Source organism: Mucilaginibacter terrigena, from assembly GCF_004168255.1.
Classification (GTDB): domain Bacteria; phylum Bacteroidota; class Bacteroidia; order Sphingobacteriales; family Sphingobacteriaceae; genus Mucilaginibacter; species Mucilaginibacter terrigena.
The window spans coordinates 517909-569762 of the sequence record NZ_SEWG01000004.1 but is presented as its reverse complement, the minus strand read 5'-3'; the positions used below and the strand labels follow the sequence as shown (position 1 = coordinate 569762).

The 51854-nt window shown below is 44.4% G+C and carries 53 protein-coding genes and 1 pseudogene (1 of these 54 running past the window's edge); 30 read left to right on the top strand and 24 right to left on the bottom strand.

The window, feature by feature from the left end:
• Positions 1 to 462 precede the first annotated feature (462 nt).
• Positions 463 to 1023: an elongation factor P gene (gene efp / locus EWM62_RS12745; RefSeq protein ID WP_129877036.1), complete on the bottom strand. Its 561-nt coding sequence runs from the start codon at positions 1021 to 1023 to the stop codon at positions 463 to 465.
• 144 nt (positions 1024 to 1167) lie between these two features.
• On the opposite strand from efp, the gene EWM62_RS12740 reads away from it, so the two are divergent.
• From EWM62_RS12740 to EWM62_RS12730, 3 genes and pseudogenes are all read left to right on the top strand, one after another.
• The gene (locus tag EWM62_RS12740) at positions 1168 to 2355 is read left to right on the top strand and encodes a Gfo/Idh/MocA family protein (RefSeq protein ID WP_129877035.1); all 1188 of its coding nucleotides are present in this window, start codon (positions 1168 to 1170) and stop codon (positions 2353 to 2355) included.
• 114 nt (positions 2356 to 2469) lie between these two features.
• Positions 2470 to 2772 (top strand): annotated as a pseudogene (locus EWM62_RS19800) (GIY-YIG nuclease family protein).
• Between the two features lie 110 nt (positions 2773 to 2882).
• Complete coding sequence (locus EWM62_RS12730; RefSeq protein WP_129877034.1) at positions 2883 to 3758, top strand: sugar phosphate isomerase/epimerase family protein; 876 nt, start codon at positions 2883 to 2885, stop codon at positions 3756 to 3758.
• A 192-nt stretch (positions 3759 to 3950) separates the two neighbouring features.
• Here the strand turns inward: EWM62_RS12730 and EWM62_RS12725 are convergent, their stop codons facing one another.
• The 5 genes from EWM62_RS12725 to EWM62_RS12705 form a co-directional block, all read right to left on the bottom strand.
• The gene (locus EWM62_RS12725; protein ID WP_129877033.1) at positions 3951 to 4724 is read right to left on the bottom strand and encodes a GLPGLI family protein; all 774 of its coding nucleotides are present in this window, start codon (positions 4722 to 4724) and stop codon (positions 3951 to 3953) included.
• A gap of 30 nt (positions 4725 to 4754) precedes the next feature.
• The gene (locus EWM62_RS12720; RefSeq protein ID WP_129877032.1) at positions 4755 to 7565 is read right to left on the bottom strand and encodes an outer membrane beta-barrel protein; all 2811 of its coding nucleotides are present in this window, start codon (positions 7563 to 7565) and stop codon (positions 4755 to 4757) included.
• Positions 7566 to 7726: 161 nt separating this feature from the next.
• Positions 7727 to 8284, bottom strand: coding sequence for a dTDP-4-dehydrorhamnose 3,5-epimerase (gene rfbC / locus EWM62_RS12715; RefSeq protein ID WP_129877031.1), 558 nt, complete (start codon positions 8282 to 8284; stop codon positions 7727 to 7729).
• Entirely contained in the window at positions 8285 to 8587 is a 303-nt protein-coding gene (locus EWM62_RS12710; protein WP_129877030.1) for a DUF4286 family protein, read from the bottom strand.
• 77 nt (positions 8588 to 8664) lie between these two features.
• Positions 8665 to 10476 (bottom strand): tetratricopeptide repeat protein, encoded by a 1812-nt coding sequence (locus EWM62_RS12705; protein WP_129877029.1) that lies wholly within the window; start codon positions 10474 to 10476, stop codon positions 8665 to 8667.
• A gap of 131 nt (positions 10477 to 10607) precedes the next feature.
• Between EWM62_RS12705 and EWM62_RS12700 the strand changes: the two genes are divergently transcribed.
• The 3 genes from EWM62_RS12700 (at position 10608) to EWM62_RS12690 (ending at position 14932) form a co-directional block, all read left to right on the top strand.
• Positions 10608 to 12497, top strand: coding sequence for an alpha/beta hydrolase family protein (locus tag EWM62_RS12700; protein WP_129877028.1), 1890 nt, complete (start codon positions 10608 to 10610; stop codon positions 12495 to 12497).
• Positions 12498 to 12503: 6 nt separating this feature from the next.
• The gene (locus tag EWM62_RS12695) at positions 12504 to 14147 is read left to right on the top strand and encodes a sensor histidine kinase (RefSeq protein ID WP_129877027.1); all 1644 of its coding nucleotides are present in this window, start codon (positions 12504 to 12506) and stop codon (positions 14145 to 14147) included.
• 98 nt (positions 14148 to 14245) lie between these two features.
• Positions 14246 to 14932 (top strand): response regulator transcription factor, encoded by a 687-nt coding sequence (locus tag EWM62_RS12690; protein WP_129877026.1) that lies wholly within the window; start codon positions 14246 to 14248, stop codon positions 14930 to 14932.
• On the opposite strand, the gene EWM62_RS19685 is transcribed toward EWM62_RS12690, so the two are convergent.
• The 8 genes from EWM62_RS19685 to EWM62_RS12650 all read right to left on the bottom strand — a co-directional run bounded on the left by EWM62_RS19685 (position 14929) and on the right by EWM62_RS12650 (position 22234).
• Positions 14929 to 15336 carry a putative toxin-antitoxin system toxin component, PIN family gene (locus EWM62_RS19685; RefSeq protein WP_129877025.1) on the bottom strand — a complete coding sequence of 136 codons (408 nt, stop codon included), beginning with the start codon at positions 15334 to 15336 and terminating at the stop codon, positions 14929 to 14931. The genes EWM62_RS12690 and EWM62_RS19685 overlap by 4 nt on opposite strands.
• A 1-nt stretch (position 15337) precedes the next feature.
• Positions 15338 to 15532: a hypothetical protein gene (locus EWM62_RS12680; RefSeq protein WP_129877024.1), complete on the bottom strand. Its 195-nt coding sequence runs from the start codon at positions 15530 to 15532 to the stop codon at positions 15338 to 15340.
• Positions 15533 to 15568: 36 nt separating this feature from the next.
• Positions 15569 to 16195 (bottom strand): class I SAM-dependent methyltransferase, encoded by a 627-nt coding sequence (locus tag EWM62_RS12675; RefSeq protein ID WP_129877023.1) that lies wholly within the window; start codon positions 16193 to 16195, stop codon positions 15569 to 15571.
• Positions 16185 to 17081 carry a UbiA family prenyltransferase gene (locus EWM62_RS12670; RefSeq protein WP_238989336.1) on the bottom strand — a complete coding sequence of 299 codons (897 nt, stop codon included), beginning with the start codon at positions 17079 to 17081 and terminating at the stop codon, positions 16185 to 16187. The genes EWM62_RS12675 and EWM62_RS12670 overlap by 11 nt, the downstream gene beginning before the upstream one ends.
• Positions 17082 to 17261: 180 nt before the next feature.
• On the bottom strand, positions 17262 to 18530 hold the full coding sequence (locus tag EWM62_RS12665) for a metallophosphoesterase (protein ID WP_129877022.1): 1269 nt from the start codon (positions 18528 to 18530) through the stop codon (positions 17262 to 17264).
• A gap of 21 nt (positions 18531 to 18551) precedes the next feature.
• Positions 18552 to 20051 carry a sigma 54-interacting transcriptional regulator gene (locus EWM62_RS12660; RefSeq protein WP_129877021.1) on the bottom strand — a complete coding sequence of 500 codons (1500 nt, stop codon included), beginning with the start codon at positions 20049 to 20051 and terminating at the stop codon, positions 18552 to 18554.
• Positions 20052 to 20141: 90 nt separating this feature from the next.
• The gene (locus EWM62_RS12655) at positions 20142 to 21242 is read right to left on the bottom strand and encodes a vWA domain-containing protein (protein WP_129877020.1); all 1101 of its coding nucleotides are present in this window, start codon (positions 21240 to 21242) and stop codon (positions 20142 to 20144) included.
• A gap of 113 nt (positions 21243 to 21355) precedes the next feature.
• Positions 21356 to 22234: a carbohydrate kinase family protein gene (locus tag EWM62_RS12650; RefSeq protein ID WP_129877019.1), complete on the bottom strand. Its 879-nt coding sequence runs from the start codon at positions 22232 to 22234 to the stop codon at positions 21356 to 21358.
• A 193-nt stretch (positions 22235 to 22427) separates the two neighbouring features.
• Between EWM62_RS12650 and EWM62_RS12645 the strand changes: the two genes are divergently transcribed.
• The 3 genes from EWM62_RS12645 (at position 22428) to EWM62_RS12635 (ending at position 23852) form a co-directional block, all read left to right on the top strand.
• Positions 22428 to 22847, top strand: coding sequence for a YybH family protein (locus EWM62_RS12645; protein WP_129877018.1), 420 nt, complete (start codon positions 22428 to 22430; stop codon positions 22845 to 22847).
• Positions 22848 to 22889: 42 nt separating this feature from the next.
• Positions 22890 to 23453, top strand: coding sequence for a Crp/Fnr family transcriptional regulator (locus EWM62_RS12640; protein ID WP_129877017.1), 564 nt, complete (start codon positions 22890 to 22892; stop codon positions 23451 to 23453).
• A gap of 72 nt (positions 23454 to 23525) precedes the next feature.
• Positions 23526 to 23852 (top strand): DMT family transporter, encoded by a 327-nt coding sequence (locus tag EWM62_RS12635; protein WP_129877016.1) that lies wholly within the window; start codon positions 23526 to 23528, stop codon positions 23850 to 23852.
• Between the two features lie 120 nt (positions 23853 to 23972).
• On the opposite strand, the gene infC is transcribed toward EWM62_RS12635, so the two are convergent.
• Positions 23973 to 24236 (bottom strand): translation initiation factor IF-3, encoded by a 264-nt coding sequence (gene infC, locus EWM62_RS12630; RefSeq protein ID WP_129877015.1) that lies wholly within the window; start codon positions 24234 to 24236, stop codon positions 23973 to 23975.
• Positions 24237 to 24375: 139 nt separating this feature from the next.
• Between infC and EWM62_RS12625 the strand changes: the two genes are divergently transcribed.
• The 7 genes from EWM62_RS12625 (at position 24376) to EWM62_RS12595 (ending at position 29135) form a co-directional block, all read left to right on the top strand.
• The gene (locus EWM62_RS12625) at positions 24376 to 24696 is read left to right on the top strand and encodes an ArsR/SmtB family transcription factor (protein WP_129877014.1); all 321 of its coding nucleotides are present in this window, start codon (positions 24376 to 24378) and stop codon (positions 24694 to 24696) included.
• A gap of 2 nt (positions 24697 to 24698) precedes the next feature.
• Positions 24699 to 25166, top strand: a complete 468-nt coding sequence (locus tag EWM62_RS12620; protein ID WP_129877013.1) for an SRPBCC family protein — start codon at positions 24699 to 24701, stop codon at positions 25164 to 25166.
• A 1-nt stretch (position 25167) separates the two neighbouring features.
• The gene (locus EWM62_RS12615; RefSeq protein WP_129877012.1) at positions 25168 to 25554 is read left to right on the top strand and encodes a DoxX family protein; all 387 of its coding nucleotides are present in this window, start codon (positions 25168 to 25170) and stop codon (positions 25552 to 25554) included.
• Position 25555: 1 nt separating this feature from the next.
• The gene (locus tag EWM62_RS12610) at positions 25556 to 26122 is read left to right on the top strand and encodes a DUF4256 domain-containing protein (protein WP_129877011.1); all 567 of its coding nucleotides are present in this window, start codon (positions 25556 to 25558) and stop codon (positions 26120 to 26122) included.
• A 31-nt stretch (positions 26123 to 26153) separates the two neighbouring features.
• A complete protein-coding gene (locus tag EWM62_RS12605) occupies positions 26154 to 26735 on the top strand; it encodes a YdeI/OmpD-associated family protein (protein ID WP_129877010.1) in 582 nt (193 codons plus the stop codon).
• A 27-nt stretch (positions 26736 to 26762) separates the two neighbouring features.
• A complete protein-coding gene (locus tag EWM62_RS12600) occupies positions 26763 to 27542 on the top strand; it encodes a DNA-deoxyinosine glycosylase (RefSeq protein ID WP_129877009.1) in 780 nt (259 codons plus the stop codon).
• Between the two features lie 111 nt (positions 27543 to 27653).
• The gene (locus EWM62_RS12595) at positions 27654 to 29135 is read left to right on the top strand and encodes a PAS domain-containing protein (protein ID WP_129877008.1); all 1482 of its coding nucleotides are present in this window, start codon (positions 27654 to 27656) and stop codon (positions 29133 to 29135) included.
• 8 nt (positions 29136 to 29143) lie between these two features.
• Here the strand turns inward: EWM62_RS12595 and EWM62_RS12590 are convergent, their stop codons facing one another.
• From EWM62_RS12590 to hemW, 3 genes are all read right to left on the bottom strand, one after another.
• Positions 29144 to 30025 carry a cupin-like domain-containing protein gene (locus EWM62_RS12590; protein ID WP_129877007.1) on the bottom strand — a complete coding sequence of 294 codons (882 nt, stop codon included), beginning with the start codon at positions 30023 to 30025 and terminating at the stop codon, positions 29144 to 29146.
• Positions 30026 to 30241: 216 nt separating this feature from the next.
• A complete protein-coding gene (locus EWM62_RS12585; protein WP_129877006.1) occupies positions 30242 to 30790 on the bottom strand; it encodes a fasciclin domain-containing protein in 549 nt (182 codons plus the stop codon).
• 109 nt (positions 30791 to 30899) lie between these two features.
• Positions 30900 to 32021, bottom strand: coding sequence for a radical SAM family heme chaperone HemW (hemW, locus tag EWM62_RS12580; protein WP_129877058.1), 1122 nt, complete (start codon positions 32019 to 32021; stop codon positions 30900 to 30902).
• Between the two features lie 114 nt (positions 32022 to 32135).
• Here hemW and EWM62_RS12575 point away from each other — a divergent pair, with 114 nt between their 5' ends.
• The 8 genes from EWM62_RS12575 to EWM62_RS12540 all read left to right on the top strand — a co-directional run bounded on the left by EWM62_RS12575 (position 32136) and on the right by EWM62_RS12540 (position 41010).
• Positions 32136 to 32582 carry a DUF1569 domain-containing protein gene (locus EWM62_RS12575; protein ID WP_129877005.1) on the top strand — a complete coding sequence of 149 codons (447 nt, stop codon included), beginning with the start codon at positions 32136 to 32138 and terminating at the stop codon, positions 32580 to 32582.
• A gap of 63 nt (positions 32583 to 32645) precedes the next feature.
• Positions 32646 to 33635, top strand: coding sequence for a DUF4271 domain-containing protein (locus tag EWM62_RS12570; RefSeq protein ID WP_129877004.1), 990 nt, complete (start codon positions 32646 to 32648; stop codon positions 33633 to 33635).
• A gap of 10 nt (positions 33636 to 33645) precedes the next feature.
• Complete coding sequence (locus EWM62_RS12565; RefSeq protein ID WP_129877057.1) at positions 33646 to 34410, top strand: uroporphyrinogen-III synthase; 765 nt, start codon at positions 33646 to 33648, stop codon at positions 34408 to 34410.
• 255 nt (positions 34411 to 34665) lie between these two features.
• On the top strand, positions 34666 to 35988 hold the full coding sequence (porK, locus tag EWM62_RS12560; protein WP_129877003.1) for a T9SS ring complex lipoprotein PorK/GldK: 1323 nt from the start codon (positions 34666 to 34668) through the stop codon (positions 35986 to 35988).
• Between the two features lie 40 nt (positions 35989 to 36028).
• Positions 36029 to 36832, top strand: coding sequence for a type IX secretion system motor protein PorL/GldL (gene porL / locus EWM62_RS12555; protein ID WP_129877002.1), 804 nt, complete (start codon positions 36029 to 36031; stop codon positions 36830 to 36832).
• A gap of 38 nt (positions 36833 to 36870) precedes the next feature.
• Complete coding sequence (porM, locus tag EWM62_RS12550) at positions 36871 to 38403, top strand: type IX secretion system motor protein PorM/GldM (protein ID WP_129877001.1); 1533 nt, start codon at positions 36871 to 36873, stop codon at positions 38401 to 38403.
• Positions 38404 to 38410: 7 nt separating this feature from the next.
• A complete protein-coding gene (gene porN / locus EWM62_RS12545) occupies positions 38411 to 39394 on the top strand; it encodes a type IX secretion system ring subunit PorN/GldN (RefSeq protein WP_129877000.1) in 984 nt (327 codons plus the stop codon).
• Positions 39395 to 39531: 137 nt separating this feature from the next.
• A complete protein-coding gene (locus tag EWM62_RS12540) occupies positions 39532 to 41010 on the top strand; it encodes a serine hydrolase domain-containing protein (protein WP_129876999.1) in 1479 nt (492 codons plus the stop codon).
• A gap of 1 nt (position 41011) precedes the next feature.
• On the opposite strand, the gene uvrC is transcribed toward EWM62_RS12540, so the two are convergent.
• The 6 genes from uvrC to EWM62_RS12510 are packed head-to-tail and all read right to left on the bottom strand — an operon-like array spanning position 41012 to position 48929.
• Positions 41012 to 42838, bottom strand: a complete 1827-nt coding sequence (gene uvrC / locus EWM62_RS12535; protein ID WP_129876998.1) for an excinuclease ABC subunit UvrC — start codon at positions 42836 to 42838, stop codon at positions 41012 to 41014.
• Positions 42839 to 42870: 32 nt separating this feature from the next.
• On the bottom strand, positions 42871 to 43254 hold the full coding sequence (locus EWM62_RS12530) for a four helix bundle protein (RefSeq protein ID WP_129876997.1): 384 nt from the start codon (positions 43252 to 43254) through the stop codon (positions 42871 to 42873).
• A gap of 51 nt (positions 43255 to 43305) precedes the next feature.
• Positions 43306 to 45546: a penicillin-binding protein 1A gene (locus tag EWM62_RS12525; RefSeq protein WP_129876996.1), complete on the bottom strand. Its 2241-nt coding sequence runs from the start codon at positions 45544 to 45546 to the stop codon at positions 43306 to 43308.
• A 6-nt stretch (positions 45547 to 45552) separates the two neighbouring features.
• On the bottom strand, positions 45553 to 48396 hold the full coding sequence (gene porW, locus EWM62_RS12520; RefSeq protein ID WP_129876995.1) for a type IX secretion system periplasmic lipoprotein PorW/SprE: 2844 nt from the start codon (positions 48394 to 48396) through the stop codon (positions 45553 to 45555).
• A gap of 10 nt (positions 48397 to 48406) precedes the next feature.
• Entirely contained in the window at positions 48407 to 48733 is a 327-nt protein-coding gene (locus EWM62_RS12515; protein WP_129876994.1) for a type II toxin-antitoxin system RelE/ParE family toxin, read from the bottom strand.
• The gene (locus EWM62_RS12510; RefSeq protein ID WP_129876993.1) at positions 48723 to 48929 is read right to left on the bottom strand and encodes a hypothetical protein; all 207 of its coding nucleotides are present in this window, start codon (positions 48927 to 48929) and stop codon (positions 48723 to 48725) included. The genes EWM62_RS12515 and EWM62_RS12510 overlap by 11 nt, the downstream gene beginning before the upstream one ends.
• A 67-nt stretch (positions 48930 to 48996) precedes the next feature.
• On the opposite strand from EWM62_RS12510, the gene EWM62_RS12505 reads away from it, so the two are divergent.
• The 6 genes from EWM62_RS12505 to atpH all read left to right on the top strand — a co-directional run.
• Positions 48997 to 49245, top strand: a complete 249-nt coding sequence (locus tag EWM62_RS12505) for an AtpZ/AtpI family protein (RefSeq protein ID WP_129876992.1) — start codon at positions 48997 to 48999, stop codon at positions 49243 to 49245.
• A gap of 43 nt (positions 49246 to 49288) precedes the next feature.
• Positions 49289 to 49675, top strand: a complete 387-nt coding sequence (locus tag EWM62_RS12500; protein ID WP_129876991.1) for a hypothetical protein — start codon at positions 49289 to 49291, stop codon at positions 49673 to 49675.
• A gap of 32 nt (positions 49676 to 49707) precedes the next feature.
• Complete coding sequence (gene atpB, locus EWM62_RS12495; RefSeq protein WP_317127811.1) at positions 49708 to 50784, top strand: F0F1 ATP synthase subunit A; 1077 nt, start codon at positions 49708 to 49710, stop codon at positions 50782 to 50784.
• A gap of 47 nt (positions 50785 to 50831) precedes the next feature.
• Positions 50832 to 51041 (top strand): ATP synthase F0 subunit C, encoded by a 210-nt coding sequence (gene atpE, locus EWM62_RS12490; protein ID WP_067062340.1) that lies wholly within the window; start codon positions 50832 to 50834, stop codon positions 51039 to 51041.
• 107 nt (positions 51042 to 51148) lie between these two features.
• Entirely contained in the window at positions 51149 to 51643 is a 495-nt protein-coding gene (gene atpF, locus EWM62_RS12485) for a F0F1 ATP synthase subunit B (RefSeq protein ID WP_129876989.1), read from the top strand.
• A gap of 84 nt (positions 51644 to 51727) precedes the next feature.
• Positions 51728 to 51854, top strand: the beginning of a protein-coding gene (gene atpH, locus EWM62_RS12480; protein WP_129876988.1) for an ATP synthase F1 subunit delta. Its footprint extends 422 nt past the window's final position; the window shows 127 of its 549 coding nt (coding positions 1-127); the start codon lies at positions 51728 to 51730; its stop codon lies beyond the right edge, outside the window.

The window sequence follows — 51854 nt, the reverse complement described above, 5'->3', positions numbered from 1 at the left end:
TGGCCAACGGATGGGAGAGCAGGTCGGTGCCCAATCTTAATCCGTTAGTTAACGGAGTAAACAAGAACCCGTTATCCAAAAGATAACGGGTTTCTTTGTTTATAATACTTTCTGTCCGTCATGCCGCTCCCCGCTCCCCGCCACTATCTCCCCTCCAACATAACAGACCCTTCGCTCACTCCGGACAACAAACGATGCCAAATGTTCACGTTCACGTTTGCACAACCAGCATGCTTTTTGTAAATGGCTCAAAATCAATACTTCCAATATAAAAATGGTGACAAAACGCTGTCACCATGAACATGATATATTTTCATAGGAGTAAACAGCTCCCTTAATTCCAAAGGTTGACAAAAAACTCTTTATAAATTTCACACGCACGCATAAAAAAAACTGCTACCAAATAAATGGTAACAGTCCCCGTAATAATAAAATAATTATCGTTTATTGAGTAATTAAAGGCTATTTAACGCGCTCTACATATTCGCCTGTACGGGTATCAACCTTTATTTTGTCGCCCTGGTTTACAAATAGCGGCACCCTGATTTCTACCCCATTTTCTGTAGTGGCCAATTTTAACGCACCGGATGATGTATCCCCTTTTACCGCGGGTTCGCTGTAGGTAATTTCAAGTTCTACATGGTTTGGCGCTTGTGCCATTATCGGTTCTTCGCTTTCAAAAGATACGATAACGTTCATGCCTTCTTTCAGGAACTTAACCGACGGGCCAAACAGCGCCTTTGGTATATTGTGCTGATCGTAAGTAGTGTTATCCATTATAACCATCGAATCGCCTTCTTCGTACAGGTATTGAAAATCGTTGGTTTCTACCCTGCAGATCTCAACCTGCTCATCAGTAGCTAATCGTGCTTCTACAATTTTCCCTGTTTTTATATTGCGGAACTTATCTAAATAAAATGCCCCGCCCTTGCCCGGTGTACGGTGAAGAACCTCGGTAACAGATACCAGTTCGCCGTTAAAACGTAATATGTTTCCTACTTTAATTTCAGATGCCTTAGCCATAATTATAAATTTGAACACGAAGATAAATTAAGTTATGGAAACAAGTGCCTTTAAAGGTGTTTTTTGATTAAGCTATCGCTTACTTGCATATCTGCATATCTAAGCTTATCTTAACCACACAAACCATTATAAATATACTACTATATGAAAATCGCTATGCTTGGCTCGGGCTTTATCGCGCGTTTCTACGCCGATTCGCTTATCGGACACCGCAGGCTTGATACCCTGCATGCCGTTTACAGCCGTGATATTGCCAAGGCCAAAATTTTTGCCAACGATTATAAACTTCCTGTATACAGCGATGATATGCACGAGGTTGTGAACCATCCCGAAGTGGATGTGGTGGTGATCTCGCTGCCGAACGACCTGCATCTTGCCGCTGTAGCCGCCTGCGCCAAAGCGGGTAAGCACGTGCTATGCACCAAACCCCTTGGCCGTACCGCTGCCGAAGCCAAACAAATGCTGGATATGGTAGAACAGGCGGGCGTTATGGGCGGCTACCTGGAAGACCTGTGTTACACCCCCAAGTTTAACAAAAGCCTGGCCAGCGTAAAGGCCGGCGCGCTGGGCAGGATCTTGTGGGCCAAAAGCCGCGAAGCGCACCCCGGCCCGCACAGCAATTGGTTTTGGGATAAAGAGCAAAGCGGCGGGGGCTGCATAGTTGATCTTGGCTGTCATTGTATTGAAATTGCCCGGAGTTATATTGGCAAGGACATTAAGCCGGTTGAGGTGATGTGCTGGGCGGCCACGCAGGTGCACCCTATTGATGCCGAAGACAACGCCATAGGCATGGTAAAGTATGCCAACGGCGCCATAGGGCAGTTTGAGGTGAGCTGGTGCTTTCGCGGCGGTATGGACCTGCGCGACGAGGTGATGGGCACCGAGGGCACCATCTGGATAAACAATTTTTTGCGTACCGGGTTCGATATGTTCAGCACCGGCAAGGGCGGCGGCTACGTTGCCGAAAAGGCCGAGAGCAGCCAGGGCTGGCTTTTCCCCGTGGGCGATGAGGTGAACGAACTGGGCTATAACCACATGTTTACCGACATGTTTGAGGCCATTGAGCAAAACCGCCCGCCTGCCGAAACCTTTTACGACGGTTACGTGGTAAACGCCATTATCGACGCGGCCTACGCCAGCGCCAAAAGCGGCATTTGGGAACCCGTTAAAATAGAAGATTGGCGCGGCAGCACCCAAACCAAAATAGCCACCGACTTCGCCAGTTTCGACGAGCAGTACTACCTCATCAAAGAAGAGATACTGCCGCATGGAGAGCGGAAGCTGATATTAAAGGATAAGACGACGGGGGAGGTAGTAGTGAGGGATATATAAAGGTAAGTGGTATTATAATAAACTATGTCATTTCGAACGAGGTACGAGGAGAAATCTTCTACGAGTAGTAAGTGAACGCGTGTATCCGAATGACTGCCCTTTACTTTAAACAAAATGTGGAATTATAATTATTACGTATACATTACTACTAATTACGATAAAACGGTGTTATACATTGGTGTTACAAATGATCTGAGCAGAAGGCTTTATGAACATAAGTAGAATAAAGGCACAGGCAAGTCGTTTACAGGCAAATATTATTGCTATAACTTAGTTTACTATGAGCATTTCTCTAATATTGAACATGCTATTGAACGGGAGAAGGAAATAAAGAAGTGGAGGCGAGAGAAAAAAGATGCTTTAATTGCGACTATAAATCCCGAATGGAAATTTTTGAATAATGAAGTAAATGAATAATATTATATCGATTGTCATTCGAACAAGCATAGCGCCGTAAAAGCAGGGCGTAGAAGATTTCTCCTCGTACCTCGTTCGAAATGACATCTTGATTTAACCAATAAACCAACATGAACAGAAGAACATTTATATACAATAGCGGACTGATCGCAGCCGTAACGGCCGCTTCGCCTGCCATAGCCGATACCATCACCGGGCGGGCAAAACCTGCCCGGGGCATCCAGCTTTACATGGTAAAGGAAGATATGGAGCGCGACCCCATTGGCACCCTTAAAAAACTGGGCGCAATGGGCTACATCCAGATAGAAAGCTATGGCAGCGATAAGGGGATCTTTTGGGGCAAAACCAATATGGAGTTTAAGAAGATTGCCGCCGGCTACGGCCTTAACCTGGTAAGCACCCACTACAACCCATGTACCCTGCCCGAATTTGATAAACTGGCATCACAAGCCGCCGAGATTGGCATGAAGTATCTGGTGTGCCCATGGCTTGGCCCGCAAAAGTCTATCGAAACCTTTAAAACTTTCGCGGATGATTTTAACAAGCGCGGAGCAATCTGCAAAAAACATGGCCTAAGGTTTGGCTACCACCCGCACGATTATCCCTACAAACCTGTAGACGGGCAGCTGCCTATCGATGTGCTGCTTGCCGGTACGGATAAAGAACTGGTGGACTTCCAGATGGATATCTATTACGCCGTGACCGAGGGCGCCGATCCATACGCCTACATTACCAAACACAAAGGCCGCTTTAAGCTGGCCCACATGCGCGATGTGCTGAAAAAGCGCCTCCCCGCAGGTAGTAAAGAGGAGTCGGCATGTGACCTGGGCGAGGGTGTTATCGATTTTAAAAAGTTCATCCGCGTTGGGCAGGATAACGGCATGCGCTATTTCTTCGTAGAGCAAAGCCGTTTCCACAACGAAACCCCGCTGCAAAGCGCTGCTAAAAACGCCGGGTATTTGCGCAGGCTGAAGCTTACGTTGTAAATTAATTCCCTCCCCACGGGAGGGTTAGGGAGGGGTTAATCGCCATGCAAAGTTTGCTAACACACCCCTGCCATTGCGCACATACCGTCACACCCCCTCTCCAGAGGGGAACTGCGGGCGGACACCACAAAAAAAGCCTGTACAGCATAAACTGTACAGGCTTTTCTTTTGTCTTTGATCTTTATCCTTTATCTATAACAGATAGATCTTGAAAAACTTTTTACCGTATTCGCCCCAATCCTTCATTACGTTTGTCAGGGTGGTTTTAAGGCCGGTGTAGGTAACCACTTTACCTTTTACGGGTGCTTTTAAGCTGGTTTCGGCTACTGGCACATCAGTAACTTTGGTGGCAAACCAGGTAACATTCTCGTGCGGCAGGGCAAGGCCAAGTATCATGCCGGGTAAACCGGTAAACGACTCAGGGCCGCCTGATAGCGGGATCTCATCGCTATAAAACGCCACTACATATATCGAATCCATCACCAGCGCGTTGGCGCGTCGGCACATGTAGCCTGCAATTTCGCGGGTTTCGTCAGTTATTTTCCAGTTTATCTTGCGGGCGGTATCTTTCACCAAAAAGGTTTCTTCAAACACTTTTTTGTTGGTGATGCTAAAGTTGGTGTTAAGGTCGGTATAAATGGTGTTTATTTGCTGCGCCAGGGGCATATCGCTAAACCAGCTGTTTGATGGCGGGGCATCATCAGGCAGCGGGGCGTAAACCGTTTTGTTGCTGCCAAAAGTAAGGCTGCTTTTTAGCACCTTAAATTGGGGGTTGTTTTTTTTGTATTGTTCAAATGCAGGGGCGTACCAGCTTTCGTTATCCTTGTTTATAACGTTTTTGATTACGCCGTACATGTTCACCCTTTTCTCGTACTCGATGGTACCCGCTGTGGTAAAATGCGTGTTTTGTGCAAATGCGCTGCCACCAAACAGGCAGGCCATTAATATTAATAAATGCTTTTTCATTTGATATTGCTATTGTGTTATACCGTTAACTTATTTTTTTGCAGCTTTACCGCCGCCCATGCCGTTAAAATCCCAAACTACCGATAGCATATAATACCTGCGGATGGTGGTATACCTGTTCTCGGTAATTAAATTGCTTGATGCACTGCGGGTAAAGCCCGAGTTTTGGTTAAGCAAGTCGTTGCCGCGTAATACAAGTTTAAGGTTTTCGGCCTTAAAAAATGATTTGCTTATGCTGGCATTGATAATGGTTTGGCGGAAATCATCGTCAAAAGATTGTGTAGCGGCGGTATACTTGTACTGGCCATCGCTGCTTATCTCTATTTTGCCCGGCAGGTAAAAATTAACATAATAATCGGCGTTAAAACCACGGCCGTTGTTATTCCTGTCGGGTTGTAACGATGCCTGGCCAATGGTATAGGTTGGGCCGCCGCTTACGTAAATGTTAAACTTCTTTTCCTTGTATTTAGACAGGCCTATAGAGCCGCCGTAGGTATTTGAATTTGTTTTGTTAAGCTCGTTGTTTACCATACTGTAGTAAATGTTACCGCCGGTGTTTAACCTTGCATTAATATTAAGGCCTATAAAGCTTAGCTTGCGGCTCATATCAATGCCAAAGTTATAGTTAGATTGCCTTTTGCCGGGCAGGTTAACCGCTTGTATGGTGCTTTTGCCCAGGGTAGCATCGGTAACTACGTTGTTTACAATTGGGTTGGTGGTAAAGTTATAGTTACCATTCATCCAGATGGACTGATCGCTTATCACCTTATACAGGTTATAGTAACCATACAGGCCGTTGGTAAACGATGGTTTAAGGTTAGGGTTACCCAGGGTGATGTTCAATGGATCGGTGTTTACACGTATCGGCTGCAACTGATCGATAGTTGGCTGGGTTTGGTTACCATAATAACCTATGCTAAGCGAGCTGTAGGTAGAGAATTTGTAAGAGTAATTTGCTTGCGGGCTCCAGTTGGTAAAGTTGCGCCTTGCCGAGTTGCCGGTTATTTCGTCAACCTGTTTATAATCTATATTGGCTATACGTGTACCAAAGCGCAGGTTGCTTTTCCCTTTTTTATAGTTAAAGTTAACACCTCCCTGGTTTGATGTTTGGTTAAAAACGTAATGGTTACTTAACGAATCGTTCAGCAAATTATAATTACCCGGTGCCGATTGATCGAATGATTTCCTGTCGGCATTGCTGTTGTTTAAGCTGAAGCCATAATTAAACACTACCGATAAGAATTTAGAAAGCGGCTCGGTATAGGTTAAGTTGGTATTAAATTTAGATGTACGGGTATTGTCTGTTTTCTTTTGATCCACCCGCTGGCTACTGTCAAGCTGGCTTTGCTCGTTATACAGGTCGAGCTGTGATTTTAAAAAGCCGTTTGCCTTGCTCTCTGTCATCCCTGCCGCTACATTCAATGAAATGGTACGGCCCGGTTTTTTTAATTTTTTGGTATAAAAAGCCGATGCGTTAAATAACCGCTGATCAACTTCGTTGCTTAGGGTGCGGCTGTTAGCGTTAATAAGCGAATTATCCAACCTTCTGCTGGTGTCTCTGTTGGTGGTGTGGGTATCGCTGTTTTTTAAGGTACCGTCAACAGATATTTTCAGGTTAGATGTGGTATCCAGTTTTATAGAGTACGTTGCATCCAGCTTTTGCCTGAACATGGTGTTATTAAAGGCTTCGTTGCTAAGGCTGTTAATTACGTTGGTAGAATCGCCCGGCAGGTTTTGCTGCGATTTGTTGTTGCGTGTACCGTCAACCTCCAGCGATCCAACTTTGTAATTGGTGTTAAGGCTGTATTTATCGTTGTTCCATTTATTATCGTAATGCACACCGCCGGTGTTGGCTATCGGGATACCCCGCCCATCGTACTGGCCGCTGAACGAATCGAGCCCGCCATCGTTACCACCCATAAAATATATCCCGCCATCATCGCTAAACTGCATGCCATCGCTGGTGCCAAGCTTGTTGTTATCGTTCCAGCCTAAGCCTGTTTTACCGGTGTTACCAAAGGTGCCGTAAACCGAAAACTTCTTTTTACCCTGGAATTTATTGTAAAGACCCTGGCCCTGGTAAAAGCCATCGGTACCAATACCGGCATCAATTTTACCAAAGTAGCCGTTCTTTTTATCCTCTTTAAGCTTAATGTTAATGGTTTTGGTTTTCTCGCCGTCGTCTATCCCCGTAAAGGTGGCCTGGTCGCTTTTTTTATCGTAAAGCTGCACTTTATCCACCATATCGCCGCGGATGTTTTTGGTAACCAGTGTTGGGTCATCGCCAAAAAACTCTTCGCCATCTACCAGTACTTTTTGTACGGTTTGGCCCTGGGCGGTAATTTTACCATCCTTATCAACCTGTATGCCGGGCAGCTGCTTCAGCAGGTCTTCTACCTTCGAGTTGGGTTGTATGGTGTAGGCCTTGGCGTTAAACTCGGTAGTGTCGCCCTTTATCTTGATAGCGGCTACGGTACCCTTTATCAGCACCTCGTTCAGCAACCTCGATTTAAGGTTCATGTTAATGTTGCCAAAGTTCATGGTGGTTTTGGCGGAGTCTAATGCAAAATGTTCTACGTAGTCGGCATAGCCGGGGTAGGTAACCAGCAAAATAAATTTACCCTTGTTAAGGTTGGTGATACTGAACGTGCCATTGGCCGCGGCCCTGGTAAACTTACGTAAAGTAGAATCTTTAGCGTTTAATATACTGATGGAAGTATTAACCAATTTTACATTGGCAACGCTATCAACAGATACGCCTTTAACCGAATAAGTGTTCTGCGCAAGCGTAGAAAGAGAGCACATGCATAGTAGTACCAGCGCCGTAATTGTGAATTTCATACTTAGGATTTATGAACAGCCAAGATATAACTAAAATCTTAGTAATAGAAAGGGTGGACTTGTTAAAAAGTGTTAAATATGCGTTTAGAGCGCTTTAGTCACGTTATTGTTACTAATGGCTGAAAATAAATTTGAGGCTGCGATAGTACAGGCGGGGGTATTTAAAAACTAAACGGACTGTTAAAATCTTTAAAAGCGGGCTGCGCCTGGTCTTTGGCGGATAGCAGGGCGTCCTTTTCGGCAATGCCCCAGCCTATGGCCAGTTGGGGGTCGTTCCAGGCCAGGCCAATCTCCGATGCTTTGCTGTAAAGGCCGCCGCTAACTTTGTAAACAAATATGGTGTTGTCCATCAAGGTTAAAAAACCATGCACGCAACCGGGAGGGATCCAAAGCTGCAGTTTATTTTGTGCCGATAACTCGTAGGCCACGTGCCTGCCATAAGTTGGCGAGCCTTTGCGCGCATCAACAGCCACATCTAAAACAGCGCCTTGCAAAACCCTTACCAGTTTGCCCTGTGCTTGTGGCGGTGCCTGGGCGTGCAGACCGCGGATGGTGTTTTTCTGCGATAAGGATTCGTTGTCCTGCACGAAGCTGGCATCTATACCCGCTTCATCAAAAGCTTTTTTGCTGTAGCTTTCAAAAAAGTAGCCCCTGTCGTCGGCAAAAACTTTTGGCTCCAACAGCAGCACACCGGGTATAATGGTCTCGGTAATGTTCATTTAGTCGACAGTTTTCATTAAGGTGTTGAATAACACAAAGCGCTCGTTAAATTGCTGCTGGTGCTCCTCCTGGAATTTAAACAGGTGTTTTGTATAATACTGCTGAAACTGCTCAATGGTATCTGCATTGAACTGTACGCAGTAAGTGATGCCATCGTTAGGCGAATCGATAATGGTAAGCATCTGGTACGAACTGAAGTACCCGGTAGCCATAACCGCCGGGATATAATAACCCTTCATCCATTCCAGCCATTCCTGCTCAACGGTATCCTCTAAAATTACGGTGTCGTTATATATGATCATATCGCAAAGCTACAATTTTGATTACACAGAATGTGAGTTGATTTACACCGATTGTCGGTTTTGGATTGCACCGGTTGTCAGGAAGCATCATTCTTATCACCCCTTAACAGCCTGAACCGTTTGCGGGCATCGTTTATCCAGAGGCTGGCGGGGTAATCGGTTATAATTTTCTGATAATAGGTTTTGGCCAGATTGGCATCGTTTAGTTTGGTTTCGTAGATATCGCCCAGCATAAAAACAGCATCATCGGCCCAAAGGTCATAACTATGCTTTTCGGCAATGTTCTTTAGCAATACAACAGCGTTTGGGTAATTTTTTTGCTGTATCATAATACGTGCCTTGGCCATCAGTATATCAGCCTCCAGCGCGTTGCCGGGGTATTTTTTATCGATGCTATCCAGGGTAAGCATGGCTTTTTCGGGCTGCCCGGCAAATATCAGCAGATCGGCCCGCGAGTAGATCTTTAAGGCGTTGCCGCTGCTATCGGCGTTAAGGTTATCCGTTATCAATAGCGACAGGTTAAGCGCATCGTTGGCTATCAGTTGCGTGGTGGCGGCCTTTAATATATCCAGCTGGCGGCGTGCCCAGTTAAAGTCGGCGGTGTAGTAAGCCATTTTAGCATTGCGCAAAAGGGCGTCTTGTGCAATAGCGGTGTTTGGGTTATCTTTTTCTACCTGGCTGTAAACCAGGGTAGCATCCCATGGCTGGTTGTTAAGCAGGTATATATCCCCCAGGTCCAGCTTGCAGGCGGCAAGCAGCGCGGGCCTTACGCCCTGTATGGCAATGGCGCTTTCCAGCAGGGTTTGCGCGTCTTTTAACTTATGCAATTTAAAAGCCTGCAGGTTGGCCAGCTTTTGCATGGCAAACACGGTGCCCCGGTTGCGGCCTATCTCGTTCAGCAGGTCGTTATAATCTTTCTCCAGGCCAAGCAGGTCGGCCTGTACGTACTGGCCCGATGTTACCTTTAGGTTTTTGGTATTGATGAGTTCGATTTTAGCCGATATGTAATTTTGGTTATCCTTATCGCCCTTACTGATAATATACTCGTAACCCCGAATAGCAACATCGTAAGCCTCGTTCATCACCAGGGTGCGGCAAAGCTCAAATACGTTTGTGCCATCGTCATTTAAGCGGCGGCTTAATGCCAGTGCCTGGTTAAGGGCCATGTCAAAATCCTTTTGCTGCATAAACTGCCAGGTAAGCAGGTTGGTGTAAACTATTTGCTGCGGGTCTTTTTGGATGCGTTTAAGCAGGGCAACCTTAAGCATATCATAATCTTCGGGGCCCTCGTATACGGTTGCCAGGGTGCTTTCGGCCTGGCTTATAAATACCGGGTTGGCAGGTAAAAAGTTCAGGTATTCTTCGGTAAGGGCAACCTTATCGCGCTTGTAACGGTAAAGGGTTATCAGCTCAAAAGCAAAAGCGGCATCATTATGTATCAGCTTACGGCCCTGCAAAAAAATCTTAATGGCGTAGTCGGCATTGGCGTTCTGGTAAAATTGGGATGCTATTACCGATATGGCGTTCTGGTCGGCAGGCATATTTTTGATCAGGTCGTTGTACAGGTCATCGGCCTTGGCAGTGTTGCCCTGCTGTGTATAAACCGAACCAAGCGCTATAATGTACTCGTTATTACCGGGGTTTTTGCGCAGCATTTTTTTGGCGACGCTTTCGGCATCGTCAAATTTTTTAAAGCCCATCAGCGTAGTAAAGTACTGCTGAAAATAAAGCTCCCCATCCTGTTTAAACAACTTTTGGTATATATCAAGCGCCTTTTGCTGTTCGCCGTTGGCGGCGTATTGCCGGGCCAGCAGCAGGTCGTTTGTTTGCGCTAAAACGCTTGTGACACAAATAAATACCAGCAGCACAAATACATACAGTCGCTTCATTCTTTTTTTATATTTTAGCCCGGCAGGGGTATATTATATGTAACGTTACAAGCGGGTAAAATTGTAGTGACATATGTATAAAATTAACTAAATTAACTAATTTGACCTCTCTTACAATTAGGATTAGCCAAATGCAGGGTCGTTTAAGATCATTTTTTATTATTGTTTTTATAATACTTATCTGTGCCTGTAAACAAAACGAGGTGAGGCAAATACCCGTTAGCGCGTTTTTTAAGACACCCGAGCGCAGCTATTTCAAGATCTCGCCCGACGGTAAATATATCTCGTATTTAAAGCCTTATAAAGATAAACAAAATATATACATCCAATCGCTGGTAACGGGTGCCGAGCAAATGGCCACCGGCTTTACCGATTACTCGGTACGCGATTATACCTGGACATTTAACAACCAGATAGTATTTACGCAGGATATCATCGCTGTGGATGAATTTAAGATCTACACGCTTGATGTTGCCACATTAAAAGTTAAGAGCCTGCTTAACCTGGAGAAGGCCCGCATACGCATACTAAACCGCAACCGCCAGCAACCAGATATTATAACGGTTGCCATGAACAAGCGCGACCCGGTTAATTTTGACGTGTTTCGCCTTAACGTAAAAACGGGCGAGCTTAAGCCTTACCTGATAAACCCCGGCAATATTACCAAATGGTACCCCGACGCGGATGGCAGCATCCGGCTGGTAAAAGTATCTGACGGGGTGAACGAAACCATCCTTTACCGCACTAACGATAAAAGGCAGTTTAGGCCCATTATCAAAAATAATTTTAACGACAGGGTAGAGCCTATTGCCTTTACCGGGGTTAGCAATAATTTCTACGCGTTATCAAACGTTAACCGCGATAAAACCGCGCTGATAGAAATAAGCGCCGAAACAGGTAAGCAGCAAAAGGTGGTTTACGCAAGCGATAAGGCCGATATACTGGATGTAAACTACTCAAAGGTGAAACGCCGTTTAGAACTGGTTACCTGGGAAGAAGCCAAGCCCCAAAAACATTTTTTAGATGCTGATATGGAAAAGGTGTACAGCACCCTCGCAGCTAAAATAAAAGGCACCCAGATAGATATTGTAGACCGCGACAGCGCCGAGAATAAGTTTGTGATCGTAAGTTCGACCGATAAAAACCCCGGCTCGTACTACCTGTATGAGCGCAGCAGCAATAAGCTAAAAAAGCTTGCCGATATAAACCCCGATATACAACCCGCGGAGCTTTGCGATATGCAGCCGGTATCTTTTAAAGCCAGCGATGGCATGCTGATAAACGGTTACTTAACCATCCCCAAAGGGAAGGAAAAAAGAAACCTGCCGGTGGTTGTTATGCCGCACGACGGGATCTGGGGCCGTGATTCGTGGGATTACGATGCCGAAGTGCAATTTTTGGCTAACCGTGGCTACGCGGTGTTCCAGGTCAACTTCCGCGGCTCGGCGGGGTATGGTAAAGCATTTCGTACGGCGGGATTTAAGCAAGTGGGCGGCAAAATACAGCAGGATATTACCGATGGGGTAAAATGGCTTATCGCTAATAAAATAGCCAACCCAAAAAAGATAGCCATTTTTGGGGGTAGTTTTGGTGGTTTTTCGGCTTTGTACGGGGTTTCATTTCACCCCGAAATGTATAACTGCGCCATTGTTAAATACGGGCTCATCAACTTTTTTACTTACTTAAAAGATGCCCCGCCTTTTTTTAAGCCATACCTTAAAATGAACTACGAAATGGTTGGCAACCCCGAAACAGAAGCCGACCAGCTAAGGGCTATATCCCCGGTTTTCCATACCGATAAAATAAAAAGCCCGCTGCTGATCTTCCAGGGCGCTAAGGACCCCCGCGCCAATATCAGCGAGCTTAACCAGTTTGTGCGCGAACTTAAAAAGCGTAACGTACCGGTAACTTACCGCCTTAAAGAGAACGAGCGCGCCTATTTTAAAAGCGACCACAACCGGATGGAAATGTATGCCGAGATAGACTCGTTCCTGAGTGCCAATATGCAGGTTAAACCCTAACCTGTTATGAAAGCGCAGAAAAGTATATACCGCAAAAATTTTTCGCTGATAACCGCTTTCCTGGTACTGATAACGGTAAGCCTTGTTATTGCCGTGATCATATCTTACAACTTAACGGCTAAGTACGTCGAGAACGAGTTTGCATCAAAGAAGATTGAAGTGCTCGACCAAACTGTTAAGCCGTATAACGATTTCTTCCAGCTTAAAATACCCGAGATAACCTCCTACCAGGGTTTCCTGGATTCGGCATCGGCGGCAAATTATTCGGCTACGGTTTTTAAAAGTTACCCCTTTGTACGCAGGGTTTTGTTTTACGATCTGCAGATCAGTAACCCGGCATCAAAGGCAACTATTACCCATAACCAGGGGATATCGGTAAAGGCTGTTTACCAGTATAAACCTAAGCATGGCAACGTAAAGGGCGCTAAAGATATGGCATGGTCAAATACCGACGACTTTAAGCAGATGGCCCTAAAGCTGAGCAATTTTATAAGCGTTGCAGATACTTCAAGGCTGCCCACACAGGACGAGATCTTCCGCACATTTTATAATGTTACCCCCGATAAGATAAGTTATCTTAACATCCCCCGCAGGGAAGATATCAGGATCTACCAGTCGTTACTGAAGAATGGCAACGTTAAGGCATTTTATAAACAAAATATGATGACCTTTTTGCTTGATGCCCACCAGCTTAAAGTAAAAAACACGCATCCCGAGTTATACCAGCAAGTTACCATACAACCCGTGGTGTACGATCCGCTTGATTTAGACGGCGGCCGTAAGGTAACCGAGGCGGCATTGACCGGTGCTTTCTCTAATTTCAAGCTCTACTTTATCTCCACTAACGAACACCTCGACCACGAAATAGACCGCCGCTTTTTGCCCATCGGCGCTATTGTGCTGCTTATATATTTCTTCCTGGTGCTTATTGGCTGGCTGATATACCGTAACCTTAATATCAACTTAAAAGTGTTTAAGCTGCAGTACGATTTTATAAACAACTTTACCCACGAGTTTAAAACACCGGTAAGTGTTATAAAAATAGCCGGCTCGAACCTGAAGGGGGATGCGGAATTAAGCGAACGGCAGCGAAGGCATTACGGTAAAATACTGGACGAGGAGGCAGATAAGCTAAACGAGCTGATGAACAAGCTGCTATCGTTTACGCAACTGGAAAATAAATCGATAACGGTTAAACGCGAGGAAATAAACCTGCAGCAATTTGTTAAGGGGTATATTGATACCTTTAAAATAAAATATCCTGATTTTAACCTTACCTATAATATCGAAAATGTAAGCGGGTTTTATAGCGACCCCGTACTGTTAGGCAGCGTGTTCCAAAACCTGATGGAGAACGCGTATAAATATTCGCACCCCGGCAAAAAAGAATTATTTATAAATATAAAGCCCGAAAAGCGCAATATTGTAATTTCATTTACGGATAAAGGAATAGGCATGGCCCGGTACGAGCATGGCGATGTGTTTAAAAAATTTTACCGGATAGAGAACCAATATAACCAAAACGGGAGCGTGGGCCTTGGCCTTGCTTTTTGTAAAGAACTGGTTAACTTTATGGACGGCGAAATAAGCGTGACCAGCAAGATAAATGAAGGTTCGACGTTTACAGTTACGTTGCCTTTAGGGGTTTAATAAAGACAGAAATGGATGCTCCGCAGGAGCAACCGATTTGTAGATAAAACAAAAATACAATTCATTTGCTCCGTAGGTGCAAAACATATTGATAAGCGATGAACAAAGAAATTAAAATAGCATTGGTTGAGGACGACGAGAACCTTAGGTTTTTAGTTTCCGAGCGGCTGCAAAGCGAAGGTTACAAAGTTTTGGAAAGCGGCAACGGCGAAGAAGCAGAAGCCATGATACTGGAAGAACAGCCGGATATTGTACTGCTTGACTGGATGCTGCCCGGCAAGCAAGGCAGCGAAGTGTGTGCCAGCCTGCGCGAAAAAGGATTTGATAAACTGGTGATCATGACGACCGCTAAAGCCCAGGATATTGATAAGATAGGTGCCTATAACTTCGGCGTAAGCGACTATATTACCAAGCCGTTTAATATGGATGTGCTGGTGGCGATGATAGATAGCAAGATCAAATTTTCGCTGAACAACGAGAAGACCGAATCGCATAAGTTTGGCAATATGGAGCACCTGCCCAACACCCACCTGTTGATACGTGATGGCCGCAAAACCGAACTTACTATTCTTGAGAACCGTATATTACTATACTTCCTTAAAAATAAAAACAAGGTGATAAACCGCGAAGAGCTGATGATGGAGGTTTGGGGCTACAACGCCGATGTAAACACCCGCACGTTGGACATGCACATTGTACGCCTGCGCAAAAAGATTGAGAACAACCCCGATTCGCCAACCTACCTGCAAACCGTAAGGGGGATAGGGTATAAGTTTGTTTATTAGAAGTTTGCAGCGACGATCTTTTTAAAATCAGATAAAGTAACCATCAAGGTAAGTTCGTATTTATTAACCTGTAGCAATAATTTATCGCCGGTGATAAAATAATCTGCCTTTGCCATTTTGCTTAAGGCAAAAAGATAGTTGTCTTTTTTGTCGGATACTACCCGTTCTATTTTGGAAATATGGTAAGTGTTTGTTATTAAGTTATATATGTCAAGCAAGTTTTTGATATCAACATCACTAAAATATTTCTTAAACTTTGATCGTGACAGCACATTGGATAACTCTTCAAACAAATCCTGGCATGTTGCTACATTTATGCCACTTTTCTGAAGCTGGTATAAAAAATTTGTTTGCCGGCTAATTGCAAGCGAAAGCCAAATGTTACAATCTAAAACAATTGTCATTCTATTTGCCTGCCCTATAAGCCCTAATTTCTGCTACAATCTCATCCATAGTCGGTATCTCATCTGTTTTACCCCTACTATCAAATTCTTTTGTAAGCTTTAAAATATCAGGTTCAATGGTTGCGCCTAACTCTTTGAGCAAAGATTTTATCAATTTGGATTTTTTTTCAGGAATTTGTATTGTTAATCTTTCCATACTCAAATATAACAAAAAGTAAAAGGTTAATAAACACTATTGAACCGGCTTTTTGTAAACTTTACTCACCACAAATTCTCCAAAAAAACTTTTCTCATCAACAACCTCATACCCATAATTATTGAATTGCCCGGCTACATTGGGCAGGCGCCATGATTGTACCCCGCAAAGTATTTTAAAAAATAGCAGCATGCTTTTCAGCATAGCGTACTGCCACCATTTACCGGTAAGTTGAAAATCGGTATAAAGCCAATGGCCGCCGGGTTTTAATGCCTGGTGTATGTGCGTGAATATTACGGGCAAGGTAGCTTCGGTAAAGTTATCGAACAGGAAAGGGGTTATCACCATATCAAAATCGGGCGACAGGCCCAATTGCTCTATCCCCTTGTTTATCCAGGTTATTTTATTTTGGCCGGTGTTTCTTTTCCTGGAGATGGCCATCATATTGGCTGATAACTCTACGTACGTAATACTTAACCCCGCCGGATGCAATTTGGTTATTTCTTCCAGCACCCAACCGGTACCGCCGCCAGCAATAATAATATTTGAGTTTTTGGGGATATGAGGTAACAGGTAAACCTGCGCATCAACCAGCGCCCTGCCAAAAACCAACCGCGAAAGGGTATCGTAAAAACGGGCCGAATTATCGTAATTACCCGGCATAGCTATCGCCAAAAAACAAACTGAAGCCCAGCATAAAAACGTACTGCAGTATCAATACGCCATCTAAATAAAAAAAGTAATAATATTCATCCTTCTCCCATTTGGATTTAAATATAAGCCAGCCCATTAAAATGGCGGTTATGGTTAAAGCCCAAAAATCAAGGCTAAAACCATTATTCCTGAACATGAAAAGTAATACGATGTACCCCGCAAGCAGGAACTGACAAAACAAATATGCGTTTTTTTCGCCCCAGGCTACGGGGATAGTTTTTAAGCCCGCCTGGCGGTCGCTGAACAGGTCGCGGATATCAAAGGGAATGGTAAGCGCGGCTATTATTAAAAACCGCTTGGCTATCAGGATAGTGATATCGCGTGTAGAGATATCCGCCATGTGGAGGTCTTGTGCTTCCAGCACAGGCAGCAACACACAACTCATGGTCCATACCAGGGTTATCAGGAAAGTTTTTAGGCCGGGAATATTACGCAGGCCAAACTTTTGGTCGCCAACTGTAAACAGGGGCAGGCTGTAGCAAAAAGATAATATGGACAAAAATATCAGCAGGATGCGCGACTCCATCGATAATAAAAAGAACAATGGGATTAGCGATAGCAGGGAGATCATGGTAAAGGTGACCATAAGCCTGTAGTGAGAAAAGAACCAGCGCACACGCTTATATGGCGATTGCTGGGGATGTTTGGGTTTACTTAACAGGATGCTGAAATTATAAATGCCCAGTGTTGAACTAAACAACAGGCCTACTACCGTATAAACGGGCTTGGAATCTATCAGGCGAAAAGTAACCAGTGCCTGCGCCACCGCACATAACGACATGAAGATGTTACTGAAAAGCAGAAAATCAAATGCGCTTTGGAAGGCTTTTTTCATCGGTGTTGCTAAAATACAGGAATAGCGATAAAAAATAAATAATTATTTTCACCGCAGTCGCCCGGCTCCAGCCGGGTGACCGCTATTGTAAGGCCTCCGGCCGCCATAGATGTTATGTTGCGGCGGGACACCGCGTAATAATTGTCGTCCGGCTGGAGCCGGGCGACTGCATAAATTTTACTATACCTTTAACCCGGGGTCTTCGCCGGCCTTTAAGGTAAATATGGTTATCTCGGGTAGTATGCCAACTCTGCCCCTGATGCCTGCAAAGCCGTAACCAACGTTTACATAAATTTGCTGGTGCTTTTCGCGGTACAGGCCGGCCCACTCAGAGTATACGTATTCTATAGGGCTCCATTGGAATTCTTTGGTGCGGATGCCAAACTGCAGGCCGTGGGTGTGCCCTGCAAATACCGCGTCTATCTGTGGGTATTTGGGTATCACTTCGGCCCGCCAGTGCGATGGATCGTGCGACAGGAGCAGCTTAACCGGCAGGTCAGCTGTATTTTTTACAGCCTCTTCCATTTTGCCGTATTTAGGGAAACGGCTCATTTCGCCCCAGTTGCCAATGCCTAAAATGCCAATTTCCTCGTTACCCACCTTTAGGCGGCGGTTCTCGTCTATCAGAATATCCCAGCCCATATTTTTATGGGTGGCAATAATATCGGCATTGTTTTTTTGTTTGGCTGCAAGCGATGGCCAAGTGCCATAATCGCCATAATCGTGATTGCCTAAAATAGAGTAAACACCAAGCGGTGCCTTTACCTTCGCGAACAGGTCCTGGTAGTCCCTCATTTCCCAGGCAGCGCCGTTTACCAGGTCGCCGGTAAAAAATGTTACATCGGGCTTTTCGCGCTGCAGCATATCTACACCTCCTTTAACCGCGGTTTTGTTATAAAAGCCACCCGAATGGATATCAGAGATCTGCCCTACCTTCATGCCATCGAAAGCTTTGGGCAAGTTAGGCAGGTAAAGATCGACGTAACGCACATGATAATCGTAGCAGCCTTTGCTCATGCTGAGTTTTATAGCTACCAGCGGCACAAAACCCGACAGCAGCCCCGCCTTCATCAAAAACTCCGAACGTGGGATAGCATCGGGATTATTTTCGGTTAAAGGGGTATCTGTAGCAGGCTTCTTATTTTTCCTGAACAAATAAATAACGCCTCGGCGTATGTCGTCAATAAAAACGAAGAAGAGGAAACTGAATTTAAATATAAATACCAGTGTATATCCAAAAAGTAACCCCGCCCTTTTACCGGCGTTTAAAGGCGAATATATGCCAACCAACAAAATGGTAATAAAAAATACAGCGCTTAACCAATATAAAACTACAAACCACACCGGGAACCGCCATTTTTTGAATGCTGCCCTAAAGCCTTTCAGGATATAAAAATCGAAGACTAATAGTACAATTACAAATAATATGGTTAAAAGCGGTCCCTGCATTATGCTTAAAATGGTGAATAATTAGTAACGGTCGTCAAGATCAAGGTCGTCGTCATCGGGCTCTAAGTTAAACAAGCTGTTAAACATATCCGAAAAAGCGAAACCATTATCAAGGAACCCCTTACTTAACTGCGAAAACTCGGCCAAACCATGCAGGATAAACTCCATTAACAGTAGTGTTTGGTTCTCGCTCAGCTTAGGATGGAACTTTTTGACCACATCCTTTAATCCCGGTACGGCATTAAGCGCCTTTTTATAATCCACTAACGACAGGTCATCCACCAGCGACAAGGTGTTGCCATCACCAAACCAGTTGATGATCTCGGCATATGGGTTTGGCTGCTTGGATTTTTTTGACTTTTCGGGATCGGGGAAAAACTGCAGCAATAATGTTTTTATGGCTTTGCCGATAAGGATATTGGCAACCTTGCCGGGGCCTTCCAACTCGCCTTCGTAAACCAATTCGATCTTACCGGTGATAGCCGGGATAACACCAAGGAAATCGGAGATACGCACAAATGTAGTTACCTCGCCATTGATAATCATGCGGCGTTCGGCATTACTGATGAGGTTCTCGTACGATGAGATTGTTAACCGCGCGGATACACCCGATTTTTTATCGATATACTCGGAGTTACGGGCCTCAAAAGCTATCTGCTCCACCATATCTTTTACCAAACCATCGGCTTCGATATTGGCGCGCTGTTCCGGCGTAAGCAGGGCTTCCTGCTGGGTTATTTTACGGGAGATCTCTACTGTACGCGGGTAGTGGGTTAGTATCTGGCTTTCTATACGGTCTTTTAAAGGTGTTACGATGGAACCACGGTTGGTATAATCCTCCGGGTTGGCGGTAAACACAAACTGGATATCCAAAGGCAGGCGCAGTTTAAAACCACGGATCTGGATATCGCGCTCCTGTAAAATATTGAACAGTGATACCTGGATACGCGCCTGCAGGTCGGGCAGTTCGTTTATCACGAATATGCCTCTGTGCGCGCGTGGTATCAACCCAAAGTGGATAACGCGTTCGTCGGAGTAAGTCAGTTTCATCGTGGCGGCCTTTATCGGGTCAACATCACCTATCAGGTCGGCAACGGTAACATCCGGCGTAGCCAATTTTTCGGTATAGCGTTCGCTGCGGTGGATCCAGCCGATGGGGGTATCATCACCTTTGCTTTCTACCGTATCGTGGCCATACCACGATATGGGTGCCAACGGGTCGTCGAATAATTCCGAGCCTTCAATATACGGGATGTACTCGTCAAGCAGGTTTACCAGCAGGCGGGCAATACGTGTTTTTGCCTGTCCGCGTAAGCCAAGCAACAATATGTTATGTCGCGATAGGATAGCGGTTTGCAGATCGGGGATAACGGTATCTTCAAAACCAATGATGCCTTCAAAACCACCTTCTTTTTTTTGCAGCTGCGCGATAAGGTTAGCCCTCAGCTCATCCTTAACCGACCGGCTTTTATAGCCTGTTTTCTTAAGCTCGCCAAGGGTTTTTATATTTTTTATATCCATGTTATTATTAAGATTTCACCGATTGATTTTGATTTCACCGATGATATGAAAATTTCTTTTTTTGCTCCCCCTTCAGGGGGCCCGGGGGGCCTACTTCACATTCTTCCTTCTGTTCCTGGCGTAGTCTTCAAAAATGTATTCGCCTAAATTGTTAAGCGAACTGTAAAAGGCCTTGCCGCCGTTGGTTTCGGTAAACTTGCGTACAAACTGCTGCAGGTAGGGGTCTTTAGCTATCATAAAGGTGGTGATAGGTATTTTAAGCCTCTTGCATTGCGCGGCCATGTTCAGTGTTTTGTTTACCACTTTCCTATCCAGCCCTATGCTGTTTTTATAATACTTGGTTCCTTCCTTTAAACAGGTGGGCTTGCCATCGGTTATCATAAAAATTTGTTTGTTATGCGTTTTACGGCGGCGAAGCATGTCGGTAGCCAGCTCTAAGCCTGCATAGGTATTGGTATGGTAGGGGCCAACCTGCAGATAAGGCAGGTCCTGCAGGGTTATGGGCCAGGCATCGTTTCCAAAAACCACAATATCTAAAGTATCCTTAGGGTATTTGGTGCGGATCAGTTCGGCAAGGGCCATGGCAACTTTTTTGGCGGGGGTTATCCTGTCTTCGCCGTAAAGGATCATGGAGTGCGATATATCTATCATCAGCACGGTGCTGGTGAGGGTTTTGTAATCCATTTCCTCCACCTCCAGGTCGCGCTCGGTCATCATAAAATCGCCGCCTATACCGTGGTTAACCTGCGCGTTCTGGATAGATTGCGTCATGTCTATCTGGTCCAAACTGTCGCCAAATTCAAACTCGCGGCGTTCGGCGTTTTTCTCATCGCCCTGCCCGCTTTGCGGCGAACGGTGGTTGCCCTTGCCCGATTTTTTTAGCTTTCCAAAGATCTCTTCTAATGCCGATTGACGGATGCTTTGCTCTGTTTTGGCTGTAATATTAAACCCTCCGTTTTGGTTATCCTCGCTCAGGTAGCCTTTTTGTTTAAGCTCGTCAATAAAATCGCCCATGCCATATTCGTCATTGGTGATGTTGTATTGCTTATCCAACTCGTTAAGCCAGGCCAAAGCCTCCCCGGCATCGCCCGCGGTATAGTTTAGTAACTCCAGGAATAACTTTAGTAATTCTTCAAATCCGCCCTTCGGGATCTGGTTTGGTTTAAACTCTGAAAATCCAAAACCACGCATATTTTACCCTTTCTAAGTATAAAGTAACGGATAATTTGATTTAAAAGTTTGAAACCGCGCCATTTAAACGCAATTGTTAACTAAGCGTGACAATAGGGCAAAGGGCGCAGGGGTTAGCTCTTTTTTATCCGGCTTATCTCATCCTGGTTATAAACCGGGTTGGCGCCACGCTGGCTGGTTACATACGCGCCAATGGCACAAGCGTTTAACAGCAGCTTGGGCATGGGGTTGTTGGCCATTATGCCTGCAATAAAAGTTGCCAGGAACGCATCGCCCGCGCCAACGGTATCGGCCACATCAACGCTAAAACCCGGGTGCTCAAAAAACTCGTAATCGTGCCAGATGATCGCGCCGTGTTCGCCGCGGGTTACGCAAATGGTTTTGGTATGGTACTTATTACGGAACTCGGTTATCTTGCCTTTAAGGTCGCCGCTGCTGCCGCCTATTAACAGGTCGGCTTCTTCTTCGTTCATTTTTATAACGTTGGCGCGGGCCGCAAGGGTCTCGATGGTAGCCAAGGTATAATGCGGGTGGCGCAGGTTTACGTCAAATATTTTTATCGCGTCGGTTTCGTCGAGCAGGTTCAGCAGGGTGTCATGCGTTGTTTTATCGCGGCAGGCCAGGCTGCCAAAAACAATAGATGATGAACGTTTTGCCGCGTCTTTAAGGTTGTTATCCAGGTGGATATTATCCCACGAAACAGGTTCGGGGATAACGTATGTGGCCTGGCTCTTTTCGTCAAGCTCAACGGTAACTTCGCAGGTGGGCAGGGTGTTGTCGCGCTGGATCAGGTCAGAGTACAAGCCGTTCTTTTTCAAAAAATCTACCAGTTCGTCGCCCGATGCATCGCTGCCAACACGACTGGCAAAAGCCACATTAACATGCTGCTGCACCAGGTGCCTCGCAACATTCATTGGCGCGCCGCCGGCTTTTTTCTCGTCGCCGAAGGCATCCCATAAAACTTCCCCAAAGCATAAAACCCTGTTCTTCATATATAGCGGATAGTGTGGCCGTAAAGCTAAAAATGATTTGCGGTAAACCGTGTTAAATTTTTAATATTAACCCGTACCATTTGTTAACAATTGTTTAACAATAGGTTGCTTTCTTCCTTAGTCATCAGAACGAAACGCAAATCAAATCTCTTAAATCTTTCTAATCTGCTAAATCCCGGTTATATTTATCCTTATGAAAAAGTTCCTCATCTCCTGCCTTTTGCTTCTTACATCTTTTTTTTGTTTTGCCCAGGATAGGGAAGCTATCCTAAAAGTAATGCATAACCAGCAAATTGCCTGGAGCAATGGCGATATCGACGGCTTTATGCAGGGGTACTGGAAATCAGACTCGCTGATGTTCATAGGTAAGCGCGGCCCAACTTACGGCTGGCAGCAAACGTTTGATAATTACAAAAAGGGCTATCCCGATAAAGCCGCTATGGGTAAGCTTACCTTTAGGATTGATAAAGTAGAACTTTTGGGCAAACGCGATGCCTTTGTAATGGGTGCCTGGAGCCTCGCCCGCGCAAAGGATGCCCCCGGCGGATATTTTACACTATGGTTTAGAAAGATAAACGGGGAGTGGAAGGTGATTTGCGACCATACGAGTTAACCTAACACATAAGAGCGTGTAATAAGCAAATAACAAGGTATTGTGAATATTGATGAAATTATAAACCAGATATATGCTTTGCCACCGGCATCGGCATTACGGCTTAAACAAACAATTGAGGAAGTTAAGTATCCAAAGGGGCATATTTTATTCGAAGAGGGTAAAACAGGGCGGAGTGTTTACTTTATAAAAAAGGGTATAGTAAGGGCTTTTTTGTATCAAAATAATAATGAAGTTACTTTTTGGTTTGGCACAGAGGGTGACACGGTTATTTCTATGAAAAGTTATGTGAGTAACAAGCCCGGTTATGAAAGCATTGAGCTTTTAGAAGACAGTATTTTGTATCGCATACAAAACCGGCAGTTACAAAAACTTTTCGACGAAGATATATTTATTGCTAACTGGGGGCGTAAATTTGCCGAAACCGAATTGGTAAAAGCGGAAGAAAGATTTATTTCCAGGCAGTTTATTGCCGCTGCCGACCGGTACGAAACCCTTATCAGTACTAACCCCGCTTTGCTGCAAAGGGTGCAATTATGCCATATAGCCTCTTATTTAGGCATTACACAAGTGAGTTTGAGCCGCATACGGGCCGATGTTAAATAGTTTATTATTTATCATATGTTAAATTTTAGGTGGATAAAGCTTAGCAGTTTTGTACAACAAATTTTTACAGATATGAATTGGATAATATTAATACTGGCGGGCTTATGCGAAGTAGCATTTTCGAGTTGCCTGGGCAAAGCAAAATCTGCAACAGGTAATGATGTTTATTTGTGGTACGGTGGCTTTTTAATTACCTGTACCTTAAGCATGGTTTTACTGATAAAGGCAACGCAGACCTTGCCAATAGGAACAGCTTACGCCGTTTGGACGGGCATTGGTGCAGTAGGTACTGTAATTGTAGGCATACTTATATTTAAGGATCCAGCCAGCTTTTGGCGGCTCTTTTTCCTGAGTACGTTAATTATATCTATTGTGGGGTTAAAATTTGTTGCCGAGTAGCCGTAACAACAACTTTTGCACGTTTAAAAGGGTCGCTTAATCCTATATCTATTGCATCGCGCCTGTAGCCGCAATACCAGGATAAGCACCCGTCGCGGGCGGGCGCTTATCCTGGTGTAATTACCCACCCTTCGGCGCAAATACTATATGCACCGACCGGCCATCCCTCACCGTAGATGCGCCGGGTTTTATATGATCTTTAAGGTCTTCCGCGAAACGGCGCAGCAGTTCTTCGCCTACCTCCGGGCGGGTAATTTCCCTCCCCCTGAACATTACGCTCAGCTTTACCTCATCACCCTTGCCAAGGAAGCGGGTAATATGGTCGATTTTTTCGGCGTATTCTATAGGATCTATTTTTGGCCGGACTTTAACTTCTCTGCTCATGTTGATCGTGGTTAATTGCTATAATTGATTTAGGTGCATTATAAGTACAGCAATGTAATCAAAATCAGAAAAATAAATTTGAAAATAAATTTGCGTAGTTAAATAGCTACATATATATTTGTAGTCAAATAGCTACACGATGAATTTAAGGAGAGATGTATTCCAGGCCATAGCCGACCCTACCCGCAGGGCAATAATGCTTTTGGTAGCTTCGCAGGCCATGTCGGCAGGTGCCATAGCCGCAAACTTTGATACTGCCCGGCCAACCGTATCTAAACACCTGCAAATACTAACCGAGTGCGAATTGCTTAAACCCGAGCAAAACGGCAGGGAGATCTATTACCATATTAACGCCAAAGGAATGAAGGACGTAGCCGAATTTATTGAGCCGTTCCGCAAAATGTGGGACGACCGGTTCAACGCTTTAGAAAGTATCATGAAAAATTATAAAGCCAAATAATTATGGAACTGAAAACAAAGATAATTGCCGAAGAAGGCAGGCAGGACCTGCTGATAACCCGCGAATTTGACCTGCCGGTAGAGCTGCTTTTTAAAGCCTTTGCCGAGCCGGAAATTGTGGAGCAATGGATGGGTACCAAAGTACTTAAATTGGAAAGCAAAAAGCATGGCAGCTGGCAGTACGAAACATCGGACGCTAAAGGTAACGTGGTGTTTAAGGCCGATGGCACCATTCACGAGTTTAGCCCAAACCGCAAAATAACCCGCACGTTTGAAATGGCCAATGCCCCCTTTGGTGTGCAGCTGGAGGTGCTGGAATTTGAAATGATCAACGGCGATACCAGCAGGATAAATATGCACGTGATATACGAATCGAACGCCCTGCGCGACCAGATGCTGAAACTGCCGTTTGCACAGGGTATAAACATGGCACACAATCGTTTACAAGACATCTTAAGCAAACTAAAATAACATGACTAAGACAAAATTAATTATCTATTGGCTGGCAACCACCCTGGTTGCGGTAGGCATGTTTGGAAGCGGCATGGCTCAAATTATGCATGCAAAGGAAATGATAGACCTTGTGGTCCCCTTAGGGTACCCGGAATACTTGCTGTACATTATTGGTACCTGGAAGGTGCTTGGGGCCATAACCATTGTAGTGCCACGGTTCCCGCTGGTTAAGGAATGGGCTTATGCCGGCTTGTTTTTTGTGATGACAGGTGCCTTTGCATCGCACCTGCTAAGCGGCGACCATAGCCTGAAGGGATTGGCCGGGCCATTTTTCCAGACTGTTTTTATTATCTTGTCGTGGTATTGCAGGCCGGCCAACAGGAGGTTAGTACCCGTAAACCAATAATATTATTAGCAACGCCAAAGAATTAACAGCGCCCGAGCGCGATGGGCTACTAAAAACGTTAAAGGCACGTTTTGAAAATAACATGGGCCGCCATGCAGGTATGGAATGGGCTAAAGTACAGGCCCGCCTGGATGCTGAGCAGGCAAAATTATGGTCGCTAAATAATATGGAAATAACCGGCGGCGAACCTGATGTAGTTAGCTATGACGAACAAACCGGCGAATACACCTTTTATGATTGCTCGGCCGAGAGCCCCAAAGGCCGCCGAAGCCTTTGCTACGACCGCGAAGCGCTGGATAAACGCAAGGAATTTAAACCCCAAAATACCGTTATTGACGTGGCTGTAGCCATGGGCATTGAGGTGTTAACGGAGGAGCAATACCGCCACCTGCAAACGCTTGGTGGTTTTGATGCCAAAACATCCAGCTGGCTAAAAACACCCGACGAGATCCGAAAACTTGGCGGCGCTATTTTTGGCGATTTTAGATACGATACGGTGTTTGTGTATCACAACGGTGCCGATTCATACTATGCTGCAAGAGGTTTTAGGGGTGCGTTGCAGGTCTGAATTTTTAATGGGCAGCTATCAAAAATAAAACATGAAAAACCCAAAAGTTGATTTCTATTTCGATAAAGCCAGAAAGTGGCAGGAAGAGGTAACGAAGCTGAGGGTCATTTTGCTCAATAGCGGACTAACCGAAGAGCTGAAGTGGGGCTGCCCTTGTTATACTAACCAGGGCAATAATATTGTTCTGATCCACGATTTTAAGGAGTACTGCGCATTGCTGTTTTTTAAAGGCGCTTTGCTGAATGATCCGCACGGCATCCTGGTACAACAAACAAAAAATGTACAATCGGCAAGGCAGATCAGGTTTACCAATACGGAAGAGATAACGGAATTGCAACCTGTTTTAAAAAGTTATGTTTTTGAGGCGATAGAAGTGGAGAAAGCCGGGCTAAAGGTAGAGCTGAAAAAGACAGACGAGTTTGCCATGCCGCAGGAATTTAAGTATAAGTTAGACCACATCCCTGCGCTTAAAGCCGCTTTCGGGGCCTTAACCCCGGGACGGCAAAGGGCTTATCTGCTTCATTTCTCGGCACCTAAGCAATCCAAAACCCGCGAGGCGAGGATAGAAAAATGGATGCCGCAGATATTGAACGGTAAAGGCTTGCTGGATTAGGAAGCGTTATGATTAATTGAATATAAAATGGATAGAAAAACATCATTTACGATGGCCGAAATTGAGGCAATCAAAAAATTAGTCAATGAAAAGGTTATTGCTACATCAAACAAACAAAAAGCAATAAGAGACAAAATCCGTAAGATTGGTTTTCACTTCTCGGATTTTAGCTCAAAAAAAGGATACACTATTAAGGACTTCGAAGAATTAATTAGTTCAGGGGCAATAAAAATTTTAGGAGAAGGTATACAACGCACATTTTCTACAGGAAATTCAAACCCTATTAGACAAATAGCTTTAAAAGCCAAAGACAGTGAATTATCTAAGCAACACAAAAAGTCTCTTGAACCGCTTGTTGATGGTAGCATAGAAATTTTAATTCTGGGATCGATGCCAGGGGAATATTCCCTTTCTGTTGGCGAATACTATGCACACTCGGGAAATCGATTTTGGAAAATCATTGCACAAATCACCAATTCTAAAATTCCTAAGTCCTATGACGAAAAAAGGGGTTTGTTAAAAGAATATAAAATTGGACTTTGGGATGTAGCTGATAGTGCGATGAGAATAGGTAGCTTAGATTCAAATATGACAGGTGAAATTCCTAACGACATTAACGAATTTCTAAAGAATCATTCAAAGATTAAAGTCGTTGGTCTTAACGGTGGTAAAGCCGTGAATTTATTTAACAAGTTTTTTAATAAACAACCTAACGTTATCTATTACAATCTATCAAGCACAAGTGGGGCAAATACATCAATAACCTTTGAGGAGAGCTGTAGAGATTGGCAAAGAATTTTTAGTTAATTCAGAATCTTACTGTCGCAGACAAGCGAAGGCATAGCCCGTTTCATTGTTTTTTAATTATATAAAAATAACCTACTTTTAGTAATTACATTTATGTGATCCTAAACGGCAATGAAAGACAACCCCGAGCAGCTATATACCCTGTTACAATCTATTGAAGGGATAGTATGGGAAGCAGATGCCGGGATGCAGCATTTTGCTTTCATTAGCGATCGTGTACAGGACATTACAGGCTTTTCATCCAAAGAATGGATGGCCCGGCCGGGGTTTTGGAAAACGCGCATCCATCCCGATGACCTGCAGGTGGTAGATGAGTATGCCGCGCTGCAAAGCGGCGCTGTTAAAAGCCGCACCTTCGAGTACCGGATGATGTGTGCCGACGGGCAGATCGTCTGGATAAAAGATAATGTTTCGGTACTGTGCGGCGATAAAGGGGCATGCCTTTTAGGCGGCATTATGCTGGATAATACCGTTGCCGAACGGTTAAAAGCGCTTGAACGCCTGGAACGCGATGTGCTAAAGCTAAACTCAGACCTTACCGTAACCCTGCAGAATGTGCTGCTCAGCTATTTGCAGGGCCTCGAAGCGTTGTTCCCCCAAATGCAATGTTCTATTCACCGGGTAAAAAACGGCAGGCTGGTAACCGGCGTGGCGCCTTCGCTGCCTGCAGATTACATGAGCGCACTTGCGGGGGTGGATATAGGCAAGCACCAGGGCTCGTGCGGGGCAGCCGCGGCAACCAAACAACAGGTTATTGTAAACGACATTGCAACCGATATTAAGTGGACCAAATTCCGTGACCTGGCCTTGAGTTATCAATTGAAGGCATGCTGGGCAAACCCGGTGATAGATGCTGATGGCGTAGTGATGGCTACACTGGCGATGTATTACCAGGAAAGCAAAACCCCCACCGAAGAAGAACTGCAGGTGATGGAAAGGGCTACTGCGCTGCTCCGTATCATCATGGAAAACCGCGGCAAAACCGAGATCATCAGCGAAACTAACCTGCTGATGATGCAAAGCCAGGAACTGGCCCACTTTGGCAACTGGCGCTGGGATGTGCAGCACGATATTGTTAGCTGGTCGCCGGCGCTGTACAATATTTACGGCCTGGATCCGCAGGATTTTAAGGCCACCTTTGCCGGTTACCAGGCACTGCTGCACCCCGACGACCGTACCCGCGTACGCGGCATCATAGAAAATGTACTGCACACCCGCGAAGACAATAATTTTGAGGAAAGGATCATCCGCCCAAACGGCGACCTGCGCTACCTGCGGTCGTGGGCCAAGCTAAAAACAGATTCGCAGGGGATGCCTGTAGAAATGATAGGCGCCTGCCTGGATATTACCGAAACCGTTTTACAGGTGCAGGCCATTGAGCAGCGAAACCATCAGTTGCTGGAGATTGCCTGGATGCAATCGCACATGATCCGTTCGCCGCTTACCCGCATTATGGCCCTGGTCGAACTGATTAAAGACCCATCTAATACTGATGCCGAGAAGGCTGAGTTCCTGGACCACCTATTAACCTCTGCCCACGAACTGGACGAACAGGTAAAACGCATTAACCAAAAAGCGGAAAATACGGGTTGAGGATAAAACTAATACGGTTTGCCCGCTGCCAATTCCTGCTCGGCCCATTTAATAGCCAGTTGCTCGCGGTATTTGGCGTACTTTTCTTTAAAAGCCATTTTTAGTAGACTATCTAAACCTCCTTTTACGGCAAGGTTATAAACGCTGGCAGCCTTGCGGGTAACAGATGCATCCCAGGCACGCAGGCTTAGCGAGTAGGAACCATCGATATATTTCATCCAGTGCCAGTAGCCGGTTGGCATAAACAGGGTATCGCCATGCTCCAGGAAAACCTCGGTGCCTTCCACACCTTCCAGCGCCGGGAATTTTTTGGTATCGGGGTTGGCTACATCATAATCTTCCAGCGCGTAGGTAGCGTTTGGGATGCAGTATAAACGGCGTTTCCACTTATTCTCGAACAAAATAACATGCTTGCGGCCGCCAAAGTGGGTATGGAAGATATGCGGCAGGTCGATATCGTAATGTAAAAAGGTAACCGAGTTGGAGCCACCAAAGAACATGGATGGCATGCTTTCGATAAAGCCGCCCATCAAATCTTTAGGGAAAACGATATCATCAAGCAACTGTGGGGCCTGTTTAAAAATATTAAAGAAAAAAATACGCAGCTCGGTTGGCTGCGATTTTATCAGGTCGATATACTCATCAAAAGGCATTTCTGCCGCCGACGAGTTGATGGGCTTTGCAGGGTCGGCTTTGGAATTATCGTACAAGGGCACTACCTTTTTACCTACTACTTCTTTTAAGTACTCGGGTGTCCATTTATCGCGGGCGGGCCAGTTTTTGGTCATGCCCTTTATAACCAGCGGGCGGCGCGGGTTAAGGTAATTCTTTTTAAAATCCTCCGGACTAATGTTCTCAACCGTATCTATGGGGCGCAGTATAAAGCTCATATCTTACTAAATTAAGTACCTGCCAATCATCCGCAGGTGCCGGCAAAATTAAGCTTCTTAAAATAAACATCAGCCTAAAAAGCGGCCTATGCTGTTTTTTTGACAAAAAACAAGCCCGGCGCTTTTGCAACCGGGCTTATTTTAGTTTGCAGTTTAAAGTGTGCAGTTTGCATTCATTGTATTTTTGCCAACTGCCAACTACCAACTACTAAATGACTAATTAGGCATTAACACTGTATTTACAACGTGTATTACGCCGTTGCTTTGGTTAACATCGGCAATGGTTACCCAGCTTTTGCCACCCTTTTCGTCAACCAGGTAAATTTTACCGCCCTGCATCATGGCTTTCAAAATACCACCGCTAACGGTGTTCAATTCGGCAGTGCCTTTACCGGCTTTAATTTTTGCCATTAACTGGGCCGCGCTCCATTTGCCGCTTACCACGTGGTATGTTAAAATTTTAGTTAAGGTTGCTTTGTTCTCGGGTTTTAAAAGGGTTTCAACAGTGCCTTTTGGCAATTTGTCAAAAGCAGCGTTGGTAGGCGCAAATACGGTGAACGGCCCGGCCGACTGTAAAGTTTCTACCAAACCGGCAGCTTTAACAGCGGCAACAAGGGTGGTGTGGTCTTTTGAGTTTACAGCGTTTTCTACAATGTTTTTGGTTGGATACATGGCCGCGCCGCCTACCATTTTAGTTTGAGCGTAAGTGTTGGGCGCAATTGCAATAGCTGCTAAGGCAAAGGCCGCGATAATTAATTTTTTCATTTTTTTAGGTGTATGTTATTTAAACAGAGATACGCCTTAACTTTTCCGGCGGTTTTTATGGCGGGGTATATTTCTAACAACTAATTGCTATACCTAAGTGTTTTGGCTATTAAAAAAATAGCGCGGCCGCAATATTATCGGCATATAGCTTGCCATGCGGGGTAAGGGTTAAAACGCTGCCGGTTCGACTAATGCTGCCATCATCAAAATAGGGGCGGGCAGCTTTTAAAAGTAAGGTTGATGCACCGGGCGCTATGGTATCCAGTTTATTGATATCAAGCCCCCAAACAGTGCGTAGGGATGTCATAATATATTCGTTAAGACGATTGCTTTCGGTAAGCACCTCAACCTCGGCAGGGATGGTGTTTTGAGTTAGGGCAGCGATATATTTGGCGTTATTAGCCACATTCCATTGCCGGGTTTCGCCGTTAAAGGAATGTGCCGACGGGCCTATTCCCAGGTATTTAACACCCCGCCAGTAATTGGAGTTATGGCGCGAGTAGCGGCCCGGCTTGCAAAAATTCGAGATCTCGTATTGTTCAAAACCATTGGCTTGCATGGCATCCAGCATCATGTTAAACTGCTCGGCGCTTTGCTGCTCGCTCATGGGGGGCTGCTTTTTTTTGCCTATGAAAGCTGCCAGCGCGGTTTGTGGTTCTACCGTCATGCTGTAGGCGGATATATGGGGGATACCCAGCTCAAATATCTTACTAAGGTTATGTTTCCATTTGGTATCGGTAAGCAGGGGGTAACCGTATATCAGGTCGGCAGTGATGTTTTCAAACCCGGCGTCCTGCGCGCGTTTTACGGATGCTTCGGCTTCGGCGGCGCGATGCACACGGTTCATCCATTGCAAGTCATCGTCAAAAAACGACTGGATGCCTATACTGAAACGGTTTACAGGCGTATGCCTATAGGCGTTTACCTTGTGCCGGTCCAGGTCGTCGGGGTTGGCCTCAAGGGTTATCTCTGCATCGGCTGTAACGGTATGGATCTCGGTGATGGTGTTGATGATGCTAATGATCTCGTCAGCAGAAAGTACAGATGGGGTACCGCCGCCAAAATAAATGGTTTCGATAGTTTCGTTAGTAAGATAGCTTTTCTGCAGAACGATCTCTTTTAAAAGCGCCTGCACCATCTCGTCCTTATACTTAGCCGATGTGCTGAAATGGAAATCGCAGTAATGGCAGGCTTGCTTGCAAAAGGGGATGTGGATGTAGATACCGGCCATGGGGCAAAGGTATGGCAAATATTTCTTTTGGCGCATTTGCCCCCTTAAGTTGTCATGGTGGCACCCTTTTTTATAGGAAAGGATGTTATAAATTTGATCAAACAATACATAAATATGAAAACCATTTTTGATAAAATAACCAGGGACGAACTGATAGACCGCATTAACTCGCTTAACGGAGATAACAAGGCCGAGTGGGGTAAAATGAATGCCTACCAGATGGTAAAACACTGCGCTGTTTACGAAAATATGATGTTGGGGAAAGTGCCCTTTAAAAGGATGTTCCTGGGATATATATTTGGTACAATGGCTTTAAAAAGTTTAATAAAAGATGAAGCGCCTTTAAAACGGAACACGCCCACTGTTCCAAGCTTTATCATTAAAGATACCACCGGCGATATATCGGCCGAAAAGAAGAACTGGATAGCGCTTATAGAACAATACGGGCTCTGCACCGATTACGAGGTAATACATCCGTTTTTTGGGAAAATTAATAAAGAACAAATTGGTTACCTCGTATTTAAACATACCGACCATCACCTTAGGCAGTTTAACGGTTAAGCGATTTGTTTTGCATAACCCGCCATAAATAAGGTAAATTTGCAGTATTACACGGGTTTATACATGCGCTGGTTAATTTGCTTTGTTTTTATTGTTGTTTTAGGGTTACCTGCGGCGCATGCGCAAACAGATAGCGCGGCAACAACCGTAACCGATACCGTTCGTAAAAAGCCGCGTTATAAAGGCCCCATGCCATTTCTTGATTCGGTAGCCCACGCAACAGCCGCCCGCGAACAGTTTGTATCAGATTCGCTGGCGGGGGCGTACATCAAAGCTCCCGATCCGGATCGCCCAAACCTGTTTGTAGACAGTATTTTACAAGCCAATAAGTATAGGAACGACCTGTACCTTGGGCTTTCGGCAAAATCAAAGGTAAAACAGGGATATGGCCTCAGCCGCCCCTCGCGCGATGTTTGGGTTATCGCGGTAATTATAGTACTGCTGCTTTTTGCATCCACCTTAAACATATCATCAAGCAAGGATATGAGTAATGTGTTCCAGTCGTTTTATAACCGTAAAACCATAAGCCAGGCAGGTAAAGAAGATAGCCCTATTAACGTTTGGACTTTTATTGGCTTGTTCCTGCTGTTTGGGTTTACCTTTGGCTTGTTCCTGTACCTGCTTACCACCGGTTATTACAAAGTTTATTATACCATAGGCGGTTTCCAGCTTTTTGTTACGCTATCGTTTGTAATAATAGCCTTGTTTGCAAGCAAGTTCATGGTTTTAAAATTTTTAGGGTTTGTATTTGATATCAACAAACTGGTAAGCGAGTATATATCTGCTTTGTCGCTCACCTATTTTAATATCGCTTTTGTGTTTTTGCCGGTTGCGCTATGCTTTAGCTTAATAGCCGATAAATTTATTCCGTTTTTACTGGCCATAACCCTGCTGCTTGTTATCATTATTTTTATATGGCAATACCTGCGCAGCAGTGTAAGTATCATTTCTAACTTTCGATTTCATAAGTTTTATTTATTTGTCTATCTTTGTGCCCTCGAAATTTGCCCCATATTGATTTTGATTAAGGCACTTAATATTGGATTTAGGTAGTAATTTACGTATGGCATTGGAAGACAGAAAGAAAAAGGTTAAGAGTATTTTGGTAACTCTGCCAAAACCTGAGAACGATAAAAACCCCTACGCAGAATTGGCTAAAAAGCTTAATTTAAAAATAGATTTTAGGTCGTTTATTCATGTGGAGGGGGTGCCTGCCAAGGATTTCCGTAAGGAAAAAATAAACCTGGCCGATTTTACAGCGGTGATCTTCACCAGCCGCAACTCTGCCGATCACTTTTTCCGTATTTGCGAAGAGATGCGTTTTGAGGTACCTGTAGAAATGAAATATTTTTGCCTTTCGGAAACCATCGCCCTTTACCTGCAAAAATATATCCAGTATCGTAAGCGTAAGATATTTTTTGGCAAGCAAACAGCTGCCGACCTGGCCGAAGTGCTGAAGAAACACTCTGCCGAAAAATTCCTTTACCCATGCTCGGACGTAGCCGCCGAAGAAACTCAAAAGTTTTTGCTTGATAACGGCTACGATTTTACCCCGGCGGTATTGTTCCGTACCGTATGCAGCGACCTGAGCGACCTTGCCGAAGTGTTTTACGATGTTATAGCATTTTTTAGCCCTTCAAGCATACAATCCTTATACAAGAACTTCCCCGATTTTAAACAAAATAACACCCGTATAGCAGCTTTTGGCGCCACAACGCACAAGGCAGTACTGGAAGCAGGCTTAATTTTAGATATCCCTGCACCAACGCCCGGCGCCCCTTCCATGACCATGGCTATAGATCAATATGTTAAGCAAGTCAACAAATAAGTAATTTAACTGTTGTGTTATTGCAACATTCTGTAATTTTCAACGTATAACGGTGAAAGTATTTATGTAATAACGAAATATTTTTGCTGCACCCTATCGTTTTTAAACAAATTAAAAAGGTGTTTTCTTTAACTTTTAATACACTTTATTAGATTTAAAAAACATTTTTTCGGTTTGGTTACTGTAAAAGTGATATATTCGGGGGTGCGTTCTGTTGCATAATGATTGATAGATGTTACTGATTTTGGATACAAAATGAAACAAGTATACTTTTTAATAATAGTTTTAACCGGTACTATATTAACTGGTTGTGGTATAGGCGGTGGCGGAAATAGTGGTGAGGTTATAGGCGTAAGGCAGCGGTCTTTCAGGGCTACAACCCCCCTCAATATGGTTTATATTAAAGGAGGTACGTTTTTAATGGGCCAAACCGACCAGGATGTAACCTTTGCCCAAACATCGCAAACGCGGCAGGTTACGGTAGCGCCATTTTTTATGGACGAGACCGAAATATCAAATACCAAGTACAAGCAATTTGTATTCTGGGTTCGCGATTCAATTGCCATTACCAATTACTTAAACGACGACAAGTACTATCTGCAACCTAAAAAAGGTGCCCCTGCCGACCCTAACGGCCGTAAATACATCAACTGGAAATACGTTGAAAGCAACCCTGTGTTTAGCACACGTGGTAAAAATGCCGCGGCTAACGCTCCTAAATTACAAGGCTTATATTACCAGGGCGATGATCGCGTGTTTGACCGTAACGAAATTGATGTACGCCTTTTAAAATATAATTATGCACTAATGTCGCTGCGCGATGCATCAAATTACCGCAACGATAAAACCAAGCGCCGTTCTGATTTCATTTTGCGCGATACGGTTGGTGTTTACCCGGATACGCTGGTTTGGCTTAACGATTTTTCGTACGCGGCCAACGAACCGATGGTTGAAGGCTATTTTTCGCATCCGGCGTACCGTAATTACCCTGTTGTGGGTGTTACCTGGCGCCAGGCAAGGGCATTTACCGTATGGCGTACACGTTTAAGCGATGGCGCCAAACACGCTCGGGGTTTAGACCCCAACCTTCCGTTTAATTTACCAAACGATGCCGAATTTGAATACGCGGCACGCGGTGGCAGGGTAGGTACCGATTACCCCTGGGGCGGCCCGTATATTAAAAACGCCAAAGGATGCTTAATGGCAAACTTTAAACCCGGCCGTGGTAACTATACCGATGATGGCGGTGCGTACACCGTAAATGTAAGATCATACTTCCCTAATGATTTTGGACTATATAACATGGCAGGCAACGTAGCCGAGTGGACATCGTCTGCTTATGACGAATCGGCATCTACATTTGTACATGACCTTGCCCCAACATTTAACTACGAAGCTAAAGCAAGCGACCCCGAAGTACTGAAACGTAAAGTGGTACGCGGCGGTTCGTGGAAAGATGTTGGTTATTTCCTTCAAAACTCTACCCGTACTTTCGAGTACCAGGATACAGCGAAATCATATATCGGTTTCCGTTGTGTAACCCAATATCTTGGTCGCGACATTAAGGACAAACGCTAATTAAAACTAATTATACAATCAAATACATTTACTAAAGTTTATGGCTGGTAAAAAGAAACCTTTCGGAATAGGAAATATTATATCAATTGGTGCTACCGTTGTTATTATAGGGCTGTTATTTAAAATACAGCACTGGAAATATGCAACTGAATTTATTACGGTAGGTTTGAGCACCGAAGCATTGTTGTTTTTTATACTTGGTTTACAAAGGGAAGATAAAGATATAGATTGGGTACGCGTGTATCCCGAACTGAGCGAAGAGTTTTCGGGCGAGTTGCCAAAAGCATCGGCAAGGCCGGCAGCGGTAAGTAATTTTTCTAACACCGCGGCTTTAGATAAAATGCTTGAAGATGCTAAAATTGGCCCCGAACTGATAGGCAGCCTGGGCGAAGGCTTGCGCACCTTCGGTGATAAGGTTAACGCCATATCGAGGGTTACCGATGCAGGCGATGCAACCGTTGCCTTTACAAATAAGGTAAAACAGGCTACAGCCAGTTACGATAACCTGAGCAATGCCTTTGAAAAAGCATCGGCCAACTTAAACGAGATGGCTAACACCAATATCGATTCAAAAGCATATCACGATCAGGTTACTAACCTTGCTAAAAACCTTTCATCGTTAAACGCGGTGTACGAACTGGAACTGCAGGACTCGAGCGCGCATTTAAAAGCGATGAACAGTTTCTACAAAAACCTGTCGTTAACCATGAATAACTTTAACGAATCGTTAGACGACTCGAAACAGTTTAAAGAAGAAGTTGGGCGTTTAGCTAAAAACCTTGCATCGTTAAACTCGGTGTATGGCAATATGCTTACGGCAATGAACCAGCCACGTGTTAACTAATCTATTTAATTCAACCCCAAACAGCATAAATATACAGCATGGCCGGAGGTAAAGAAACCCCAAGACAGCGAATGATAGGTATACTGTACCTGGTTCTTTTAGGGCTTGTAGCGCTAAACGTTCCGGACAGTTTGCTGGATGCATTTAAAAATATCACCAATAGCTTAGATACTTCACGAAAGAATGTTACCACCGGTGTTGATAACACCTACTCTGCTTTTGAAAAAACCAAATTGAAAGATCAGCCTGAGAGGGCTAAGCCTATTTACGATAGGGCCAAAAACGCGAGTAAAATAGCAGGTGAACTAAATAGCTATATAGAGTCGTTACGCACTATGCTCATTAGCGAAGGCGGCGGTATTAATCCCGAAATAGGTGATGTAGAGGCAAGGGATAACCTTGACATATCGCCACGTGTAATGATAGCAGACAAAAATGCAGATAAATTACGAGCGAAAATTGACGAAACACGTAATAAACTTATAAACCTTTTGCCTCCAAAGGACAGAACCGGCATCAATTTTTCATTAAATGCCATCGATCCTCCTAAAGGTAAAGAAGGTCGGAAAACCTGGCAGCAGGCTTATTTTGGTGATGGTATCCCATTAGGTGCAACATTAACCACGCTTGCCAAAATCCAGGCCGACAATAAAAACGCCGAGAACGAAGTTGTTAAAAAGATATTAGGCGAAGTTGACCAGGCCGTTGTAAACCTGGATAAATTTAGCGCGGTTGCCGTCGCGCCATCAAGTTATATTATAGCAGGGCAGCCCTATACTGCCGAAGTATTTTTGACAGCTTCTGATTCAAGATCCAGCCCGCAAATAACAATTAATGGTTCATCGATCCCTGTATCAGAAGGAAGAGGGAAGTACACTGTCAACACAGGTGCAGAAGGTGTATTTACATGGGGCGGTAAAATTACCGTTAAAGGTACTAATGGCGAACCCAAAACTTATGACCTTCCAAAACAAACTTACCAGGTAGCCCGCCCTTCGGCAGTGGTATCGCCTGATAAGATGAACGTATTGTACATTGGTGTGCCAAACCCGCTGTCGGTATCGGCCCCGGGTATCGCTAAAGAAAAACTGCATGTAAGTATTTCGGGCGGTTCTATCAGCGGCTCGGCAGGGCACTACACCGCTAATGTTAGCAGTTTGGGCAATGCTACTGTAACCGTATCAGGAGAACTTGCACCGGGTAAATCACAAACTTTGGGTTCTACGTTATTCCGTGTTAAACGGATACCAGACCCTAAAGCAACGTTTGCAGGTAAAAGCGGCGGTAAAACCAGCGCGGCTAACCTGCGCGCGCAGGACAGGGTTTTTGCACGTTTAGATAATTTTGAGTTTGATGCCAAGTTTAATGTTACCAGGTTTAATTTAATTATTATTAAACCGCGCCAGGATGCAGTTAGCTTATCTACAACCGGCGGCGAATTATCAAGCGCTATGCGTTCGGCCATGAGCAGTGTAACGCCTGGTACAACCGTTGTGTTTCAGGATATTATTGCTGTTGGGCCTGATGGTACACAGCGCGGACTTGACGGAATAGTATTGACGGCTAATTAATGAAGTTATGAAAACAAGATTTTTGATAATTATACTTTGCCTGGCTTGCAGTGTATCTTTTGCGCAAAGGAAGAAATCAACAAAAAAGCCCGTACGCAAAGCAACCACACAAGCGCCGGTTACCTTAAGGGTTAACCCCGATAAACAGCAGGTTGCAGGGGCCAATGGCGCGCAAAATGCCGGTTTACAGCTGGTTGATACCACAAAAAGGAAACCTTTTGACCGCCCGCTTGATGGTTATTATAAAAAGAACAATATTTTAAGCGCTAAGGTAACCCCTTATGCTAACCTGCGCGAAGCCGACGTAATGTTTGCAAAACGCGTTTGGCGCGAGATAGACCTTCGCGAGAAAATGAACCAATACCTGGCATCACCTAAAGGCAGATTGATAGATGTTTTGATGGCCGCTATTGATGCAGGTGAATTAACCGCGTACGACCCTACATCAACCAAAGACGACCCTAACGGGGATAGCTTTTCGAGGCCTTTGAGCGCCGCGCAGGCACGCAGCAAAATGGCCGACAGCTCTGTAGTAGATCAGTTTGATAAAAATACAGGAGATAAGATAGGATCGAAAGTAGTGGCAGGCGAGTTTAACCCTGATAGTGTTGTTAAATTCCGTATTAAAGAGGATTGGGTGTTTGATAAGCAGCGTTCTGTTTTTGAGCCGCGCATTATTGGTATAGCGCCGCTTTACAAACCTAAAGCAGCAGGGTTAGATCTTGATTACCAACCCGCTTTTTGGATCTATTTCCCCGAAGCAAGGCAGGTACTGGCTGTTAAAGAAGCTGTAAGCCGTAACAACGACGCTACAGGTTTAAGTTTCGACGATGTTTTTGTAAAGCGTATATTCTCCAGCTATATTGTTAAACAATCTAACGATAAGGACGAACGTATAAGAGATTACGCGCAGGGGATAGACAAGCTTTACGAATCGGAAAGGATCAAAAAGAACCTGATGGATTGGGAGCTTAACCTGTGGAGTTACTAACTGTTCATGGATTAATGAGTAGCTTAAATTAGTATAAAATACAAGGGCCTTTGCAATAGCAGAGGCCTTTTTTATGCCTTATCAATTTTATTGTAACTAATTATACAATCAATAGTCTGTTTGTTAAACGCTTGTTTATGATGGTGCCTAAACTTGTCTATAAATATATAAAGGTATTTTGCTTGCTGGCTTTGCTTTGTTTAACTAAACTTACCGCCTACGGGCAACAGGCGTCAAAGGCACAGCAGATAAACGCTTACATTAAACAAAAGCTGGCTAACGGCGGCTTGCCGGGGCTGGCCATTGCCGTTGTACATTACGATACTGTAATATTGGCCAAAGGATATGGTAAAACATCGGCCGGTAAGCTAATAGATGCCAATACCCCATTTGCTATTGCATCGCTTAGCAAAGCATTTACCGCCGCGGCTGTGCTGCAGCTTACCCAAGCCGGTAAAATAAATTTGAATAACCCTGTTAAATTTTATATCCCTTCGTTTAAAATAGACGGGACAAAAGGCGATAAGATAACTGTAAGCCAGTTGCTGCACCAAATAAGCGGTATGGGCGATACCGGTTACCCGGAGTTTACGCTGGATAAACAGCCGGGTAATTTAGATGAGGTGATCACAAATATGCAGTCGGCAAAGTTGGTAACAGAACCGGGCAAGGCATATCATTACCATAACCCCAATTACCAGGTGCTTGCTAAAATTGTTGAGGCGGTTAGCCATAAACCTTTCGGTACCTACGTCCGCGATAATATTTTTAGCCCGCTAAAGATGGTTAATACTTACGATGTAGATAACACCGCCCGCATGTTTAACACGCCGTATAACTTACCCAGGGGGCATATTTACATATTGGGCAAGCCTGTTGCCATTAACGAACCCGATTGGTTTGTTGAGGGCGATGCCGGGGTGGTATCAACAGTGGACGATATGGCCAAATGGCTGTCGGACCAGTTGAAAGCTACGGGGGAAGGAACTTCGCCGGTACTGGGCAAAAAGTACCTGGCTATGATGCAATCCGCCCCTGCGCGCAACAATTTTAATTACGGCATGGGGTGGCATGTTAGCGCCGCTAACAACGTTTTGTACCACAGCGGCATATACTGGACCTACAGCTCGCAGCAGATCATATTAACAGATAAAGGTTATGGCATAACTATACTATTTAACGGCGGCTTTAAACCCCTTACCGACTATTACTCGTTGCTGCAAGGGGTCCAGGATATACTGGCTGGTAAAAAGGCAGATGCTACCGCCTTCCCCATCTGGGTTTATACCGTAGGTGTGATCATATTGCTGGTGCTAATAGCATCCTTATGCACCAGGCGGATGTTTAGGGTAAAGCAATGGCATGTTAATTACCTGCACAGGCCAAAATGGAGAACATGGCTGTATATGCTTTTGCGCCTGGTGCCGTTGGTTTTGCTGTTACTTATCCCTTACCTGTTAACCGCTATAAGCGGGCGCGTGTTAAGTATGGGAAGGATAACGCTGATGTTTATGGACCTGGTGCTGGTGATGGGGTTATGGGGTATGCTCAACTTACTGATCGTATCACTAAGATCGATATACCTGGCAAAGCACAAACAAGCCGTAAAAGCTTAGGCTATCCCTGCAACCCGGTTACATCGCTAACCGATGGTTTAAAATACTGCGTTATGGCTTTGGCCTGTTTCAGGTTCACAACTTCCTGCAATTCGGTTTCGGTTGCTTCGCGGATCTTTTTAACAGATTTAAAGTATTTCAGCAGTTTTTCGGATGTGGTTTTGCCAATGCCTTCTATCAGTTCCAGTTCGGTAACCAAGGTGCCCTTATCACGTTTTTTGCGGTGGAAGGTGATGCCGAAACGGTGTGCCTCGTCGCGCAGCTGCTGAATTACTTTCAACGTTTCCGACCGCTTATCCAGGTACATGGGGTATTGGTCGCCGGGGTAGTATAATTCTTCCAGGCGTTTGGCAATGCCTATAACAGTAACCTTTTTTTCGATGCCCAAAAGTTTTAAACTCTTCATGGCCGATGATAGCTGCCCTTTGCCACCGTCGATAATGATCAATTGCGGCAAGCCGGTATCTTCATCCAGCACACGGCGGTAACGGCGCAGTACGGCTTCTTCCATGGTGGCAAAATCGTCGGGGCCAACAACCGTTTTTACGTTAAAATGGCGGTAATCTTTTTTAGATGGCTTGCCATCTTTAAACACCACAATGGCCGACACGGGGTACTTGCCCTGAAAGTTTGAATTATCAAAACACTCGATATGGCGCGGCAGGGTGTTCATGCGCAGGTCCTTCATCATCAGGCTAAGCAGGCGCTCGGTACGTACCTCGGGGTTCAGTTTTTCGTACTGGTCTATCTTTTCCTTTTTAAAGAACATTACATTCTTTTGCGAAAGATCCAGCAGTTTGCGTTTTTCGCCCAGTTTAGGCACCGTAAATTTCAGCCGGGCGTCTTCCAGGTCGATGTTAAATGGAACGATGATCTCTTTGGAGGTGCTACTATACCTGGTCCTGAACTCGGTAATGGCGATGGTAAGTAATTCCTCATCCGTTTCGTCAAGCCGTTTCTTAAGTTCGATGGTTTGGGTTTGAGTAATGGTTCCGTTCATCACCTTCAGGAAATTTACAAAGGCGTATTTTTCTTCGGATGCGATGCTGAAAACATCCACATCGGTAATAGAGGAATTTACCACCGTTGATTTGCTCTGGTAATTTTCCAACAGGTCCTGTTTGCGTTTGAGGCGATGTGCCAGTTCGAAGTTAAGTTCGCTTACTGCCTTTTCCAGGTCGCCTTTAAGGCCACGCACTACGTTACCTATCTTGCCGTTCAGCACATCGGTTATTTCGCCAATATTGTGGTCATAATCTGCCTCAGACTGAAAATCCTGGCATGGGCCTTTGCAGTTACCCAACTGGTATTCCAGGCATACTTTAAATTTACCCTTCTCGATATTTTCGCGGGTGAGGTTAAGGTTGCAGGTGCGCAGGGGATAAGTTTCTTTTATCAGCCCCAAAATTGTATGCATCATACTTACCGATGCGTAGGGGCCAAGGTATTTAGAGCCATCTTTTATGATGCGGCGTGTCCAGTATATGCGCGGGTAGTTCTCGTTCTTGATGATGATCCAGGGGTAGGTCTTGTCATCCTTCAGCATTACATTGTAGCGCGGCTGATGCTTTTTTATCATGCTGTTTTCCAACAGCCAGGCATCTACTTCGGTATCAACAATGGTAAAAGTAATGTTGCGGATCTTGGATACAAGCACCCTTGTTTTGGCATTTATCTGTGTATCCTTGTTAAAATACGAGCCTACACGGTTACGCAGGTCTTTAGCTTTACCAATATATATCAGTTCCTTTTCGCTGTCCCAATATTGGTATACACCCGGTTTGTGCGGTATATTCTTTAAAGCTTCCCTGTAATCGAATTTCTCCATACTATAGTTCACTGGTTAATTCGTTCATTGGTTCATTGGTCTGCTTTAACACCGGGTGATTTACCAATAAACTTTAAATATGCATTTAACTTCAAATGGATAACCTGAAGTTTGTCAAATAGCATATTGAACTTTTCCTCACTAATTAGATTTCTCTCCTTTGCTTTCTTAAGCCAACCCTTGGTCTCTAAAATAGAGCCGCGGCTAAAAAAGCAAAAGTTTCTATTTTCTTTATAATGATATCTGCCATATCCTTCGGCTATATTAGCTCCAATAGAATCGGCAGATCTTACTATTTGTTTCCCAACTGTGTCTTTCGCGAAATAGTCCCACTCGCTTACTAAAAACCAAACTTCATTACTAAAAGTTTCGGCTAACTGATACAGCTCTAAATCCTCAAGATTGTAATAACTCATATCGAATATCCAACCAATGAACTAATAAACCAGTGAACTAATGAACGCCAATTAAAAATCTAACTTCTTCTCCACCTCGTTGGTTCCTTTTTGCTGTTGGCTGTAGGCACCGCAATCGAGGGTGATGGTTACGCCTGATTTGGGCGGCACAAAGTCCACATTCTTTTTTATGCCGAGCGCCTGGTTGGCGTATACCCTTTTCATATACCCGGCAAATATGGGCAGTGCCGTATTGGCGCCCTCGCCCAACCGGGTAGAACGGAAGTGGATATCACGGTCTTCGCAGCCTGTCCAAACGCCGGTAACCAATTGCGGGGTAATGCCGATGAACCAACCGTCGGAGTTATCGTTAGTTGTACCGGTTTTGCCGCCAATGGGGTTGGTTAAGCCGTATTTACCGCGTAAGCGCCATCCGGTACCTTCATCGATAACGCCTTTCAGCATATAGGTCATTACGTAAGCGGTTTGCGGGTTCATGGCCTGTACAATTTTTGGCGTGTTGTTATAAAGCACGTTGCCGTTCTTATCTTCTATACGCAGCAAGTAGGTAGGTTCTGTCCAAACGCCTTCGTTTGCAAATGCCGAGTAAGCCCCCGTCATATCAAATACCGAAGCATCAAAGGTGCCCAGGCATATAGATGGGTAGGGCGGCACATCGCTCGTGATGCCCATCTTTTTTATCAGTTCCATCACCGGTACCGGTTTTACCTCGTTCATTACGTATGCGGTTACCCAGTTTTGCGAACGCGCCAAAGCAGTACGCAGGGTAATAACCCCCGGCACGGTCTCGCTCGGTGATGACCGCGGTGTCCAGTCGGTACCGTAGCCTGTAATGGTAATGGGCTCGTTAGCCACCTGCATGCATGGCGAAAAGCCATCATCAATGGCCACTGCATAAGTAAAAGGTTTAGCGGTTGATCCCACCTGCCTGGTCCCCATTTTTACCTGGTCGTATTTAAAATGCTCGAAATTGGTGCCCCCCACCCAAGCCTTTATATATCCTGTAGTAGGGTCCATGCTCATCAGGGCGTTGCGCAGCATCATTTTGCAATATACGATCGAGTCGATAGGCTTCATCAGCGTATCGATATCGCCGCGCCAGGTAAACAGGTTCATTTTGGCAGGCGTATTAAAATCGGCGGTGATCTCTTCTTCAGATTTACCTAACTGTTTAAGGGCGATGTACCTGTCTGACCGGTGCTTGCCTTTTTCTAACAGCGATTTAAAGGTTGGGATGCTTTTCCAGAGGCTGATGCCTTTCCAGTGCGCGTTAAACTGTGCCTGCAAGGTGCGCATGTATTCTTTTTGCGCTTCTTCGGCGTAGCCCTGCATAGTGGCATCAATGGTGGTGTATATTTTAAGCCCGTCGCGGTCAAGGTCATAAGGGGTTGTACCATCCGGTTTAAATATCGATTTATCAACCAATATCTTTTGCACCTCTTTTTTAAGTACTGCCCTAAAATAGGTGGCAATGCCGTCGTTATGGTCAATAGGCCTAAAGGTAAGGCCAAGCGGCTTTGCTTTATACTCTTCTGCCTGTCCGTCGCTCAGGTAATGCTCCTCGTTCATGCGGCGCAAAACAAAGTTACGGCGGTTTTTGGCATTATCGGGGTGGTTTATGGGCGAGTAAATGCCCGGCCCGTTTATCATGCCAATTAAAAGCGCGGCCTGGTCTGGTGTAAGTTTATCGGGCGTGGTGTTAAAATAAGTACGCGATGCCGAACTGATGCCCCAGGTATTGTATGCGCCAAAATCTACCGTGTTTAAATACAGCGTTAATATTTCTTCTTTGGTGTAGTTGCGCTCTATTTTAACAGCGGTTATCCATTCCTGCAATTTTTGAATGATACGCTTGAACGGGTTGTGCGACCGCTCTGAAAAAAGGTTTAGCGCCAATTGCTGGGTTATGGTACTGCCCCCTTGTTTTTTACCTATAAGGTTGTATAGTATAATACTAAACGTACGCTGAAAATCTATCCCCGAATGCTGGTAAAAACGGGTATCCTCGGTAGCTATAAGCGCGTTAACCACGTTTGGCGATAGCTGCTTATAGGTAACACTGGTCCGGTTTTTTATATAGTACTTACCTATGATCTGCTTATCAGATGAGATGATCTCTGATGCCTGGTCGCTTTTAGGGTTTTCCAGCTCGCGGAAGGACGGCAGCGGCCCGAATACCTGGAACGCTATCAGCAATATCATTATAACAAAAAAAGCAAAACAGGCAATAAATAATCGCCATATGTACCAATTGTAACGTCTTATATCCTGCTGCGAAACTTTACTGATCATTTCTTTTTAGTAGTTTTTTTGATAATAGTCTATATAACTATCTAATGTTTTTTGGTTGGCTAATTTATCCAGATTTTCCTGGGTTATGATAAAAAAGCTGTATTTATCCTTGGGCACCTTCATAATATCGGGCATCAGCGGGATAATAGCGCGGGCATAATCCTTAACATTTGCCAGGCTTGTAAAACGGCCAACGTAAATAAGCTGGTTATCGGCACCAACGTATTTAAGCTGATGTTTAACCGTATTATCCTGGAAATTTACCCTGTTAAACTGCCCAATACCAAAACGTGATGACGACAGATTAGTTGTGCCTAAACTTACATTTACCACAAAATAATAATGGGTGCTATCGCGCATGTTAAATATAGAAGGTACCGGCTTAACCGGTATTGCTACTGGGGTTACTGTTGGTGTAACCACCTGCACAGGTTGGGTAACAGGCGGTGTAACATTTGTTATCTCTGTGGCTTTCTCTTTGATCACAACGGGTGGCGGTGCAACGGGCTCCGGCTCGGGTTTGCGCACATCAGGCACTACTACATATTTTTCGGCAGGTGTACGGTATTCCGTTTCCTTCTGATAAACTACAGGCAGGGTAAACTGCGGGTCGTTAATTTCCCTGTCAGATATAACCACTTTGCGGGCGGCCAGCTCGGCCTGGTTGGCGGTTATGTAGGCCAGGTGCTGGATTACCAGCGGGGTTATCAGTTTATCATCAGGGTAATTTGTTGCTATTTGCTGCAGTTCGGTATTAAAAGGGGCAAGGGGTTCCTGGTGGCCGGCTGCAAAGGCGCGTAAATAATAGATCTGCGCGGCATACCTGTTATTTGGGTATTGTGCAAGCAGGGCATCGGCTGCTGCTATAACCTGCTGGTACTGCCTGCCGGCATACAAATCGTACACTTTATTATATAAGGTATTAAAACCGGTATTCTCGTCGCTTAAACGTTTACTGTAGTCAGGGTCAAGTATGCTTTTGGCAAAAGGAGTTTGAGGGTAGTTTTTTACAAGTAACCCCTTGTATTTATCAGACAACGCCGGGTTGCTCTCGCTATACAAGCGGTAAAGGTTATAATATATGGCAGCTGTATTGCCATTATCGGGGAAACGGCTCAGCAATAATTCATAAGCTGCAGTAGCTTCCTTCTTATCACCCAGCACATCGCGGTAAAAATTGGCTATATCCAGGTATGCATCAAATATACGTTTGTTTGATTGTGCCATCAGCGCCGGGGTAAGCGGCAGGTTTTGTAACAGGTCTTGCCTGAAATTGCCCGCGTTAACCTTGCCCGCATTATTAACGGTACCACCTAACGGGCCATCAGGGTCGGTAGCCTGTATAGCTATGGATGTGTTTTGGGTAATATCGCTGCTTGCGCGGTTGCTTCGGCGCCAGTTATCTTCTAACTTGCGGTTGCCCCATATGCGTTTAAAGCTGCCAAAACCCTGGCTTACCGCAGCGTTGTTATTAAAATAGAAATTTTCGCCGTTGGGGGTGCTTTCCTGCGCGGGTTGGTTTACGTTAAAAGCACTTCTGCCCTGGGGTACATTTACAGCGCTTTCCTGCTGTAACTGCAGGGTTTGGGCTTCAACCATTTTATCGATACGTGCCAGGCGGGCGGGTTCATCCAGTTTGGCCAGCATTTGCAGGGTATCCTCGCGGGTTATTATTTGCATCTTATCGGCAAGTACCTGCAGGTTTTCGCCTTTCTTTTGGATGATGCTGTATTTAGGGTAATTTGGTGATAAGTTCACCAGCGTGCTATCGTAATATTTTTTCGCGGCAGCATAATCTGCCTTGTTCTTGAAATAAATATCGGCCATCCGCAGATATGACAGGCCTTTCTGATTCTGATTTTTTGTGCTGTAGTTTACCGACTGGCGGTAGCTTTTCAGCGCGTTATCTATCTCGCCGCTGTTGTACTGCAATTCGGCTATCTGGTAATATACCTGGTCGGTAAAATCCCGGTTGTTATCATTTTTTAATAACGACCGCAGGCGGGTAAGCCGGCTTACCCTAACACCGTTCTGGTTATCTTCAATCCGTATACGGTTAAGGTTGGCGTTAAAGGTCATGTCAAACACCGCGTTGCTTTTGCTAACGCGATTGTAGTTGGCAATGGCATCGGCGGGTTTGTGGTTCATTTCCTGCAGTTGAGCAAGGATAAAGGTCCAGCGCAGTTCGGTATCTTTTGAGTGGCTGTGCTGCACAGCCAGCTTTGCCATTTCTTCGGCATCGGTGTAATCCTGTATGTTTATATCATACTGCAGTTTGGTAGCGTAAACATCGGCAGTAATATGCTTTTTGGGGTTGATGTTTTTAAAGGCGCTATCTAAGGCTGTTTTAGAATCATTAGGTTGATTGATGTATAATAACGACCTCGCCTTATAAACCAGCGCTTCCTGCTTCAGATCGGCATTTTTACCAAACGACCGGATAACGTAGTTAGCATACTCCACGGCATCAAAATAATTCCCGTCAAGATAATTGGCTTTACTGAGTAGCAGGTAGGCATCGCCCAGGTAATGGCTTTGCTCTTTAACGCTTATTATAGTATTGGCTTTTGCCTTGATCAGGTCAAGTTCTTTATCGGGCACATCACTCCTGGTAACAGTATCCCGGTAAACAGTTAGCAGTTCGCTGTAATCGTCAACATAAGCAGCTTCATAACTCTCCTGCTTCTCGCGCAGCAGTTCTTTGGCGTTAAAAAGTATATTGTATTTGGCTGTAAGATTTTGTAAACCGCGGTTAAGGGCGCTTTTCTTTTCGAGCGAACAACCGGCAATAATTACAACTATTGCCAGCAGCGTTAATTTGAATATAGGAAAGGTAGAAGTATGCCTCAATGGTTTTTGGTTAATATATTAACTTTAGTAATTCTTTAATAGCGGTATCTGATATATTGCTTTGTTCCGCTTTGTCGTATAAACTCAATAATATTACAGTATCTTCTGAAAAATGGATGTGAGTAATCACCCTGCCCCCGCCACTTTTGCCACTCCCCTTGCTTGATATTGACAACCGTATTTTAAAACAGTTAGATCCTAAAGAACTTCCCTGTTGCGGGTCTTCTTTTAATAGTTTTATCAGATCTCTCAATTCGGTTTTTAATGAGGGATACTTTTTTATTAAGCGTTTCGCTTGCTTATCAAAAGAACTTAGGGTTATTACATTATAACTCATTAAGCAATTCCTCCGCAGGCCTGCCTTTAAGTTTACCGGCTTTTATAAGCTTAACATCTTCTACAGCCTCTTTTAACTCATGTAAAAACTGACTGTTAGCTTCTGTTAACGGCTTGGTTTTAACGTATTTGAAATTCTTTAAAACTTCTAATATAAATGATGCCTTATCGTCTTGAATGTCTAACAAGATTTTCATAAAAAACAGTTGTAAAAAGTATCGCTAATTTACTAAATAGTATTCAATAGGTTTAATAAATTTGCGGATGGCTAAAAATGAACAACCGGACGATAAAGAAACAGTTAAAGAGGTAGGTAAAGAGGCAAGCGCCTATGCCAAATACACCGGACTGGCTTTCCAGATGATAGTGATCATTGGCATTTTTGCCTTTGCCGGTTATAAAATAGATGAGGGCGCCCATCATACCACCAAATGGGTTACGGCAGCGCTTTCACTGGCCGGGGTGTTTATATCATTATTCATCGTTATCAGATCGGTAAAAAACTCAAATTAATAAACGACTGATAACCTCATTCCATTTAATAGTAGGTATATTAATGAAAATACAACCCGCCCTTATTTCGTTTGCCATATTTGTAGTGGTTTTGGCAGTGCTACCGGTATGCCTGTCGGCTACCGGCAATGCTAATTTATTGATGCCCCATTTTTGGTGGATGTTTGCATACATTACCGGCCTTACATTTTTAGTGGTTATTGAAATATTATTTACACAAAAAATAAACCCCGAAAACTATGCCCAGGTGTTTTTGGCAGGCACTACTTTTAAAATATTGGCCTGCCTGGCATTTATGGTGATTTTTTTGCTTAAAAACAAGATAGAAAAGGGTGTTTTTGCAGGTAATTTCTTTTACTTATATTTCTTAAATACAGCCTTTGAAGTTTACGTTTTGTTGCGTAACTTGCGCAACCAAAATTTAAAGTAAAAAACTTTATTTAGATGTATAAAAGCTCAATTTTGAAATTAAAAATTTTTACACTTTTACGAATTTGTGCCGTTTTTTTAACGCTGGCCACATTTTCGATACCAGCGTTTTCGCAGGAAGAGCACGCTGAGCATACTGAAGGCGCAGAAAAAAAGTTTGAGCCGGGCGAAGTGGTTTTAGAGCACATTGCCGATTCGCATTCCCTGCATCTTTGGGGCCACACTTCAATCCCCTTGCCTGTAATATTATATACTGATAAAGGCCTTGAGGTATTTTCATCAGCACATTTTGAGCATGGCCATGCAGATTATGCCGGTAAATATTATACCTACCGTTTGATAAACGATAAAGTAAATATTGTTGGCGAAAATAATACTTTGGCAGAAAGTTCAAGTGTTGTTAAATGGAACAGCAGCTTAACCGATCTTTCCATCACCCGTAACGTGGTAAGTATGTGGATGTCCATCCTTGTGCTGTTAATAGTATTCATCAGCGTATCATCGGCCTACAAAAAAAATCATGGTAAAGCGCCAAAAGGCATGCAGTCTTTTTTAGAGCCTGTTATCCTTTTTGTAAGGGACGATATTGCCCGCCCAAATATTGGTTACAAGTATCAGCGCTTTATGCCTTTACTGTTAACCGTGTTCTTTTTTATATGGATAAATAACCTGATAGGCCTTGTGCCTTTCTTCCCGGGCGGTGCAAACTTAACGGGTAATATAGCAGTAACGCTGGTACTTTCTGTTATCACCTTGTTTGTGGTTAACTTAAACGGCAACAAGCATTACTGGCAGCACGTTTTTGTGCCAGCAGATGTTCCCGGCTGGATCTGGCCTTTATGGTGGGTTATCGAACTGGTGGGTATCATATCAAAGCCTTTCGCTTTAATGATACGTTTGTTTGCTAACATTACAGCAGGGCACATTATAGTGCTTAGCTTAATATCGCTGATATTTGTGTTCAAATCATTTGCTATTGCGCCGGTATCAGTTGCATTTGTGGTGTTTATGGATGTGCTTGAATTGCTGGTAGCAGCATTACAGGCGTTTATCTTTACGCTGTTAACCGCTTTATTTATCGGTACAGCTATTGAGGAGCATCACCATTAATATTTGTAAATAATTATATACTATATATTCACTTTAAATTTAAAACAATGATTGGAAGTATCGCTGCACTTGGTGCAGGTTTAGCAGTAATTGGTGCCGGTATCGGTATCGGTCAAATTGGTGGTAAAGCCTGCGAAGGTATTGCACGCCAGCCAGAAGCTGCTTCAAAGATCCAAACTGCAATGATCATCGCTGCGGCACTTGTAGAAGGTGTTGCACTGTTTGCTGTGGTTGTATCTTTCTTAGGTTTGAAATAATATTTCATCCCTTTAAAGAGGATTAAAAAATTAACCGTACCCGTAGCGATTGGCTGCGGGCACGGTTATTAAAAATTGATTTTTTAAAATATATACATCATATAATAATGAATCCATTAGTTACCCCCGATATTGGTTTAGTATTCTGGACAACGGTATCATTTGTAGTGTTGTTTTTCCTGCTTGCCAAATTTGCCTGGAAACCTATTATGGGTGCCCTTGACGAGCGCGAGCGCTTTATTGAAGATTCGCTTTCGAAAGCCGAAGCTGCTAAGGAGGAGATGTCTCGTTTAACAAGCGAGAACGAATCGTTACTGAAGCAAGCCCGTATAGAGCGTGATGCGATATTGCAGGAAGCTAAGAAGGTGAAAGACCAAATCATAAGCGATGCTAAAGAAGCCGCGCACAAAGAAGGTGCCCGCCAGATCGAGCTTGCCCGTATCGAGATAAACAACCAGAAGGCCATTGCTATGGCCGATGTAAAAAACCAGGTGGCAGCTTTATCGTTAGAAATTGCTGAAAAAGTTTTGCGCAAGCAATTTGAAGACCAGGGCAAACAGGACGAGTTGGTTGCCGACCTGTTGAAAGAAGTGAAATTATAATATAGACATGAGATATTAGATCTGAGACATGAGACAAATAAATTATCTCACATCTCAAATCTCACATCTCAAATCTCAAGAACGATGTCAGAAATAACAGTAGCATTAAGATACGCGAAAGCACTGATTGACCTTGCAGAGGAGCAGAACGCCCTTGAAGCGGTTAAAACAGATATGGAGCTTTTCCTGGGTGTTGTAAAAGGTAATCCGG

Excerpts from the sequence above, each read along its gene's own strand:
- EWM62_RS12590 (WP_129877007.1), bottom strand. The coding sequence starts at position 30,025 with ATGAGCTTTATACTGCGCCCCATAGATACGGTTGAGAACATTAGTCCG.
- EWM62_RS12530 (WP_129876997.1), bottom strand. The coding sequence starts at position 43,254 with ATGAGTTATTACAATCTTGAGGATTTAGAGCTGTATCAGTTAGCCGAA.
- EWM62_RS19685 (WP_129877025.1), bottom strand. The coding sequence starts at position 15,336 with ATGACAATTGTTTTAGATTGTAACATTTGGCTTTCGCTTGCAATTAGC.
- EWM62_RS12605 (WP_129877010.1), top strand. The coding sequence starts at position 26,154 with ATGAAAAACCCAAAAGTTGATTTCTATTTCGATAAAGCCAGAAAGTGG.
- EWM62_RS12600 (WP_129877009.1), top strand. The coding sequence starts at position 26,763 with ATGGATAGAAAAACATCATTTACGATGGCCGAAATTGAGGCAATCAAA.
- porM (WP_129877001.1), top strand. The coding sequence starts at position 36,871 with ATGGCCGGAGGTAAAGAAACCCCAAGACAGCGAATGATAGGTATACTG.
- EWM62_RS12510 (WP_129876993.1), bottom strand. The coding sequence starts at position 48,929 with ATGAAAATCTTGTTAGACATTCAAGACGATAAGGCATCATTTATATTA.
- EWM62_RS12575 (WP_129877005.1), top strand. The coding sequence starts at position 32,136 with ATGAAAACCATTTTTGATAAAATAACCAGGGACGAACTGATAGACCGC.
- EWM62_RS12540 (WP_129876999.1), top strand. The coding sequence starts at position 39,532 with ATGATGGTGCCTAAACTTGTCTATAAATATATAAAGGTATTTTGCTTG.
- EWM62_RS12585 (WP_129877006.1), bottom strand. The coding sequence starts at position 30,790 with ATGAAAAAATTAATTATCGCGGCCTTTGCCTTAGCAGCTATTGCAATT.
- EWM62_RS12595 (WP_129877008.1), top strand. The coding sequence starts at position 27,654 with ATGAAAGACAACCCCGAGCAGCTATATACCCTGTTACAATCTATTGAA.
- EWM62_RS12700 (WP_129877028.1), top strand. The coding sequence starts at position 10,608 with ATGCAGGGTCGTTTAAGATCATTTTTTATTATTGTTTTTATAATACTT.
- efp (WP_129877036.1), bottom strand. The coding sequence starts at position 1,023 with ATGGCTAAGGCATCTGAAATTAAAGTAGGAAACATATTACGTTTTAAC.
- atpF (WP_129876989.1), top strand. The coding sequence starts at position 51,149 with ATGAATCCATTAGTTACCCCCGATATTGGTTTAGTATTCTGGACAACG.
- uvrC (WP_129876998.1), bottom strand. The coding sequence starts at position 42,838 with ATGGAGAAATTCGATTACAGGGAAGCTTTAAAGAATATACCGCACAAA.
- EWM62_RS12680 (WP_129877024.1), bottom strand. The coding sequence starts at position 15,532 with ATGGAAAGATTAACAATACAAATTCCTGAAAAAAAATCCAAATTGATA.
- EWM62_RS12720 (WP_129877032.1), bottom strand. The coding sequence starts at position 7,565 with ATGAAATTCACAATTACGGCGCTGGTACTACTATGCATGTGCTCTCTT.
- EWM62_RS12620 (WP_129877013.1), top strand. The coding sequence starts at position 24,699 with ATGGAACTGAAAACAAAGATAATTGCCGAAGAAGGCAGGCAGGACCTG.
- EWM62_RS12635 (WP_129877016.1), top strand. The coding sequence starts at position 23,526 with ATGAATTGGATAATATTAATACTGGCGGGCTTATGCGAAGTAGCATTT.
- EWM62_RS12625 (WP_129877014.1), top strand. The coding sequence starts at position 24,376 with ATGAATTTAAGGAGAGATGTATTCCAGGCCATAGCCGACCCTACCCGC.
- EWM62_RS12670 (WP_238989336.1), bottom strand. The coding sequence starts at position 17,081 with ATGAAAAAAGCCTTCCAAAGCGCATTTGATTTTCTGCTTTTCAGTAAC.
- EWM62_RS12645 (WP_129877018.1), top strand. The coding sequence starts at position 22,428 with ATGAAAAAGTTCCTCATCTCCTGCCTTTTGCTTCTTACATCTTTTTTT.
- porK (WP_129877003.1), top strand. The coding sequence starts at position 34,666 with ATGAAACAAGTATACTTTTTAATAATAGTTTTAACCGGTACTATATTA.
- EWM62_RS12725 (WP_129877033.1), bottom strand. The coding sequence starts at position 4,724 with ATGAAAAAGCATTTATTAATATTAATGGCCTGCCTGTTTGGTGGCAGC.
- EWM62_RS12730 (WP_129877034.1), top strand. The coding sequence starts at position 2,883 with ATGAACAGAAGAACATTTATATACAATAGCGGACTGATCGCAGCCGTA.
- porL (WP_129877002.1), top strand. The coding sequence starts at position 36,029 with ATGGCTGGTAAAAAGAAACCTTTCGGAATAGGAAATATTATATCAATT.
- hemW (WP_129877058.1), bottom strand. The coding sequence starts at position 32,021 with ATGGCCGGTATCTACATCCACATCCCCTTTTGCAAGCAAGCCTGCCAT.
- EWM62_RS12655 (WP_129877020.1), bottom strand. The coding sequence starts at position 21,242 with ATGCGTGGTTTTGGATTTTCAGAGTTTAAACCAAACCAGATCCCGAAG.
- EWM62_RS12675 (WP_129877023.1), bottom strand. The coding sequence starts at position 16,195 with ATGCCGGGTAATTACGATAATTCGGCCCGTTTTTACGATACCCTTTCG.
- EWM62_RS12515 (WP_129876994.1), bottom strand. The coding sequence starts at position 48,733 with ATGAGTTATAATGTAATAACCCTAAGTTCTTTTGATAAGCAAGCGAAA.
- EWM62_RS12740 (WP_129877035.1), top strand. The coding sequence starts at position 1,168 with ATGAAAATCGCTATGCTTGGCTCGGGCTTTATCGCGCGTTTCTACGCC.
- EWM62_RS12525 (WP_129876996.1), bottom strand. The coding sequence starts at position 45,546 with ATGATCAGTAAAGTTTCGCAGCAGGATATAAGACGTTACAATTGGTAC.
- EWM62_RS12505 (WP_129876992.1), top strand. The coding sequence starts at position 48,997 with ATGGCTAAAAATGAACAACCGGACGATAAAGAAACAGTTAAAGAGGTA.
- EWM62_RS12695 (WP_129877027.1), top strand. The coding sequence starts at position 12,504 with ATGAAAGCGCAGAAAAGTATATACCGCAAAAATTTTTCGCTGATAACC.
- rfbC (WP_129877031.1), bottom strand. The coding sequence starts at position 8,284 with ATGAACATTACCGAGACCATTATACCCGGTGTGCTGCTGTTGGAGCCA.
- EWM62_RS12565 (WP_129877057.1), top strand. The coding sequence starts at position 33,646 with ATGGCATTGGAAGACAGAAAGAAAAAGGTTAAGAGTATTTTGGTAACT.
- EWM62_RS12500 (WP_129876991.1), top strand. The coding sequence starts at position 49,289 with ATGAAAATACAACCCGCCCTTATTTCGTTTGCCATATTTGTAGTGGTT.
- EWM62_RS12650 (WP_129877019.1), bottom strand. The coding sequence starts at position 22,234 with ATGAAGAACAGGGTTTTATGCTTTGGGGAAGTTTTATGGGATGCCTTC.
- EWM62_RS12660 (WP_129877021.1), bottom strand. The coding sequence starts at position 20,051 with ATGGATATAAAAAATATAAAAACCCTTGGCGAGCTTAAGAAAACAGGC.
- EWM62_RS12665 (WP_129877022.1), bottom strand. The coding sequence starts at position 18,530 with ATGCAGGGACCGCTTTTAACCATATTATTTGTAATTGTACTATTAGTC.
- EWM62_RS12615 (WP_129877012.1), top strand. The coding sequence starts at position 25,168 with ATGACTAAGACAAAATTAATTATCTATTGGCTGGCAACCACCCTGGTT.
- atpE (WP_067062340.1), top strand. The coding sequence starts at position 50,832 with ATGATTGGAAGTATCGCTGCACTTGGTGCAGGTTTAGCAGTAATTGGT.
- EWM62_RS12710 (WP_129877030.1), bottom strand. The coding sequence starts at position 8,587 with ATGATCATATATAACGACACCGTAATTTTAGAGGATACCGTTGAGCAG.
- EWM62_RS12570 (WP_129877004.1), top strand. The coding sequence starts at position 32,646 with ATGCGCTGGTTAATTTGCTTTGTTTTTATTGTTGTTTTAGGGTTACCT.
- porN (WP_129877000.1), top strand. The coding sequence starts at position 38,411 with ATGAAAACAAGATTTTTGATAATTATACTTTGCCTGGCTTGCAGTGTA.
- infC (WP_129877015.1), bottom strand. The coding sequence starts at position 24,236 with ATGAGCAGAGAAGTTAAAGTCCGGCCAAAAATAGATCCTATAGAATAC.
- EWM62_RS12705 (WP_129877029.1), bottom strand. The coding sequence starts at position 10,476 with ATGAAGCGACTGTATGTATTTGTGCTGCTGGTATTTATTTGTGTCACA.
- EWM62_RS12690 (WP_129877026.1), top strand. The coding sequence starts at position 14,246 with ATGAACAAAGAAATTAAAATAGCATTGGTTGAGGACGACGAGAACCTT.